Annotated in this window: 53 protein-coding genes and 1 tRNA gene (1 of these 54 only partly in view); 17 read left to right on the top strand and 37 right to left on the bottom strand. The window is 34.6% G+C overall.

All coding sequences use genetic code 11. The annotated features are described in order from the left end of the window. Positions 1–17: 17 nt before the first annotated feature. A complete protein-coding gene (locus tag JHL15_RS09810) occupies positions 18–935 on the top strand; it encodes a helix-turn-helix domain-containing protein (RefSeq protein WP_200245411.1) in 918 nt (305 codons plus the stop codon). A gap of 47 nt (positions 936–982) precedes the next feature. Here JHL15_RS09810 and JHL15_RS09805 read toward each other — a convergent pair whose 3' ends face one another. The 5 genes from JHL15_RS09805 to JHL15_RS09785 all read right to left on the bottom strand — a co-directional run bounded on the left by JHL15_RS09805 (position 983) and on the right by JHL15_RS09785 (position 6,929). Continuing rightward, positions 983–1,378, bottom strand: a complete 396-nt coding sequence (locus JHL15_RS09805) for an ACT domain-containing protein (protein WP_200245410.1) — start codon at positions 1,376–1,378, stop codon at positions 983–985. A gap of 1,083 nt (positions 1,379–2,461) precedes the next feature. After that, positions 2,462–3,712: a chloride channel protein gene (locus tag JHL15_RS09800; protein ID WP_200245409.1), complete on the bottom strand. Its 1,251-nt coding sequence runs from the start codon at positions 3,710–3,712 to the stop codon at positions 2,462–2,464. A 199-nt stretch (positions 3,713–3,911) separates the two neighbouring features. Further along, entirely contained in the window at positions 3,912–5,720 is a 1,809-nt protein-coding gene (locus tag JHL15_RS09795) for a serine hydrolase (RefSeq protein ID WP_200245408.1), read from the bottom strand. Between the two features lie 135 nt (positions 5,721–5,855). Further along, positions 5,856–6,191: a TfoX/Sxy family protein gene (locus JHL15_RS09790; protein WP_200245406.1), complete on the bottom strand. Its 336-nt coding sequence runs from the start codon at positions 6,189–6,191 to the stop codon at positions 5,856–5,858. 27 nt (positions 6,192–6,218) lie between these two features. Continuing rightward, positions 6,219–6,929 carry a DUF2071 domain-containing protein gene (locus JHL15_RS09785; RefSeq protein WP_200245405.1) on the bottom strand — a complete coding sequence of 237 codons (711 nt, stop codon included), beginning with the start codon at positions 6,927–6,929 and terminating at the stop codon, positions 6,219–6,221. A gap of 180 nt (positions 6,930–7,109) precedes the next feature. On the opposite strand from JHL15_RS09785, the gene JHL15_RS09780 reads away from it, so the two are divergent. Then, complete coding sequence (locus tag JHL15_RS09780) at positions 7,110–8,759, top strand: serine hydrolase domain-containing protein (protein ID WP_200245403.1); 1,650 nt, start codon at positions 7,110–7,112, stop codon at positions 8,757–8,759. A gap of 15 nt (positions 8,760–8,774) precedes the next feature. Here the strand turns inward: JHL15_RS09780 and JHL15_RS09775 are convergent, their stop codons facing one another. Together JHL15_RS09775 and JHL15_RS09770 are read right to left on the bottom strand one after the other, a co-directional pair. Continuing rightward, positions 8,775–9,200 (bottom strand): HIT family protein, encoded by a 426-nt coding sequence (locus JHL15_RS09775; protein ID WP_200245401.1) that lies wholly within the window; start codon positions 9,198–9,200, stop codon positions 8,775–8,777. A gap of 93 nt (positions 9,201–9,293) precedes the next feature. Next, positions 9,294–11,669 carry a TonB-dependent receptor gene (locus JHL15_RS09770; RefSeq protein WP_200245400.1) on the bottom strand — a complete coding sequence of 792 codons (2,376 nt, stop codon included), beginning with the start codon at positions 11,667–11,669 and terminating at the stop codon, positions 9,294–9,296. Positions 11,670–11,779: 110 nt separating this feature from the next. Between JHL15_RS09770 and JHL15_RS09765 the strand changes: the two genes are divergently transcribed. Then, a complete protein-coding gene (locus JHL15_RS09765; RefSeq protein ID WP_234047732.1) occupies positions 11,780–13,447 on the top strand; it encodes a histidine kinase in 1,668 nt (555 codons plus the stop codon). Then, entirely contained in the window at positions 13,444–14,142 is a 699-nt protein-coding gene (locus tag JHL15_RS09760; protein ID WP_200245398.1) for a LytR/AlgR family response regulator transcription factor, read from the top strand. Before JHL15_RS09765 ends, JHL15_RS09760 begins: the two co-directional genes overlap by 4 nt. A 6-nt stretch (positions 14,143–14,148) precedes the next feature. Here JHL15_RS09760 and JHL15_RS09755 read toward each other — a convergent pair whose 3' ends face one another. Further along, positions 14,149–14,748, bottom strand: a complete 600-nt coding sequence (locus JHL15_RS09755; protein ID WP_200245397.1) for a DUF6624 domain-containing protein — start codon at positions 14,746–14,748, stop codon at positions 14,149–14,151. A 223-nt stretch (positions 14,749–14,971) separates the two neighbouring features. On the opposite strand from JHL15_RS09755, the gene JHL15_RS09750 reads away from it, so the two are divergent. The 5 genes from JHL15_RS09750 to JHL15_RS09730 all read left to right on the top strand — a co-directional run bounded on the left by JHL15_RS09750 (position 14,972) and on the right by JHL15_RS09730 (position 20,464). Further along, on the top strand, positions 14,972–16,000 hold the full coding sequence (locus tag JHL15_RS09750) for a rod shape-determining protein (protein WP_200245396.1): 1,029 nt from the start codon (positions 14,972–14,974) through the stop codon (positions 15,998–16,000). Positions 16,001–16,165: 165 nt separating this feature from the next. Further along, positions 16,166–16,561: a DUF3574 domain-containing protein gene (locus tag JHL15_RS09745; RefSeq protein ID WP_200245394.1), complete on the top strand. Its 396-nt coding sequence runs from the start codon at positions 16,166–16,168 to the stop codon at positions 16,559–16,561. A gap of 147 nt (positions 16,562–16,708) precedes the next feature. Further along, complete coding sequence (locus tag JHL15_RS09740; protein ID WP_200245392.1) at positions 16,709–17,527, top strand: AraC family transcriptional regulator; 819 nt, start codon at positions 16,709–16,711, stop codon at positions 17,525–17,527. A gap of 68 nt (positions 17,528–17,595) precedes the next feature. Next, positions 17,596–18,717 (top strand): agmatine deiminase family protein, encoded by a 1,122-nt coding sequence (locus tag JHL15_RS09735; protein ID WP_200245391.1) that lies wholly within the window; start codon positions 17,596–17,598, stop codon positions 18,715–18,717. Between the two features lie 322 nt (positions 18,718–19,039). Then, complete coding sequence (locus JHL15_RS09730) at positions 19,040–20,464, top strand: MATE family efflux transporter (RefSeq protein WP_200245390.1); 1,425 nt, start codon at positions 19,040–19,042, stop codon at positions 20,462–20,464. A 138-nt stretch (positions 20,465–20,602) separates the two neighbouring features. Here the strand turns inward: JHL15_RS09730 and JHL15_RS09725 are convergent, their stop codons facing one another. After that, positions 20,603–21,478, bottom strand: a complete 876-nt coding sequence (locus JHL15_RS09725; RefSeq protein WP_234047731.1) for an alpha/beta fold hydrolase — start codon at positions 21,476–21,478, stop codon at positions 20,603–20,605. A gap of 275 nt (positions 21,479–21,753) precedes the next feature. Here JHL15_RS09725 and JHL15_RS09720 point away from each other — a divergent pair, with 275 nt between their 5' ends. Next, positions 21,754–21,897 (top strand): bacteriocin-like protein, encoded by a 144-nt coding sequence (locus JHL15_RS09720; RefSeq protein ID WP_200245389.1) that lies wholly within the window; start codon positions 21,754–21,756, stop codon positions 21,895–21,897. 26 nt (positions 21,898–21,923) lie between these two features. Continuing rightward, positions 21,924–22,070, top strand: coding sequence for a bacteriocin-like protein (locus JHL15_RS21215; RefSeq protein WP_234047730.1), 147 nt, complete (start codon positions 21,924–21,926; stop codon positions 22,068–22,070). A 199-nt stretch (positions 22,071–22,269) separates the two neighbouring features. Here the strand turns inward: JHL15_RS21215 and JHL15_RS09715 are convergent, their stop codons facing one another. Then, positions 22,270–23,940, bottom strand: coding sequence for a M61 metallopeptidase family protein (locus tag JHL15_RS09715; RefSeq protein ID WP_200245388.1), 1,671 nt, complete (start codon positions 23,938–23,940; stop codon positions 22,270–22,272). A 300-nt stretch (positions 23,941–24,240) separates the two neighbouring features. Here JHL15_RS09715 and JHL15_RS09710 point away from each other — a divergent pair, with 300 nt between their 5' ends. Then, positions 24,241–26,073: a T9SS type A sorting domain-containing protein gene (locus tag JHL15_RS09710; RefSeq protein ID WP_200245387.1), complete on the top strand. Its 1,833-nt coding sequence runs from the start codon at positions 24,241–24,243 to the stop codon at positions 26,071–26,073. A gap of 93 nt (positions 26,074–26,166) precedes the next feature. Here JHL15_RS09710 and JHL15_RS09705 read toward each other — a convergent pair whose 3' ends face one another. From JHL15_RS09705 to holA, 16 genes are all read right to left on the bottom strand, one after another. Further along, complete coding sequence (locus JHL15_RS09705) at positions 26,167–26,787, bottom strand: DUF6134 family protein (RefSeq protein WP_200245385.1); 621 nt, start codon at positions 26,785–26,787, stop codon at positions 26,167–26,169. A 551-nt stretch (positions 26,788–27,338) separates the two neighbouring features. Beyond that, the gene (locus JHL15_RS09700) at positions 27,339–28,358 is read right to left on the bottom strand and encodes a lipase family protein (protein WP_200245383.1); all 1,020 of its coding nucleotides are present in this window, start codon (positions 28,356–28,358) and stop codon (positions 27,339–27,341) included. A gap of 552 nt (positions 28,359–28,910) precedes the next feature. Then, positions 28,911–31,061 carry a DEAD/DEAH box helicase gene (locus tag JHL15_RS09695; protein WP_200245381.1) on the bottom strand — a complete coding sequence of 717 codons (2,151 nt, stop codon included), beginning with the start codon at positions 31,059–31,061 and terminating at the stop codon, positions 28,911–28,913. After that, positions 31,058–32,374: an ATP-binding protein gene (locus JHL15_RS09690; protein WP_200245380.1), complete on the bottom strand. Its 1,317-nt coding sequence runs from the start codon at positions 32,372–32,374 to the stop codon at positions 31,058–31,060. Before JHL15_RS09690 ends, JHL15_RS09695 begins: the two co-directional genes overlap by 4 nt. Continuing rightward, positions 32,367–33,842 (bottom strand): tellurite resistance TerB C-terminal domain-containing protein, encoded by a 1,476-nt coding sequence (locus JHL15_RS09685; protein ID WP_200245379.1) that lies wholly within the window; start codon positions 33,840–33,842, stop codon positions 32,367–32,369. The genes JHL15_RS09690 and JHL15_RS09685 overlap by 8 nt, the downstream gene beginning before the upstream one ends. A gap of 69 nt (positions 33,843–33,911) precedes the next feature. Beyond that, complete coding sequence (locus JHL15_RS09680; protein WP_200245378.1) at positions 33,912–34,931, bottom strand: TerC/Alx family metal homeostasis membrane protein; 1,020 nt, start codon at positions 34,929–34,931, stop codon at positions 33,912–33,914. A gap of 7 nt (positions 34,932–34,938) precedes the next feature. Continuing rightward, a complete protein-coding gene (locus JHL15_RS09675) occupies positions 34,939–36,450 on the bottom strand; it encodes a helix-hairpin-helix domain-containing protein (RefSeq protein WP_200245376.1) in 1,512 nt (503 codons plus the stop codon). A gap of 4 nt (positions 36,451–36,454) precedes the next feature. Beyond that, a complete protein-coding gene (locus JHL15_RS09670) occupies positions 36,455–37,933 on the bottom strand; it encodes a PP2C family serine/threonine-protein phosphatase (RefSeq protein WP_200245375.1) in 1,479 nt (492 codons plus the stop codon). Beyond that, positions 37,934–38,977, bottom strand: a complete 1,044-nt coding sequence (locus JHL15_RS09665; protein ID WP_200245374.1) for a TerY-C metal binding domain-containing protein — start codon at positions 38,975–38,977, stop codon at positions 37,934–37,936. A 10-nt stretch (positions 38,978–38,987) separates the two neighbouring features. Further along, complete coding sequence (locus JHL15_RS09660) at positions 38,988–39,626, bottom strand: vWA domain-containing protein (RefSeq protein WP_200245373.1); 639 nt, start codon at positions 39,624–39,626, stop codon at positions 38,988–38,990. Positions 39,627–39,628: 2 nt separating this feature from the next. Next, the gene (locus JHL15_RS09655) at positions 39,629–40,267 is read right to left on the bottom strand and encodes a vWA domain-containing protein (protein ID WP_200245371.1); all 639 of its coding nucleotides are present in this window, start codon (positions 40,265–40,267) and stop codon (positions 39,629–39,631) included. A gap of 6 nt (positions 40,268–40,273) precedes the next feature. Continuing rightward, positions 40,274–40,945 (bottom strand): TerD family protein, encoded by a 672-nt coding sequence (locus tag JHL15_RS09650; protein ID WP_200245370.1) that lies wholly within the window; start codon positions 40,943–40,945, stop codon positions 40,274–40,276. A 5-nt stretch (positions 40,946–40,950) separates the two neighbouring features. After that, positions 40,951–41,526 (bottom strand): TerD family protein, encoded by a 576-nt coding sequence (locus JHL15_RS09645; RefSeq protein ID WP_200245369.1) that lies wholly within the window; start codon positions 41,524–41,526, stop codon positions 40,951–40,953. Between the two features lie 632 nt (positions 41,527–42,158). Continuing rightward, a tRNA-Ser gene (locus tag JHL15_RS09640) sits at positions 42,159–42,243 on the bottom strand. Positions 42,244–42,470: 227 nt separating this feature from the next. Next, positions 42,471–43,412, bottom strand: a complete 942-nt coding sequence (gene trxB / locus JHL15_RS09635; RefSeq protein ID WP_200245368.1) for a thioredoxin-disulfide reductase — start codon at positions 43,410–43,412, stop codon at positions 42,471–42,473. 429 nt (positions 43,413–43,841) lie between these two features. Next, positions 43,842–44,879 (bottom strand): DNA polymerase III subunit delta, encoded by a 1,038-nt coding sequence (gene holA / locus JHL15_RS09630; protein ID WP_200245367.1) that lies wholly within the window; start codon positions 44,877–44,879, stop codon positions 43,842–43,844. Positions 44,880–44,885: 6 nt separating this feature from the next. Between holA and JHL15_RS09625 the strand changes: the two genes are divergently transcribed. The 4 genes from JHL15_RS09625 to JHL15_RS09610 all read left to right on the top strand — a co-directional run bounded on the left by JHL15_RS09625 (position 44,886) and on the right by JHL15_RS09610 (position 47,661). Continuing rightward, positions 44,886–45,320, top strand: coding sequence for a type I restriction enzyme HsdR N-terminal domain-containing protein (locus JHL15_RS09625; RefSeq protein WP_200245366.1), 435 nt, complete (start codon positions 44,886–44,888; stop codon positions 45,318–45,320). 236 nt (positions 45,321–45,556) lie between these two features. Then, entirely contained in the window at positions 45,557–46,168 is a 612-nt protein-coding gene (locus JHL15_RS09620) for an HAD family hydrolase (protein ID WP_200245363.1), read from the top strand. 189 nt (positions 46,169–46,357) lie between these two features. Next, complete coding sequence (locus tag JHL15_RS09615) at positions 46,358–46,864, top strand: hypothetical protein (protein WP_200245362.1); 507 nt, start codon at positions 46,358–46,360, stop codon at positions 46,862–46,864. Between the two features lie 59 nt (positions 46,865–46,923). Beyond that, positions 46,924–47,661 (top strand): dienelactone hydrolase family protein, encoded by a 738-nt coding sequence (locus JHL15_RS09610; RefSeq protein WP_200245361.1) that lies wholly within the window; start codon positions 46,924–46,926, stop codon positions 47,659–47,661. A gap of 550 nt (positions 47,662–48,211) precedes the next feature. Here JHL15_RS09610 and JHL15_RS09605 read toward each other — a convergent pair. The 8 genes from JHL15_RS09605 to JHL15_RS09570 all read right to left on the bottom strand — a co-directional run bounded on the left by JHL15_RS09605 (position 48,212) and on the right by JHL15_RS09570 (position 53,346). Continuing rightward, on the bottom strand, positions 48,212–48,574 hold the full coding sequence (locus tag JHL15_RS09605) for a cupin domain-containing protein (protein ID WP_200245360.1): 363 nt from the start codon (positions 48,572–48,574) through the stop codon (positions 48,212–48,214). Further along, positions 48,571–49,101 carry a GNAT family N-acetyltransferase gene (locus tag JHL15_RS09600; RefSeq protein WP_200245359.1) on the bottom strand — a complete coding sequence of 177 codons (531 nt, stop codon included), beginning with the start codon at positions 49,099–49,101 and terminating at the stop codon, positions 48,571–48,573. Before JHL15_RS09600 ends, JHL15_RS09605 begins: the two co-directional genes overlap by 4 nt. A 4-nt stretch (positions 49,102–49,105) precedes the next feature. Further along, complete coding sequence (locus JHL15_RS09595) at positions 49,106–49,711, bottom strand: DUF2911 domain-containing protein (RefSeq protein WP_200245358.1); 606 nt, start codon at positions 49,709–49,711, stop codon at positions 49,106–49,108. A gap of 96 nt (positions 49,712–49,807) precedes the next feature. Then, entirely contained in the window at positions 49,808–50,356 is a 549-nt protein-coding gene (locus JHL15_RS09590) for a DinB family protein (protein ID WP_200245357.1), read from the bottom strand. Positions 50,357–50,410: 54 nt separating this feature from the next. Continuing rightward, positions 50,411–50,944 (bottom strand): Crp/Fnr family transcriptional regulator, encoded by a 534-nt coding sequence (locus JHL15_RS09585; RefSeq protein ID WP_200245355.1) that lies wholly within the window; start codon positions 50,942–50,944, stop codon positions 50,411–50,413. Positions 50,945–50,989: 45 nt separating this feature from the next. Then, on the bottom strand, positions 50,990–52,033 hold the full coding sequence (locus tag JHL15_RS21345; RefSeq protein ID WP_200245353.1) for a bifunctional transcriptional activator/DNA repair enzyme AdaA: 1,044 nt from the start codon (positions 52,031–52,033) through the stop codon (positions 50,990–50,992). A 2-nt stretch (positions 52,034–52,035) separates the two neighbouring features. Further along, positions 52,036–52,809: an isocitrate lyase/PEP mutase family protein gene (locus JHL15_RS09575; protein ID WP_234047729.1), complete on the bottom strand. Its 774-nt coding sequence runs from the start codon at positions 52,807–52,809 to the stop codon at positions 52,036–52,038. Between the two features lie 66 nt (positions 52,810–52,875). Continuing rightward, positions 52,876–53,346 (bottom strand): DUF1203 domain-containing protein, encoded by a 471-nt coding sequence (locus JHL15_RS09570; protein ID WP_200245351.1) that lies wholly within the window; start codon positions 53,344–53,346, stop codon positions 52,876–52,878. Between the two features lie 137 nt (positions 53,347–53,483). Between JHL15_RS09570 and JHL15_RS09565 the strand changes: the two genes are divergently transcribed. After that, positions 53,484–54,335 carry a hypothetical protein gene (locus JHL15_RS09565; RefSeq protein ID WP_200245349.1) on the top strand — a complete coding sequence of 284 codons (852 nt, stop codon included), beginning with the start codon at positions 53,484–53,486 and terminating at the stop codon, positions 54,333–54,335. A 52-nt stretch (positions 54,336–54,387) separates the two neighbouring features. Here JHL15_RS09565 and JHL15_RS09560 read toward each other — a convergent pair whose 3' ends face one another. From JHL15_RS09560 to JHL15_RS09550, 3 genes are all read right to left on the bottom strand, one after another. Beyond that, positions 54,388–56,256, bottom strand: a complete 1,869-nt coding sequence (locus JHL15_RS09560) for a hypothetical protein (RefSeq protein ID WP_200245347.1) — start codon at positions 56,254–56,256, stop codon at positions 54,388–54,390. A 20-nt stretch (positions 56,257–56,276) separates the two neighbouring features. Beyond that, on the bottom strand, positions 56,277–57,428 hold the full coding sequence (locus JHL15_RS09555) for an ABC transporter ATP-binding protein (protein ID WP_200245345.1): 1,152 nt from the start codon (positions 57,426–57,428) through the stop codon (positions 56,277–56,279). Between the two features lie 105 nt (positions 57,429–57,533). After that, positions 57,534–57,671 carry the final stretch of an alpha/beta fold hydrolase gene (locus tag JHL15_RS09550; RefSeq protein ID WP_200245342.1) on the bottom strand. Its footprint extends 690 nt past the window's final position, so the window shows 138 of its 828 coding nt (coding positions 691–828); its start codon lies off the right edge, out of view; the stop codon is at positions 57,534–57,536.

Here is a 57,671-nt window from a genome sequence, read left to right as displayed (position 1 = left end):
TTTTATCTTAAAAGATTATGGCATCACAAGAACCCATCAGAATCAAAACCATTTCACAGTTTCATACCTTGCGTGGCTTACCTAAGCCCAAACATCCGTTGATCAGCATAATCGATTTTGCAGATATGCAAAATCCACCTCAAAAAGGAAGTGAAAGCATCGTATTTGATTTTTATACCCTTTCTGTAAAAAGAAACATGAACCATAAATACAGATATGGTCAGCAGGATTATGATTTTGATGAAGGAATTTTATTTTTTATGGCTCCTAATCAGGTCTTACGTATTGAAAGAGATGAACAGTTCCGCCCCGCAGAAGGCTGGATGCTGATGATCCATCCTGATTTTCTATGGAATAAAACACTCGCGAAAACTATCACGAAATATGAATTCTTTGATTATTCCCTACATGAAGCCCTTTTCCTTTCTGATAATGAAGAGCAGATACTCCAACAATTAATAGAAAATATCCGCCAGGAATATAATACCAATACAGATCAATTCAGCAGTGATATCATGGCTTCTTTACTTGAAACACTCTTCAATTATTCCAACCGTTTTTATCAACGTCAGTTTATCACCCGGGATAAAGCCCATCATGAAATTCTCGAACGCCTTGAAACAATTCTTAATCATTACTTCAATAGTGAAATGATCGTAAATAACGGAATTCCTACTGTTCAATACATTTCAGAACAACTCAGTATTTCAACGGGCTATCTGAGAACATTGCTTCAAAATCTTACCGGACAAAGCACGCAATACTTTATTCATCAAAAACTAACCGAAAAGGCAAAAGAAAAACTAAGTACAACCAACAATAGTGTAAGTGAAATAGCCTATGAACTGGGTTTCGAACATCCTCAGTCTTTCAGCAAGTTTTTTAAGAAAATGACGAATACGACTCCACTTGGTTTTAGAGAGCTGTTTAACTGACTATTATGATTGGGTTAAGAAAGAGAATGTAAGCCCAAGTTAAACCTTTACATACTTAGTCTCACTAAAGCTGACATTGCCTTTTCAGCATCATCTTTCGCAACAAAAATATGATCATGAAAATAAGCAGCTACCACATTACAGCTAATACTCTCCTGTTTTAGAGCGTTGGCAAAAGCGGCCGTTAATCCTACAGCTTCCAATGAAGAATGAACGTTCAGGGTAATCCATGAAGAAATATAATCATATTCTAAATTCCATTTATCTGCAGTCGATTTTTCCAAAACAACAGTAACTGCTTCTGTTTCCCGAAAGAAAAACAGGAGCTTTTCCATATCTGGAATCTTATTCAAGCTTTCTACTTTGCAAAAAACATATTCCCCGGAATTCAATACCGGTTCCATATTTTGCAGTAATATTTTCAAATCTGTTTCTCCTGACATATTTTTTGTACAAAACTAAAGTTTATGTTTCGGGATGCATTTATCAATTGTTAAAAACGACAGGGGTCATTACGACGAACGAAGCAATCTTTTTTATTTTATATGTTCTTTTGTCTTAAAACAAAAGAACCAAAAATTCAAGACTGGAATCTTTCGCTAAAAATAAGTTCTGCTCACTAAAAATTCTAAAACTTGCGCGAGATTTACTCTGAGTTCTTCGATTCGGCATTATTGTCGCGCTTCGGACAGTAGAATTTTCTTAACGCTCACAGAACTTATTTTCTTTACGCTACAGCTTCCTAGGTCGATTGGGAATTTATCTCAAAGTTTGAATTTTTGCCATATTAATCTGTGAAATTCGTGAAATCTGTGCGAGATCAACTAAATGTCATTGCGAGGAACGAAGCAATCTCTTTTTTATCATATTCTTTTGTCTTGAAACAAAAGAACCAAAAGTTCAAGACTGGAAGCTTCCGCTAAAAATAACTTCTGTTCACTAAAAATTCTAAAACTTGCGCGAGATTTACTCTGAGTTCTTCGATTCAAAATGATTGTCGCGCTTCGAACAGTAGAATTTTCTTAACGTTTACAGAACTTATTTTCTTAACGCTACAGCTTCCTAGGTCGATTGGGAATTGACGTCAAAGTTGAAATATAGGGCTTTTTTAAATCTGCGTAATCTGCTAAATCCGCGAGAGATAAATCCTCTCCCATTGCGAGAAACGAAGCAATCTTTTTTTACATATTCTTTTGTCTTGAAACAAAAGAACCAAAAGTTCAAGACTGGAATCTTTCGCTAAAAATAAGTTCTGTTCACTAAAAATTCTAAAACTTGCGCGAATTCATTGTGAGTTTTCCGATTCGGCATTGTTGTCGCGCTTCGAACAGTAGAATTTTCTTAACGTTCACAGAACTTATTTTCTTAACGCTACAGCTTCCTAGGTCGATTGGGAATTTATCTCAAAGTTTGAATTTTAGTCATCTTAATCTGTGAAATTCGTGTAATCTGTGGGAAGCACAAACGCAATGTCATTGCGAGGAACGAAGCAATCTCTTTTTTACTGTTCTTCCATCTTTGATGATCTAAGCTTTCATATTATAGGTATATACATTATATGGTAAAATCCTTTTAGCTAAATTTTTTGAAATAAGACACCCAATCAAAATAGGAAAAAATAGCACATATCCATTCGGGGCAAGGTTACAAACCAGGAATAATGCCGTAAAAGGTGCATAAATAGAAGCTGATAAAGTAGCAGCTGCTCCTACTAAAACAAAGTTCATATAAACCAAAGAGGTACCAAAAAATGTATTACAAAAGAGGGCAAATGCAAATCCTAAAAATGCTCCTGCAACAATACTCGGCGCAAAAACACCACCGTCTCCTCCTGCTCCAAGCGTTAATGAAGAAGCTAGCGGTTTTAGGAAGATCAGAAAGGCAAGAAAAAAAAAGGAATAGCTTTCAGGATGTGTAAGGATTTCTGAAAGAGAATGGTAGCTGTCTCCATACAAAAATGGAAAACAGAAAATCATTCCTCCCACGATCAAAGCACCAAGGTTAACTCTCAAAAAGTTATTGGAAATCCCAGAAAAGAAATCTTTAATTCTAATAACCAGAAAAGTAAAATATACTGACAAAACACCTCCTAATAAACTCAAAAGCACAAAAAATGGAACTGCTGACCATTTCCATCCTGTGATCTCAAAAGGAAGCAAAGGCTCGCTCTTCACAAAATACAGGAAAATCCCTGAAACTATAGCAGACGCTGTGCAACTGATAAAAAGAGTTTTGTTGAATTTTCTGGCAATAACTTCCATTGCGAAAAGCCATCCTGCAATAGGGCTTCCAAATAAAATAGCTACCCCAGCTACAACACCTGCACAAATCAATTCCAACTTGTAAATGTTTGCAGAAAATTGTCTCTCATATGCTGCATTTCCAATTGTAGCTGTCGCCACCACGGTTGAAACTTCAATGCCTGTAGAGCCTCCAAAAACCACTGTCAAAAATCCATTAAAATAATGGGATGGAATTTTAAATAAGGGTAAATGGTCTTTTCTCTGATCAACTGTTTTATAAATTTCGGTAATGCCTTTATTTTTCCGGTTCTTGAAAAGGTATTTTCGCAAAAAATAAATGGCAGTGATCCCTATTGTTGGAAGAATAATAAAGTATAATGAATTCTCCCTTTCAGCAAAGTGGAATAATAACTTTTGGAAACGTTCTGTCATAAACTTTAATGAATACCCCAAAAAAGAGGCACAAATACTGATAATAACTGATACTACAATTAATCTGAAATAGTGATGTCTTTGAACTAGCTTCCTTTTCATAACCAAAATGAATTCAATTTTTTACAAAATTAAGCTTTATGAAAATGGATTCAAAAAAATTAAGGATGATATTTTATTTATCACATTAAATCACGACTTTTTTTACTAACTATATATTTCCTCAAAGAAAAAGATTATTCAGAAATGAATGCTAAGCACCTGATCTAGGTTCTCCATTTTTTATTATTCCAATTAGTGATCATAACGTTTTTAGAACCTTCGCTGCATTTTCATGATTAGGATTAATCTCTAATACTTTTTGATAATTTTCTTTGGCTTTATCTTTCTGCCCCGCATTCAGATAGGCTTCACCTAAGCTGTCGTACACATTATCACTCTTGGGATATAATATTGTATTTACTCGGAAAACATCAATGGACTTTGTGAAATCTTTTTGTCGAAGTAAGGCATAGCCTGTCCCATTGATAGAGCCTTCAGAAAGCTGCTCATTATTGGGGTCATCAGTTTTTGCTTTCTTATAAGCTTCAACACCTTTCTCAAATTGCCCTTCCAGGATCAGTTCCAAAGGTGTTTTTTCATCTTTACTCATTTGCTCGCCCCTTAATCGAATCGTCTTCTTATCAAGCAAAATCTGAACAAGCTCTTTCTTGCCTGTTTTATCATCTTTTTTAAATGTTACTTTATAATCCCAATCCCTTAAGGCATAACTGTTTTCCCCTACTTTAATGAGCTCTGCTGGAGCTTCTACATTATTGATTGCCATCAGCTTTCCTTTTTCCTGATAAACTTTACAAAATCCATATTTATCAAGCCTGTAACGACCTATATTATTGGTTAAATCATTAGAATTTAAAGGTAAAATTTTATCAACAGGTGCCATATAATTGGGCCAATGATACACGGTAGCTACTGAGCGAAGTAATTCGTTGATAAAATCAGGTTTGTTGGTATTGGTTAAAATCACAATCCCATCACCACCTGTCTTACTTCCTGTAAATTGGCTGGAAAACCCTTCATTCCAACCTCCATGAGAGAAGTAGATCTGTCCGTCTTTATTTTCAAGAAAGATGCCCAATCCTACAAAAGGTTCGATGAAAGGACTTGTAAATTCTTCTGCCATCTTGTGAGAAATAATAGTATGGCTTTTTCCACTTAGTGTATTCTGAATGTCTATAACAAATTTGGCATAATCTTCTGCTGTTGTCCATAAACCGGCAGGTGCCTGCTCTGGATAGGTATGATATCTTCCCGGAACTTTATTCCCATTCTGAGCATATGCTGTAGCTGCTGATGAAGCTAAAGCTTCTGGCAAAGGTTGAGCGTATGTACTCTTTTGCATATTCAATGGTTCAAGCACTCTCTCTTTCATGATCGTAGTGAAATCTTGACCTTCAATATCAATAAGCATTTGTTGCATTACACAATATCCGCCCCCGGAATAACGAAATGGCTTTCCTGGTTCTTTATCCACAAAAATTGCAGGGGTGTTAGCAGGACTTTGTCCATTCAAAAGCTGAACAAGCGTAGGTACAGCTTTCCCTGGTTCATATCCAGGAAAACCTCCTACAGTGAAACCGGCAGTGTGGCTTACGATATTTTTAAGAGTGACCTTTTTCTCTTTGGTAAATTGATTATCTGGAATTTTCCAGGATTTCAAATAGGTATTTACATCCGCATCTGCATTTATTTTTCCAAGCTCCACTTCCTTTAATGCTGCATAAGCACTTACAGGCTTACTCATGGATGCTACCTGAAATAATGTCTGGGTAGTAGCAGGTGTTTTATTTTCTATATCGGCTAAACCGTAGGCCTTACTCCAGATCACTTTGGAGTTTCTGATAACAGCAATACTGACTGCAGGAACATTATAATATTTCATTCTAGACTCGATAGTCCAGGTAGGCTCACCCTGAAACCGGACAGCAGGTATCAATCCTGATTCTACTTTTGAAATTTCATTTTTTAACTGCGTATTTGTTTGTGCAGATAAAGAATTTGCAAACAGTCCAAATACAAGGATAATATATATCGGAGTCTTAATCTTCATGGTATTTTAAATTTGGTATGCTAAAAATAGGTAACTTTTATGAAAACAAGGGGAATTTATTAAAAGGTTAAATCAGTTTATGGTGATTGCTAAATAGATGTATCTTTTTCTGTCTCTTCTGTATATGTGCAGATATTACTTCTTTTTGGACTTCTGTACAATTTTATTGTAATCGAGACAGAGGTCTATATAATATTGAAAATCCTTACTTCGTTGATATCCCGCTTCACTAACAAAAATATATCCTTTAGCAATTCTTTCTCCATGTATCATCGGACGGCAATATATTTTTTCCAGTTCCAATTCTGCTTTTTCAGGATCAATTCTGCAAAGGATCTCATCATTACGAACCCCGACGCACAATTTATCATCTACCATAAAGCTTAAACCCTGAAACATTTTCTTCTCGATAACGTCCTTTTCATCGATCAATGCTTCCCGTATTCGATTTGCTAATTCTTCGTTGTACATAGTTTTGTATTTAATTTTACATATAGATCAAACTTTATCAGACATCATTTTCCATGTATGTTCGATATGGGTCATTAACAAAGCATTATCAAAAGCTATAGAACCTTTTGGAAAAACCTTCTCGTTTTCGTAAAAAGTAGATTTTAATCCTGATACTTCGAGAGGTTGCGTTTCCCACTTGTAAGTATTAAGCTCCAGCCCTTCAAATTTATTTTTATTCGGAGAATATCCCAGGTTCCCTTTCTCAAAAAAAGCAGAAGCCTCTTCCAACGTCCCGAATATGGAGTTTGTACTGAATACCTCTGTTTCTGTTGCATCGATTGAAGTTTCAAGATGATCTGAGCTCTTAAAATCAATATGGTAATTCTTATTTTCTTCCTTTACATTGAATTGAGCATGATAATGTTTACCCGGAAAAATACGTCCTCCTACAAGGCTGTTTATTCTGGATGAAGTATCTCTTCGCGGAATATAAACTCCTGTTTTCACTTCACCATTTTCATCCCATTCAACAGCAATCCGGTGGGCACCGTTTTCAGAACCAAAACCCACAAAATCAGGTAGCCCCAACGCTTTTATATTTTTAAGCCTGATCAGACAAATTCCAACAATTGCTTTATTTTTATACAGATGGGGTCTGAATGGAAAAGGAATCATTTTTTCTACAACTTCCGGATCAGCTGTAAAATTGATTAATATCCTTCTGTCTATATATCCATGTATTATTGGTAATTTCATTTTCGCCTACAACCTTTTAATTGATCTTGGTTGTACTAACAAATGTAATCCATTTTTCATCATAATTATCTTAATTGATCACCAAAAGGATATGACAAACTTTAAAGACAAATGTTAATTCTGTTCTATTTTGTTTCCGATTTTTAAGTGAAATTTGTACCAAACATTAATAACTACATTTTGAAAAATATCATTGTATTACTTCTTATTTTCTCTGCATTTTTTAATCAATTAGATGCTCAAAAGAAGAATGTATCTCAAAAATCAGGTTCTGGTAATGAACTCTATTCTAAAAATATAGGAAAGGTATTCTTTCTTTCATCTTTTAAAAATTTAAATCAGATTTCAAAAAACGATGTCCTTAAAAAATATACTTTAACCAATAAGAATGATCTTTATTTCGTTGCTTCATTCGATAAACCACTCACCCATTATAAGTCTGAACTGGATCCGAACACACCAAAAGACTCATTGTTTAAAAAAGGGAATTACCAATTTACATTGTGGGTAGACAATCATGAAATCTATCGAAGTAATCTTCTACCTGGAGCACCTTATCAGAAAGTACAAGACACCGCTTTGATACTTAACAGGCCACTGATTAATAATACCAACGGTCAGGGTACATGGAGCGAATCTTTTTGGAACAGATTTATGGCAAATGGAGGAGAGAAAGCATTGCAAGATGGCCAGCATACACTCCGTTTAGAAATCCGTGCTTACATTAATACAAATAATGAAACTAAAGTGAGTAATGTATTGGCAAAAGGGGAACTGCTTTTAAATGTTCTGCGACACCCTAAGATTGACACCAATCACATTACGCTTAATAAACCTTCTCCCTATAATGGTTTTGAAATTTCCTCTAAAAAATTCAATGAAAACAAAATAAAGGAGTTGAAGAGGTCTATTGATGAGGGTATTTTAAAAAAAATTAACAGCATTGTGGTCATTAATGATGGAAAATTACAAATAGAAGAATATTTCAATGGAGAGGATAGAAACACATTGCATGATCCAAGGTCTGTTGGTAAATCTTTTGCCTCAACTTTAATGGGAATCGCAATTGGTAATCATTTAATTAAAGATGAAAATCAAAAGCTGAGTGCTTTTTATGATTTAAAATCTTATCAATATCCAGCTGGCAAAGATAATGCAACCCTCCACGAGCTTCTAACAATGTCATCAGGGTTTGATGGTGATGATGGAAATGAGAACTCTCTCGGGAATGAAGAAAACATGTATCCAACCAGTAATTGGGTCAATTTTACAATGAATCTCCCTTATGATCCTGCCTTAAAAAGCAAGTGGCATTATTTTACTGCCGGGGTGATCGTTCTTGGAGATATCATCAACAAATCTGCTCCATCGGGTTTAGAAAAATTTGCAGAGGAAAAACTCTTTCATCCACTGGGCATTAAAAATTATAAGTGGCAATATACTCCTCAAAATATTCCAAACACAGCGGGAAGTATTCGTATGAATGCATTGGATTTCGCCAAGTATGGACAACTGTATAAGAATAACGGAATATGGGATGGAAAACAAATAATTCCTCAGTCTTGGGTTGCAAAAACACTCACCAGACAAGTACAGATACCCGATCGAAAAGAGGAATATTATAGTTATCTTTTTTGGAACAAAACCTTTACCACTGGCAGCAAAAAAGCGGAAGCATTTTATTGTGCAGGTAATGGCGGAAATTATATCCTGATTTTTAAGGATCAACCTTTGGTTATTGTCATCACAGCAAGTGCATATGGGCAAAATTATGCTCATCCGCAGATAACAGACATAATAGAGAATTTCATTCTCCCTGCCGTACTGTAACAATGTCAGGTAGTGTTATTCCATTGATAGCTTAATATTCCCGCAAATTTCATCAAGTTCCTCACGCTTGGGAAGTTGAGTATAGCTCTCATGGAATTTCAGGCCAAAACCATCATGACGAAATCTTGGAAATATATGAAGATGGGTATGGAAAACTTCTTGTCCGGCAGCCTCTCCATCAGCCAGAAAATAATTAATACCTTCTGATTGTATGGGTGATTTCCGGATTGCAAGGTTAATTTTAGCTGCTATATTGAACATTCTGGAGGTTAAATCCGTATCCAATTCCGCAATCAGTTCTTTATGTATTTTAGGTACAACCAATATGTGCCCCGGATTGACAGGTTGGATATCCATGAAAGCAATGACATGATCATCTTCATGAATTATACTAGCTGGAAGTTCTCTGTTGATTATTTTACAAAAAATACAGTCTGTCATAGGGCTCATTTATTTTTATAAAAATAATAAAACCATTCTGTATTTTTAGATTAAGTTTTTCAGAAAAAGCCATAAAAAATCATATCTATAGCATCAATTCCGGTTTCCACTTTTTGCCTGCCGAACACTTTGACTATCTTTCAAATTAAGTCGATAAACCAGTGTCAACCTATATCGTGCCGCATTAGGAATATTGGTCTGGTTGATGACATAATCCTGTCCGGTTGTCCTGCTGCCTAATTTTCGTAAATCAAATAGATTACTTACATCAAAGGTAACTGTTGCTTTGTCTTTTAAAAAAGTCTTGCTACATCCAAAATCAATGCTGTGGACTGCATTAGTATGGGTTTGAGCTGTAGCATTGGTACCTCTGAAATTATACAGTGTCTGGAAAGCAAGCTTATCCTTTAGTTTCACTTGCGCGCTTAAACGGGCAGTAAGGGTATTCCCGGAATAATCAAAGGACTGCCCCTTATACATTCCTCGTTTAGCATAATGAAATAAATTGAGCTCAGTATTTAATTGCAACCATTTAACAGGATTATAGAGAACTGAAAGCTCCAAACCACTGCGGGTCTCTTTATCTATGTTGACCGGCATGGTAATGAAAAGACCATCAGAATTCCGATAGGTATAGTCTTCTATCACTCCATTGTTTTTCTGATAATAAAGAGAAGGATTCAAGGTAAGTGTCTTCCAGCTTTTTAGAAAAGCAAGCTCAAATACATTAGCATACGAAGGATTAAGATCAGGGTTTCCAATATAGCGGGTACTCAGATCCGTGAGTTCATTAAAAGGATATATCATACCCAACGAAGGCCTGTTGATTCTTTTGCTGTAGCTCCCTTGTAAAGTTGCCCCTTCATTAAAACGATAACTTACGTTTAAGGTTGGAAATAATCTGCCATAATTTTTATTATTGGTATAGCTTCCGATCCGATCTTCAATACCAACACGTGTCAGTTCACCGCGTAAACCAGCCTGATAACTAAAAGCTTTCATCTTGCCTGAAAATTGTACATATGCACTACCAATTAATTCCTTGTATAAAAGATGATTGTCGATTTGGTCGATGATCTCCCAACCCGTAGCATTTTGCTGCTCTGCCAAAAAATCACTGCTTACCCTGCGATCTTCAGCTTTTAAACCAAATTCCAATGTAGAAATACTATTCAGTGGCTGTACCATATCTGTTTTAATCATCAGATCCTTACTTCCTCCGATTGAACTTGTCCTGATGGTTGGAAAGGTAGTGGGTAACGGAAAAACTCTGCCAGTGGCTAAATTCCATTCCTTATCACTATCCCAGAAATCATATTGCATATCTACAGTCAATTTCTTGCCTACACGATGAAAGATTTTGGTATAATTAAATTCCAATTGGTTATAGCTTCTCTTTTCCCATGATTCTCCATTGCGGCTCAGACTACTATCAATAGCACCTCTTTTGTCTGAATACAGGTAGTTCAGTCTTGTCTTATCATGATCCCGTGTCGAATTTCGGAGAAAGGCAGCGGTAATTGTATTATGATCATTAATCTGATAATCTGCGCCAAAATATAACAATTTGGCATTATCATGCCTGTTTTCATCCTGTCGCTGGTTCAGGTAAACCGGGGTTCCAGAAAGTCCGGTTGATTGCTGCATCGTATAAAGACCTACATAATCCGATAACCTCAAACCATAGGTAGCAAATAGATTGAGCTTATTAGATTTATAGTTCACGCTCGGACTAACACGGGTTTCATTAGGGATGCCACCCACCAAACGCATCTGTCCGCTGAAACCTGCTTTTTTATTCTTTTTGAGAATGATGTTGATAATTCCTGCAGAACCTGCAGCATCAAACCTGGAGGACGGATTGGTAATGACTTCTACCCGTTCTACCTGATCAGCAGGTAACTGTTCCAATGCGTTTCCTTGAGTTAATCCGGTGCGTCGCCCGTTGATCAATACCAACACATTGCTGTTTCCTCTTAAACTAATTCCACCACCAGGATTGACACTGATTGAAGGAACCTGGTTCAACAGATCAGTTACTGCTCCAGATTGAGAAAGGACATCCTTCCCGACTTCAAAAACTTTTTTATCAAGTTTTAAACTTACAGATCCGCGTTGCCCCGTTAATGCTACTTCTTGCAAGAGTTTTGCATCTGGTGTTAAGACTATAGTTCCAACATCTACTACTGCACCGGCATTGATCTGTACAAATTTGTTCATCGTTTGAAAACCAATTAGCTTATAGCTGATATTGTAATTTCCTGCCGGAAGGTTTTCCATTCGGAATACGCCCTTATTATCTGAAATACTGGCTGCCACTACTTTTTCCTCCCCATCTTTTAATGTTATGGTTACATAGGATATAGGTGTGCCTGGGCTTTCATGAATTATACCTGTTATTTGTGCTTGCTGCGCAAAGGAATATGGGGCAGTTATCATGATCAGAAAGAGTAATACAATTTGTTTCATGATGTAAAATTAGACCGAGGATATACTCATTCTTTTAGAAAACATGTGAACAGCTATATAGCCTTTCAAACTGCCATCCGGTTTTGCAAATTACCTTGTATATTTACATTATGCATAAGTTTATATTTTTGCTGGCGATGTTGAGTATATTGGCTCCATCCGTTATTCGTAATGAAGATCCCATACCTGTTTACAAAGTAGGTGATGATATCGCCTGGGCATCCAAAGATTACAATGATAAAGACTGGTCTCAGACTAGAGGTAATACAGCTGATCATATCTTCTGGTCAAGAACCCATTTAGACCTACGCCAGGTAGAAAATAATATTTTACCACTGGGTCTTCAGATCGAATCCTTTGGTTCCTTTGAGGTGTACTGGGACGGCGTACTTATCGGCAATAACGGACAAATCCCTCAAAATGGAAAACCTGAAATACCTGGTACGGAAAGCAGTTATTACAGAATTCCGGATCATCTGATCTCGCCTGGCTTTCATACAGTTGCTTTACGCAGTTCACAATCATTGCTTCCGCATGTCCAACGCAGCATCGGATTTAAAATAGATCCTTATAACTCCTTATTAACAAGACCTCTGGTTACCATATCCTACATGAACCTGATGGCTGGTGCTTTTCTTATTGCAGCCGTTTATTACTTTTTTCTTTTCCTGAACAGCAAACGCAGGCATTGGGATATACTGATCTTTGGCACAATATGCTTGCTTTTTTTCGCTCTACTCATTATGGAATATCTGAAATTCCATGTGGTAATCCCTTATTCTGAATTCTTTGTACGACTGGAAATTATCGGCTGGCTTACATTTGCCAACGCACTACTCGTCCCTGCTTATTTCATCATCCAGTTCAAGTTTAAAAAAGGTCCATGGTTATTGGCTGCTCTATTTGGAACACTGATATTTCTATATATATCAAATTATGGACACTATGATCTGACTGCCCGCCTTTATAGTCTTGCCATGCTGATCGCCAATTTTATTGTTGTCTTGAATGGTATCATTCAAAAGGAAAAAGGAGGCATTATTTTATTAGTTGGCCTTGTCATAAGTGCACTTGTGGGTAAGTTTGTATTGTATGATTATGGATTGTTTATCAGTTTTACAATAATTGTACTGTGTATGCTTTATCTGCATTCGATCAGAACCAGCGTTATTGAGGCCGAACATCAGAATGCCATACTCCTTTCCTCAAGGCTGCAACTGGAATTACTGAAAAAGAATATTCAGCCCCATTTTTTAAGAAATACCCTCACCTCTATGATGGATTGGGTAGAAGAATCACCAAAGGAAGGCGCTCGTTTTATACAGGCATTAGCCTCAGAATTTGATATCATGAACGAAATCTCCGAACAAACCCTGATCCCCATCACAAAGGAACTGGAGCTTTGCCGTCAGCACCTTTCTGTAATGGGTTTCCGTAAGGAAATCAATTATCAGTGGGAACAAATCGGAATAGACGAGACCCAGCTTATACCTCCTGCTATCATTCATACATTACTAGAAAACGGCATTACTCATAGTGAACCCCTTCCGGGAAATACAATAACTTTTGTACTTCATTATTCAGCATCGGAAAAAAGTCAGCAATACATGTTTGAAACTATTGCAAAGAACAGGCAGATCATAACAGACAGAACAGGAGGCAATGGTTTTAAATATATCAAAGCACGTTTAACCGAAAGCTATGGGAATAACTGGAAATTCAGTTCTGGTGCTACAGAAAAAGGTTGGATATCTACCATTCAAATTGTATTATCATGAATATAGTGATCATAGAAGACGAAGCGAGAATAGCCCGTCGCCTGCAACGTATGACAACCGAATTTTTTGGGAATAAGCCAATCCGGATTGTGGTATGTGATTCTTTGCAAAAAGGGCTTGATCAAATTACCCATCAAGTTCCTGACCTGCTTTTATTAGACCTGAATCTCAATGGAGATAATGGTTTCGAAGTATTGGAACATATGGTAGCAGCTTCTTTTCATACGATCATTGTTTCAGCTAATATTGATAAAGCAATTACCGCTTTTGCTTATGGAGTTCTTGATTTTGTCCCTAAACCTTTTGATCAGACAAGACTTTTTCAGGCATTGAATCGGTTTATCAGCCCGGCTATAAAATCGGACGATGGTATTAAATACCTAGCGGTAAAAAGATCCGGACAAGTCCGATTAATCAATATTAATGAAGTTATTTATATCAAGGGAGCAGGCATCTACACAGAGCTGTATCTTAAAAATGGGCAGCAGGAACTGCATGACAAATCACTTGAACTTTTACAGCAGCTTCTTCCAGATGGATTTGAGCGAATTCACAAGTCCTATCTGGTTAATCTTCAACAGGCTGATAAGATCGTTATCAGTACGGGCAGTCGATATGGGCTTTTACTTAAAACTGGAGAGCAATTACCCATAGGACGTTCAAAATATAAGGACCTCAAAAATAAAATGATCTGATATCGATTACTCTATCCAGCCTACTCTCTTTCGCCATTCATCCATATCTTTTTTTCTTTGATCAAGATCTTTAGGGGGCTTTTGATTTTCATTTTTTACGCGGTTCCGGATGAGTTGTGTTTGTTCTTCAAGTGTATTGAGCCCAATAGATTCTCTTCTCTTATTTACTTTCACTAAATCATCGAAAGCGTTTGGTGTTAATTCTTTCATGTCATTCCAATCAAATTGAGTCCCGTAAAGCTGTGGTTTTCCCTCCAATACAGCAATCCTATCTGTAAGATATGCTAAATGAACCTTGTCTTCTTTATATTCAGCGCCTATGTTCTTTAATAATTCAGCACACTTTTTCATAAAAGAAGGCCGTCCAATAGAATGCTGTATAATCAGCCATGCTGCTTCATGGGCTTCTTTGCCTACTTTATCAATGGTGGGATATCCGATAGTATCTATTATTTCATTTAATATTTTTGCATTCTTATTGTGAAGTACTTCCATTTCTACATTATACCCTTCTCCCAATTGCCCTTTTTGAATAAGCTGATTCCGAAATTCCAAATCTGCATTTTTTAGATGAATGATTTGTTCAGCAAAGCTTTTGTAATCCATGATTTGATTGATTTTAATTCTTCAGAAGAATTATCCTAAAATTAAGTAAATATTATTTTATAATCTCTTGTTTGTACAGTTATGTATAATGGGTATTTTTCATCACGCCTTTAATAAGTTGATGCAAATAATTAACACAATTTTAACTCCAAAATTGAGATCCAGAGGCCATTTTTTCAATACATAAAGCCGTACTTTGCAGCCTATAAAATAATGAAAAAAGATGGGGCTATTTGATATGTTTACACAGGAGATCGCAATGGATCTCGGAACCGCTAATACACTTATAATACACAATAATAAAATCGTCATTGATCAATCGTCTATCGTTGCTATTGATCGCACAACAGGAAAGCCTATTGCTGTAGGAGAACAAGCAAAACTGATGCAGGGCAAAACCCATGAAGACATTAAAACGATAAGACCATTAAAAGATGGAGTGATCGCAGATTTTCATGCTTCAGAACATATGATCAAAGAGTTTATTAAACTCATCCCGGGAATCAAAGGGAAATTTATTCAACCAGCCTTAAGAATCGTGATATGTATACCTTCCGGGATTACAGAAGTAGAAAAAAGAGCTGTTAAAGACTCTGCATTAAAAGTAAATGCCAAGGAAGTAAAGCTGATCTATGAGCCAATGGCAGCCGCAATTGGAGCTGGTATCGATGTTCAAAATCCCGAGGGAAATATGATTGTTGATATAGGAGGTGGAACTACTGAAATCGCTGTAGTTGCTCTTGGAGGAATCGTTTGTGATAAATCGTTAAAAATTGCAGGGGATGTATTCACGAACGACATTGCTTATTTTCTGAGATCATACTACAATTTATACGTAGGAGAAAGAACAGCAGAAAGAATAAAAATAGAGATAGGTTCTGCTTTAGAAGAACTAGATTACCCATTAGAAGATATTCCGGTTCAGGGAAGAGATTTGATCACAGGAAAACCAAAGGAAATTATGGTAAACTATAAGGAGATCTTCAAAGCGCTCGACAAATCTTTGATGAGAATTGAAGATGCTATTTTGGAAACCCTTTCCCTTACTCCTCCTGAACTTGCTGCAGATATCTATAAAACCGGAATTTATCTTGCCGGAGGTGGTGCCCTGCTTAATGGATTAGCTGATAGAATACACAGAAAAACAGGTTTGCCTGTTTGTGTTGCTGAAGATCCCTTGAGAGCAGTTGTTCGTGGAACTGGTATTGCTCTTAAAAACATCAATAAGTTCAGGTTTTTGATGAGCAGTTAATCAATTATAAAAATATGAAAAAGCCTTTAAAAACTAATATTTAAAGGCTTTTTTTAAAACTGAATATAAGGGATAAAATATCCTATCCCTATTTTATCCCTTATATTTGAATTATTTAATTAAAATTTTATATTTGTTGGGCAAAACTTATTACCTTAAATCCCAATGAAAACTCAAAAAAAACTGATACTCTCTACTATTTTAAGTGTAACACTAATTTCCTGCAGTACAATGCAGAGAACTGATCTATATTTTGGCACAAACATTCCCACTGGTGGTAATGTAACCCCTCAACAATGGAAAGCATTCACGGATGATGTTATCACTCACTATTTTCCGGAAGGATATACCGAATCAGATGCTGTGGGTAAATGGATGGATACCCAAACAAAATTGACGATATCAGAAAACACAAAAGTGGTTACTTTCCTTGGCAAACCAACGAAAGAAAGAAATGCAATGCTGGACAGTATTACGCAAAGGTATATTCGTAAATTTCACCAACAAAGTGTGTTAAGGGTAGACAGTAAACCAAAAGTGAAATTTATCAGTAAAATATAAACCATATTCCTTATTCCCTCTTCCTGAACTATTAGCTTGTGGTGAAGCTATATAAAAAATAATGTTCTGATTATGTGTCAGCTCAACTCTGCTATTCTTTTATTTTTAATTTATTTTAAGTAGCTTTCCTCTGAAATTATCTCTGTTATGGAAGACAGCCTGAACTGTATTTACAGGGTCATCAATTTTATTGAAAAAAATTACGATCAGTCCATTTCTGTGAAAGATCTGGAAGATGTTTCTCATTACTCTTACAGAAACATACAACGTATTTTTAAATATAGTTGTGGGGAAACAATAGGAGGATTCCAACAAAGACTGAAGGTAGAAAATGCTTATAAACTGATCCTTTACAGTAAGGAAAGTCTTACTTCCATTGGACTTGAAGTTGGATTTGCGAATATTGCCTCTTTCTCAAAAGCTTTTAAACAGCATTTTGGTATTTCACCTAAAGCGGCTAAGCTAAGCAAGGAAAAGTTACTTTGTGGACCAGATCTGGTTCCGGTAACATCTGATATATTGCTAAAACCAGAAATTATTTACCTTAAGCCTACAGAAATATATTATCAAAGCATTCACACCTACTACAACAACGAAGAAATTGAATTGCTGTGGGAAAGGTTTATGCAAAATGAATTTCCCGTTTCCGACACAGAATATTTCGGTGTAGTAGCAGATGAGCCGTTGATCAAAACTGAAATAAACTGCCGGTATGATGCGTGTTCTACTATCCAGGCAAAAAACAAAAAACTCCCTTCAAAAGCAATATTTGGTGGCAAGTATGCCCGTTTCGCTCACCATGGTGGCTATGAAACAATAGATGAAACCTACACAAAAATCTATTCCCGGTGGATCTTTCATTCCGGGCTTGAGTTTTCACATACACCCATCATTGAAAAATATGAAAAACATGCAACAGAAAACAAAGAAGAACAACTCACCTATATTTTGTTGCCTTTAAAGTAAGTTGTCAATTTCGGACAACTCTACGAGCATTTATCAATCTATTTTTGCCGTATCAAAATAGATTAATTATGCAAAAAAAGAAAATCACATTGTTATTATTACCTGCTTTTTTATTTTCCTGTAGTCAGGGAGAACTAACGGATAATTCAAATACAACAAGCCCTGATGCTATTGTTTACAAAATGCCTGAAGAATCAGCTCCACATGAGGGAACATGGCTTCAATGGCCCCATCAGTATCAATATGGTATTACTTATCGTAACCGATTGGATGCTACCTGGGTAGCCATGACCAAAGAATTGGCACAAAGTGAAAAGGTTCACCTCATTGCTTATGATGGTACAGAAAAAGAACGCATCATAGGATTATTAAATAATGCAGGAGTTCCACTCACCAATATAAGCTTTAAGTTATATCCAACCGATGATGTTTGGGTAAGAGATAATGGACCTATTTATGTAAAAGACAAAAATGGGCAGCTACTTATTCAGGATTGGGGATTTAATGGTTGGGGTAATAAAGCAGATTACAGCAATTGTAATACAATACCATCAAAAATTGCAACAGACACAAATATCCCCAAAATCAATCTTAATTCTGTAATGATTAATGAGGGTGGAAGTGTCGAAATTGATGGAAATGGAGTTCTAATGGCTTGTAAAAGCTCTATTCTTAATAACAACAGAAATCCTGGAATGACGCAACAACAAGCAGAAGCCATATTTACCAAGAATTTGGGAGTAACCAAATTTATCTGGTTGAATGGAAGAGCCGGCCGGGACATTACAGATATGCATATTGATGGTTTTGCCAGATTTGCAAATTCATCCACGATTATTACCATGAACCCTAATGACCTGGCTTATTGGGAAGTTCCGGACAGCGATATTGATAAATTATATATGGCAAAAGGAAAAAATGACACCCCTTATCAATTTGTTAAGGTTCCTTTGACAAGAAATGAGGTAGTGACCACTTATGGAAAAAATGTGGGAAGAGCTTCTTACATCAATTATTACATTGCCAATAACCGGGTTCTGGTACCTAATTACAATGATCCGAATGATGTGGTTGCCAACCAGATTATCCAGCAATTATATCCGGATAAGACTGTAGTTGGAATCGACTGCCGTAACTTATTCGCCAATGGTGGAATGGTACATTGTGTAACGCAACAACAACCACAATAAAAAATGGAATTGATATTGATAAAAAGAGCTTATTCATTTTGAATAGGCTTTTTTTAATTGAAAAGATCATTTCACGTTGAAACCTTTTGTTTATATCTAAAAAATTAAATTTCCGAAAAAAAATGAAACATTTTTACTCTTTTTTGTAACTTAATATCAAAAATAATTATATTTGTCGTTCAATCGCTACTGCATATGAAAGTAATAGTAGCCCTTGCCAGTGTGATCACTGCACAATAATTGGGCTTACCACATAAGACACTTTTAAGAACGAGGTCACTTCGTTCTATTTTTCTATTACTTACTTTTAATTTTTACATTTATGTCATATTATAAGAAAAACCAATCAAAGGTTTTACATTATTTTTCATTGTTAAAGCAGTCGTTACTTGGTGCTGAAACCGATTATACAACTGGTAATATCAATAAGGCGGTTATTTTACTGGCCATTCCCATGATGCTTGAAATGATCATGGAATCTGTATTTGCATTAGTGGACCTTTATTTTGTAGGGCATCTTGAAAACAGTAGCTATGCAATTCAAACAGTAGGCTTAACGGAATCCGTATTGACGGTCATGTACTCCATCGCCATTGGAATGAGTATGGCTGCCACTGCTGTTGTTGCAAGACGTATAGGAGAAAAAGATCCCGATGCAGCAGCTCATGCTGGTATGCAGGCGATTATCGTTGCTTTTACAGTGACATTTATTTTAAGTATTCTTGGTATTATTTATGCGGGTGACATTTTGCATATAATGGGAGCTACAGAAGAAACCGTTAAGGCCGGAGTAATGTTTACGCGGATCATGATGGGAAGCAGTGTGATCATCATGTTGTTGTTTCTGATTAATGGTATATTCCGGGGTGCAGGTAACGCCGCTATTGCCATGCGAAGTTTATGGATCGCTAATATCTGTAATATCATTTTATGCCCTATATTCATTAACGGATGGGGAGTGATTCCTGCATTCGGGCTGACAGGAGCAGCCTTGGCAACAGTCATTGGACGATCAATGGGGGTAGTTTATCAGTTATTCTGTTTATTTAATGGAAAACATCAATTAAAAATAAAACTGCCTCACTTTTATATTGATTGGCCTGTCATCAAATCATTGATCGGAATTGCAACACCGGGTATACTCCAGTTTGTTATTGGATCTTGTAGCTGGATTTTCCTTGCTGAGCTTGTTGCAACAACAGGTGGAGATCATGGTTCTGCAGGATATCAGACTGCATTGCGACTGATGATGTTCTTTATGCTTCCTGCATGGGGAATGAGTAATGCAGCAGCTACATTAGTAGGACAAAATCTGGGTGCGAAACAATTTCAACGGGCAGAAGACTCTGTACTGGCAACCGTAAAATACAATGTCATCTTTATGATTATCGTTACTGTTTTATTTCTCTTCTTTGGAGATTGGCTGGTTTCATTCTTTACGAATGACATTCAGATTAAAGAAGTAGCCCAAAGAGCTATGCGTATCATGAGCAGTGCTTTTATCTTTTATGGTATTGGTATGGTGATGATGAATGCCCTTAATGGAGCTGGTGACACAAAAACACCTACATGGATCAACTTTTTTGGTTTCTGGTTTCTTCAGATCCCATTAGCATATGTTTTGACCAAATATATGGAGATGGGACCAACGGGTGTCTTTATTGCAATACCAGTCGCTGAAACAGCAATTGCAATTGCGACCTTCATCTTTTTTAAAAGAGGAAAATGGAAAAACGTAAAAGTTTAACCTTTAATTTACTATAAAATTCTTGTTATAAAAACGGGGCAAATCAGTTGATTTGCCCCGTTTTGTTGTAATGAATCGCTGATATGAAAGAAATTACGCGCTATTATTTTAGTTTGATTATATTATGTATCAGATAAACTATTTTAAAAAATTATTAAGGTAATTCAAGATTGTTGAAGTCTGCATCATCAGGCTTACATGTCCCTGTCCCGGAACAATAGCCAATTGGGATTTTGGCATAGGTCCAAGGTCTGCAGAAACACCACCACCTAATAATTTGTAGGTTTTCATCAACTCAATTTTATCAAGTCCGTCGTTGTCACCCGCTATAATTAATACAGGTGCAGAAATTTTCGCAATATTAGCCTCACCCAAATCGAATGGCTCTCCCGCAGTAGCCATCATCTGTTCGAGGAACTTTGTCCATTTCGTTTTATCGGGTGCTACTGCATCATATGCAGCCTGCATAGGACTATTTGCAAACATTTCAGGTTTCATTTTCTTAAAAGCATTCCCTATTTCAGGGAGCCAGCCAGTATTTTTATAAGTAGCCGAAATGATCACTAAACTTTTTAGTCTTTTAGGACTTTGAATAGCAAACTGATACGCTACAGCCCCTCCAAAGCTATAGCCCGCAACATCGGCACTCTCAATTTTCAGGTAGTCCATCAGCCCTACTACATCGCTTGCTAAAGTAGCCTGTGACAATTTTCTTTCGGAAAACTCCGTATGTCCATGTCCCTGTAGCTCAACTGCAATTACTTTTCTGTTTTTTAATAATTCAGGGATTAATTGTCCCCAGTTTGTATCAATAGTCATAAAAGCACCATGCAATAGAATGAGTGGTCTACCCTCTCCATACACTTCATAATACATTTTAATACCATTTACAGGTACGTAGCCACTGCTGGAAGGCTTGATTTTTTGTCCGTATAATGATGAGTTGGTAAGCATCATAACAAAAACCATTAACAATGGCTTGAAGAGCTTATTGAATTTGATTAAATTTTTCATAGTAATATTTAGATTTTGGTTTGTATTTTAAGAGTAAGAGTTTCAAATCTTTTAAGCAAAATTATCCAGTTATGATGAAAGTGAGCTTGTCATAAGGCAAGATTTTATGTAAAGAATACGATCTTACTTTTTAATTAAATTATTTTCATCTACATACATTAAATAAAAACAAAATTAACAACATAAGAACTTATTAAATAAAAATATTTTATCAATAACTTAATTTTGATTAATAAAAATTGATTAATTTTAGCACAGACTAAACCAAATTTCTTATGAAAAATTTAAAAAAAATCAACAAACAGGATTTGAAAACCATTAAGGGCGGCATCAACTGTCCTGGTGGTCAAATATGCTTAATCAATGGTAAATGGCAATGCATGCCATTCGATGGATGCGGTGGTGGAAACCAGCCTTAATTTAACTTTAACCCAATTACTTTATTATGAAAAATTCTAAGAAAATTTCAAGAGATCAGTTAAAGAGCATTAATGGTGGAGCCGCGGGTTGCGCCGAAATATGCTGCCCACCTCCGGGAATAAAAAAATGTCCTTGGTTGTATTGCTACGCTCCATGTGAGATACTAAGTTAACAACTATAAAATGATCAGTTCTCCAATAATACAATTGTGAAGTCATTGACGATTTTCAGATTGAATTGGAGACTATTTCCTACAAAAAACCCGTGATTAACTAATATCACGGGTTTTTTACTTTTTTAGATACAATATGTCAAACTCTTTAATTTTTATGATCTCAATTTTTCTAAAAAACTCTCCTACTCTTTTCATTCTATCTGATGGTCGTCCATTTATATGCACTTGCTACCTCTGAACGGGGAGCATATGTAATTGGGATTACCTTACCGTTTCTTTTTACTTCAATGGTCAACAATTTTGAATAGCTCCGATATAATGGAATAAGATCTACAGCACTATTAATAATATCGCCTTCTTTTAATCCAGCTTTCGCAGCAAGAGAATTGGTTCTCAGATTTTTAATCTGCTCTCCTACCTTAATAGACTTTGGATACTCAAAACCTAGATCAAAAAATCTAGCCTTAACAGGTTTTCTTTTAAATTTTTCACCAAAAGCATTATCTACAGGAATAATTACATTCCCAGCCAACATACTTTCATAATCTGCTACTGCCCAAGCTCCAGCATCTTTCTTTAGCAGATTTGCCCATGAATCTGGATCGATTTTCTCGCCTCGCTTTTTCATGGAATCCATGGTATTAATCAGCGAGAGTACAGTCACTTTTGCCTTGTGCTGCTTTAGTTTGCCTTCAAGGTCAGCAAAATACATTGAACCTCTGGTATAAGGAGTGGTCCATGCATTGGTGCCCGACCACATTACCTTTGGTATCTCCTTATTTGGTGTACTCCTCAACTTGTTTGTATAATATTCTGCCACTTGCCCATTAACCACTTCAAGATACTTCTTTTCGTTAATCAAATGTGCATCGTATAATAATTTTACTGAAAGATAGTCGGCAATACCTTCTACATACCAATCTGTCAATCCATCATCATCAACTAGATCAGAAACAAAAACATGAATCATTTCATGGGCTGATAACACTTTTGTATCCTCATCATTCATTGACATTTGTTTGGGAAGATACAAAAGGAATGATCCATTCGTAGCTCTTCCACTTGACATCGGATTGCCATCGTAAGACCGGAAAAAATAATAAAAAGGTGAAGTGGGTGATCCATTGAGACTACCTCTAATTGTTTTATATGCTTTTTCATACCAATCCGCAGAAGCATTCAATTCACTATTTACTTCCTGTCCAAGTCCATACATACTAAACCCCATATTAGCTTTACTGCTTGCATGAGAATACAGACTACCCGCTAAAAATTGTGTTTCAAAAAGATCAACTATGGAGGTTTGAAATGATATATTTCTCCCAAAACCCTGGCTGCAAACAGCTTCCTGGCCATTGTTTAACATCCAATGGAGATTAATCGTAATTTTTTTTGAATGATCGGGGAATAATAAAAAACTCCCAATTGCCCCTGATAATCCATCACCCGCAGCCTGCAAATCTTTTACTGGTCCACTTTTCAACGCAATCCGGGGAGCTAATGGCACATAGTAAGAAACCGTTAAAGGTCCGCTTTGAGCCCGTAATGCACTCCAGCTCATGTAATCTGAATTATTAGACTTATCATTTGTCTGAAGTTTTAGAGGAAATGCACCCAGCCTATCTGTCACCCGCAAGTTGGATATAGTATCACTACTTCTTTGTAATGGATACATTTTATCATATAAAAATAATAATCGCTCCGTGTTGTTGCTAAAATCTTCAGACAAGGTGTATGTTACATCGATACCCGTGGGATTAGCTTTGTTGTCATATTTAAATTTAAGGTTGATCTCAGCAGATTGGCCATAGCCCAAATGCATACCTAACAAGAAGAAAAAGGAAATAATAATAGAACTTTGAAACATCTTGAATATCATTTTATAGTTTTCAAAAGATTCTCGATTGTGAATAATATTGACAACAAGTAATATACCACAAACGGTATAAAAAATTAAAAAACAATTAATTTAAAAAAATACATTAATGCAGCATATGGCCATCACTTCCCCTTCTTAAAAAAAAACGATTTCACAAGTAATTCCTATAAACAATTGCTACAAATTCAAATATTTAACTATGTAGCACATATTTATTCAATAAAAACACAAATAAACCAACAATGTTTTATATTAACTTTCTATTCAACAAATTAAATATATTACATTATGAAAAAAATTCTATTACTATTCTTACTTATCTTTTCGAGTAAGTTTTTCAGTCAGCAGATACCATATGCTACTTTACCAGAACCTCATTTATTATCTATAAACTATCTCAATAGTCTTTCAGAAAATAATATCCTGTATGGCACAACTCCTCCAAACTACAATGGGAAAACAATTATTTTTACCCACGGTTTTATAGGATCAACAGAATCATTACTTATCGGAAACTCATTGTATAAAAATGCATATAATGCGGGATACAAAACAGCTTTTGTTGCCACAAGTAGGTTTCTAGGTGATTGGGAAAATGGAGAAATTCTTGCGAGAGCAATAGATCAAGTAGGGAATTATTATGGAGCAAGTGTAATGACACTGATCACTCACAGTAATGGAGGGAAAGCTGCCGATGTTGCTCTACTTGAATATCAGAAAACAAATAGAATTGACAAAGTAATTACTCTGGGAACTCCTCATAGAGGAACCCAGCTTGCAGATTTTGCTAATTACCCAATGCTAAGCTGGATAACAGCTGCATTGCAATTGGGACCAGGATCACAATTATCTACTACTTACTACTGTGATAACTATTTCAGACCTTACATGGATAACCATCCTCTTAACAAGCCTGGAAAATACTACAGTTTAGGAGCATGGGGATATAGCAGAGTGCTTGGGTTGCTTTCTCCAGTAATAATTCCGGCAGGAACAATGATTACGACTTTAGGAGGAGGAAAGAATGACGGTGTCACTCCATTTTATAGTTCAACAAGACCTGGAGCAAAGCAAATAATGACAGACACCGATCCAAAAGGATATATTAACCATTTGGACATCATGGAAGGTGTTTATGTTTGGGATCAAGCTATAAAGCCCGTTTTGAATGGCCAGATTGTCAATAAAGGAACATCTAATAAAGAAATAAATTCTGAAAACTCAGAATTAAAAGCAGTCAGTAATTATCAGTTGTTTTCAAGTGAGGACCAGGAGAGTTTACAGCTAAGCAAAAATATTACTCATGTTCAGTTTGAAATTATTACCGAAGAAGTAAACGCTTCCGTAAACATCTTAAATCCGACGACAGGACGGATTGTTAATCAAATAAAACCATCCACAGCCGAAGGTAAAAGTAAAGATGGTGAAAGCCACTTATTATCATTAGATCTTCCTTTGACGGATCGAGAACTAAAATTGAATAGTACGTCTAAGTTCATCGCAATAGTAAAAGATGGAATTGATAGTCCAATGCAGTACAAAGTGACAAAGGACGGTGAGAAAACGTATCTGGAAGTATCTTTTCCTAATCTGACACAGGAAGAAAATCAAAAGGTTCTGCTTAAAAATAGCACCTATTTGGTATCAGATCTAAAAGGAACAAGATTAAAAGAAAGATCAGTGAATATAAACTTCAAACTTCAAAACAACAAATTTGTAGCAGATATTAGTAGTGAGCAAAGCGGAATTTATTCAATAAGGTTGGATGCCAGATTAGGAGATGGCACAAAAAGAAGCATTGTAAATGGTTTTGTTATGGCAAATAGTAAAAACACAACTAAAACTACCATAGAAAACACTCAAAAAAATATCACATTTAAGCTTGATAGTAATCCTGTTTCTCAAAGCACAAAGCTGGTAAGTAGCATCGAGCTTAGAGGGGATGTTGAAATCAGCATCTATAATTATTCCTCAAAATTATTAAACCATTCTACTGTAAAAGTAAACGGTTGGAAGAGTTTAGAGTTTGGTGAATATATCAAAGGTTTGGAAAAGGGTAATTATATCGTTAATGTAGAATATGGTAATACCAAGGAAAGTATAAAATTCATTAAAAAATAATTTTGTATAAAATAGAAGTAAGCCGGGGATTTCCCGGCTTTTTTAGTTTTATTAATTTTATAAATTATTAAAACAAAGAGAAAAATAAGTACTTTAATGCAGCTTATTGGAACTCGTATCAAGAACAAACTTAAGGCTTGCAAAATCCGTATCTGCTTCCACTAAAGTGCAAATTCCGTTGTTGTATGTGTATGTAGTCGTATTTCCGTTTGGCAGATCGATCCTGTATTTTTGGGAAGTAACCTTCTGAATAGGAATCATTTTTTGAAATTTCTCCGAAAAAACAGATTTTATTTTTCCCGGCTCATTAAAATACAGACTTGCTGTAGAACTGAAAATGGATTGTTTTAAAGAACCATTAGCTCCATCTTTGTCCGAAAGATTATAAAAACTTCCGTTCCAGGTAGCCGTATTGTTTACTTTTAGTTTCCCGTTCATTGTTCGGTATAGTTTGGCCTGCTGCAGAATATTCTGTTTAAAAGTGACACCCATTTTATCATAAATCTCAATACTGTAGAGAATTTTTACTTTAGCTCGGGATTCAAAAAGATATTCGGTGACATCATCTTTTAAAGAACGTTCTACACGGATATTACCGATAGTTTTATTGTCTTTTATAATCGAATAATTCAGATATTCTTTGCTGACCGGTGGTGCAATATCGGGTTGAAAATAATGGTACAACATGACCGAAAAAATCAGGAGTGCTTTCATAATAAAGATATTTATGATGCAAAATTAGATCTGGGAAAGGCTTGGAATGTTCCACAGGATAAATGCGAACCTTTTATTTAACAACAACATAACAAACTAAAAATAAATAACTTAATTACGAAACAACGTTCTAATTTATAATCCTGAACATTGTTTTTTTACATGCTAGACGTATAAGATGGGAATTTTTTAAAGTAGTAACTGAAATTAGAATTGAAAAATTCATATAAAAGCATTCCTGTATTGAAAGGAGTTGTAAACTAAAACAGTTAGCATTTTTGAAGATACTACCTACAGAAAAATAAAAAACCAGCAATTTTCACAAATTGCTGGCTTAATAAATTTCTAAGGTTTTATTTGTAGCGGACTGAAAGGAATAACAATCGAACGCCTAATACCTACTCTATTTTTTTTGCATACAAGTCTGGTGTTGCAAAGAGGCTTTAAATATGACGGAGTGTGTTTTTCCTCCGGGTATACCATAAGAACAGGAAAAGCCATCCAGGAGATCCCCAAAAAAAGGAGGGTGCCTTTTGAGACACCCTCCTTTATTATTTTTCTGTTACGGGCATACAATCTTTATGACCGCCAGCACCAACAACGTTGGGGTTTTTACTACTGTCCATCAGGTACATATAAACGGACAATTGATGTGCACATTCCGAACCAGGTCTAACATGTTTATAATCATTAGTAGAATCCACTTGAAATTCTTTACCAGGCACATGTAAACAACGATTACCCTTGATACTAGGCCAGTCAGGAAGTGTAGGAACCTCATCGGCCCTGTTATAACTTCGAACTATGTTATTTTCTTTAATTAGTTGGGCAGCCCAGGTAATAAAATTAACGTTTCCTACCCTTGGCGATGCAAAGGTAAAGAGGCGGACATTATCCCTGCCTTTCAAGGTTGCCAGTGCAGCAAAATAAGTAGCCATTGTAGCACCCAGACTATATCCTATAGCTGTTATATATTTGGGCGCGTTCCCTCCAAAAAGGACGCCCGGATTTCTTGCAAACTCAAATAACGAAGCCCGGCCAGTATTTCCACTATTCTTCAGCGGTACAATCTGGGCCTTTTTCAACATCTCATGAAAGCCTTGTGGGATCTTGCATTTACCCACATCGTCATACTCTATGAAGGACTCCTCTGCAAATCTTTTATCTTCATATGCTTCAAAAAGAGTTTGTGTACCACGAAAGGCTACCACGCAAATCGGATTTTGAGGATCGGTGGGATTTGCTTCCATTGCGATATAACCATAGTAGGATAAGTACTCCTCTGGTAATATTACGATCTCCTTGCCGTCCATCGTGGCCACATTTTCCTTAACCTGTATTGTGTATTGTATATTGAAATTAGCCAAAAAATCAACATCTCGCACAAGGGCAAAGCTAGGATCGTTATATACTTTATAATATGCTTCCTTATCAGGATAATAGTCCTGGTCCGGCGGAGCATATTTACCAACACCGACCGCCATTTGAATAGCGCCGGCATACTTAAGGGCATTTACTTTGTCAGATTCAGTAGCAACACCTGCTACCGTTGGTTTTTCTTGTTGTTCCATAGTATATTAGTTTTTATTGGTAAAGAATGAAATTTGAGGTATATGAAACCTGAAATCAACACTTTTCCATAATCTAAATTTATATATAATCTGGATAACCTACACTATTAAAAGTTAATAAATGTCGAACTAATGCATTCTAAAATCAAGTCGTTAAATATTCCTAATATTTGATTTACAGCATTTAATCTCAATTCTACGACATTTTTTTTGAGATTTAAGAGTGCCACGATTTTGCTACAACTTTTTGAGCATTTTTGAAAATTTTGAGTATATCTCCAAAAAAACAAAAAACCTACAATTTTTGCAAATTGTAGGTTTAATAGATTTTTAAGTTTTACCTCTTAGCGGAGATAGGTAAAACCGAATTACTTATCTTAGAAATGTTGGTTTTTGATTCATTTTGCTAAATCAGATATAAGAAAAATATATTTAATAACTTCTCTTATACTCTTAATCTCGTACTATTTTGTTGACAATCCATAGAGCAATTCATAAATAGATGATAATTTACAATTTAATATGAGTAAATAATAAATCCATCATAATAAATTAGTCAACATCATGTTCATTGAAAACGTAGTCAATTTTATTTAAGAAAGTGAAACATTCATCAAAATTATAAAGTTTATTTTTTAGTATTTCAGCTTGAAATCTCAGAGGTAAATAAGCACCCCATTTTGAAAAATTAATCATACTCGGATTTCTTTCCAAATGTTTATATAAAATTTGGTTAATCTGATCGTCGTTTAATTTTGTTGCTTTAATTTTTTCTAGTAGATCTAATTCAGAATGCTTGAATTGAAATATTGAGCAGCTTTCATCATATCTATAATCAATTCCGATTTCCTCAAATAGTAAACAAATTGTTTTGTTGATTTGCGATCCTGCAAAAGAATAAAAGAATATATTATCATTACTGTTTAATAATGGTCGTTGTTTTTTTACATTAGTGACCTTAAATACTGAGAGTTCGACACGAAAATACTGTAGAACAAGTTGGCCGACCTGATCTAAAAAATCATAAACTTCTTTAGAAAATAGAATTTCCAACATTTTTTCTCTTATCAAATGTGCTGTATCAGCTGCATCGCCAAGAAAAAGAGGTTTTCTGCCATCTTTTGCAGGAATAACTTCTATCTTTTTAGATTCAAAATCTATATACTTAATCTTCCAGATTTTTGCGGATAAATATACATTTTCATCTTCTCTAACCTGTGGAGTAAGTGGCAATTCTCCGATTTTAACGCCATTGCTTGAAACCTTAAAAAAAGTTGGCGTATGAAATAAACTGTAAAAATCTTTATTATTAACCACTTTTTCACCTTCAACACCAATAATATATTCATTGCCTAATTTTTCAAGAAAATCAATTTGATTAAGGTGATTGATGATATCTTTTACTTCAATTTCTGTGATGTTGCTAAATGTTGGGTTTTTAGCTATCTTATCTAAAAGCTCAACTAAATAAAGTCCTGAACTTCCTTTTACAATCGATAGAATTTGATGGAGCAGTACATCATATGGCTTTTCAGTGACTTGAATCGGTTCAATATATTTTTCGGTGTAAAGAAGCCAGCAAGCAATAGACTGCAAAAGACTCCATTTATCAGTTGAATAAAGACACAGATTACTTGATTTATCTTCTCTTCTTCCACTTCTTCCGACTCTCTGTATTAGTGATGCGATACTATTTGTTGCATCAATCTGCACCACTTCATCTACATTTCCAATATCAATTCCTAACTCTAAGGTGGAAGTACAGGAGATGCAGAAATTTTGTAAACTGGCATTTTTCGCAAAAAATTCTACATATTCACGAACTTCTTTATCAACAGATGAGTGATGAGAAAAGTAATTTTTATGACCACCCACGCGCTCAGAGATCATTTTAAGTTTTACAGCGACTTCTTCTACTCTTCCTCTAGCATTTGGAAAAACCAAAACTTTAGAATCATGGGTTCTGACATATAAATCCTTCAGAAGATCAAGAGGTAATTCTGTGACAGGCCCCGGAAAATATTTGAAAATTACATTAATAGGTTTAGGAGTATTGTCACGAATTATTTTTGTATCCTCAGAATTTCCTAAATAATCTTTTAGCTCTGCATACTCATTAACATCACTTACAGTTGCAGAAAGAGCAACAACTTTAAACCTATTTTCGTTGGCCTGCTGTAAGCGGCTTAAGAGTGATTTCAGATGAACTCCACGTTCTGAGCCTAAAAAGGAATGGATTTCATCAATAACGATGTAGTCGAGCTTAGAAAATAAATGATGAATATTGTAAGGTCTGTTAACAAACATGGCCTCTAAAGATTCTGGTGTTATTAAAACAATGCCTTCAGGATTCTTAATGAGATGATCTTTTTGAGCTTTGGAAGCTTCTCCATGCCATTTAGTAACTTTTATATCGAGATATTCGCATAGCTTTTCTACCCGTACAAATTGATCATTGATTAGTGCGATAAGTGGAGAAATATACAATACTTTAACTCCTCTCTCTTTAAAATTTACTTTGGAAAGAATAGGAAGAAATGCTGCTTCTGTTTTACCAGATGCGGTTTTTGAGATGATAACATAGTTGTTTTCTGTTTGTAATATACGGGGAATTGATGCCTCCTGAATTTTTCGGAGGCTTTCCCAACGTTGATCCCTGATATATTTTCTAATCGGTTCAGATAAAAGGTCAAATGCGGTCATAATTCCTCAATACTATCTAACAGAACAAGATCATTTGGTCTCTCATCAGAAATCTCTATTTCACCGAAAAGACGTTTTTTATCAACTTCAGGATTTTGTCTTATGATATTCAGTATATTCAAAAAGTCTCTGATAACCTCTCTTGGTGTAAGGAATTCTGATGCTCCTGGTTTATTGAACATTTCCTCCATAAATGCAGAAATTTCTTCATCCGTGATGTTAAGTTCTATTTTATAATTGAAATCAAAAATTAGTTTTAATTTTTTTAGCAACACAAAGATTTCATTGTGATCCAAAGGATGTAGTTTAATAACCGGTTGTGCATAATCTCGGATTTTAAGAGTTTCAAATTTGTTGCTTTGAAGTCTGGATTTCAAAGCCTGATAACTAAACAGCCCCCTTTTTTCATTTTCTAGAAATTCTTTTGTTCCCGCAAAATTGATAAATAAATTAGATACTTTGCCTTGAAAACAGTCGTTATAAATGGATAAAATCTTTTCATAATTCTTTTCCCTCACTGCGGAGGTTGAAATCTTATAGAGATTGATGGCTTCATCCAGATTGATCATGAATCCGCTATATCCCATGCTTACAAAAAGTTTACAGAAGTTCTTCAACATATCATAATAATTGGAATCATTAATGATCTCACGGATTCCTAAATCCTGTCTTGCTTCGGTTTTAGTTTTATATTCACCTTTTAACCATTTAAGAGAATTTCTACGCAAAGATTCATCATTAGTAATGTACCCGTTATAATATTTAACAATGACTGAACCGAAATCAAAACCTCCGACTTCAGTAATTTCGTTCACTGTTTTCATGATGGCGTTTCTGATAAGATCTCCATATTGATTGTTGCGAATATCAACCAATGAAATTTTGTTATCCTCTGCAGTTTTAGATATTACCTGTTCAATCCATTTTTCTAGTAAAGTAGGAAGTGCTCCTCCTTCAGGTTTTGTCTGTATGGCAATATTATCCATAATAGCAGAGTAAAGTATTACGCTCTTTCCGTCATTAGAATACAGTCTGTTGTCCGGAGTGAAGTCCGCATTGGCAACAACAAACTTTTGTTTCATCGCTACCGTATTTAGTAAATGTAGCATAAAAGATTTACCACTTCCAAAATCTCCTATCCAGAATTTGACCACGCTGTGACCATTTTTAACCTCTTCTAGCGTTGTGATCGCCGCATCAACTTCTTCAGATCTTCCAACTGTGATGTGTTGAACTCCCACTTTTGGGACCACACCACCTGTCAAAGAATTGATTATTGATGTAGCTTCTTTTGGTTTAATATTATTAATCATGAGTAAGTAGTTTTTTAAAGTATTCTTGGTTTATAGTTAAGTATTCGTCCTCCTCTTCTATAAGTACATCGTCAAGCAGCTCAAAACAAATTTCGTTAATTGACTCTATTGCTGCTCCAACAAATAATTGTCTGGATCTCATATAATCTGAAAATTCTGAATAAAGAATAGTAAAACTATTCTTTTCAAATAAATCTAAAACATCCTTCTGAATGTCATTGAAGTTTAAATCTGCTTCGTATTTAATAATTGTATCATCAGATGTATTAGCTATGCTAAAAGCTATATTTTTATTATCATCCTCTCTAGACTCTGAATGCAGATAATCATTTTCTTCATCATCACTTAAAATATCACCTAATTTTTGGGTAATTTCCGAGTCTAATCTTTTTACATGCTCAATAGCTTCGGTATCGATGATGATTTTTTTTCTTTTAGGTAAATATATTTTGTTCAATTTTTCAATACATGAGTTTAAATCTCTGTTGCGAACAAATTCATTGACAATAGATTCAAACTCGGTAAATTGAGTAACATTAGTGAATAAGCTTTTTTGGATTGTTTTATTGAGCTGCCTATTATCAAACTTTTGTGAGTCCAGATCCTTATCTAAATAATAAACATACAAACGGAGTGCAGAATTTTTATCAAAAACAGAGATAAATTTTGAAGCCTCAAAATACAAACTATCAACCGAAGGATTATTGATATTTACTTCTGCCAATCTAGCAATCTCTCTTTCAAAGGATACTGCATTCGTATAGTCTGATTTAATGAGTTCAAATTTGGTTTTCCATCTGTTTGTATTTGTTTCATTTAGAATTAGATTGGTTCTATAATCGGCATCTAAAATTTGATGCTTATGATTTTCAAGAAAAACCTCTGCTTTGGATACTATTTTCTTATTAAATTTATCTAGGATTTCCGGCTTTGTATATTTAAAATCAATATTAATTTTACGTTTTATTTCATAAAAATCCCGTACACTATTTTCACACAACTTCAGAAGATGGTTGAAGATATCTGATTGTATTGATTCGGATGTATATTTATAATTTAAGCTGTCATTTTTGTAATTGTATTCTAAAACAATGATAATTTCAGTCAGTTCATCAACAACTGTATGATATGACCTATTAATAGGTACACATTCTTTAAACAAAAAGTCTGTAAGTCGCAGAAATTGTTTTAAGATTTGAACTCTGCAATATTCTATCTCATTAAAAACATTAGTATTAAATGATAATCGGTCAAGAAGAGTACATTGAACATCATCAAGAGTCAATTTCTTCCTGTATTTACTACCTAGCTTATAAGAATCAACTTCATAATTATATGATTTACTGCTAAGATCCTTACCCAAAATTTCATTTTCTAAATCATTATACTGTATTGGAATCTCTTCCATTCCAGACACATCGGTAATAAAGTCACTGTTGTTATTTTGAGATGAGATTTGTCTTTCCATGGCTATAGTTTTTGTGAGTATGTCCTTTTACATTCTTACGTAAATGAATAGGACATTACTAAAATAAGATTATTTGACTATATCATTTTCTTTTTTCTCTGGAAGCAAGACTGACAGTAAAACGGAGACTATCAAAACTCCGCCTACAATTCCCAATGAAATTGGAGATGATATATGATACCAAGGCGCAATCAGCATTTTAACCCCGATAAAAGCTAAAATAATTGCTAATCCATACGGTAATTTGCTAAACATATGAATAAAATTTGCTAAAAGAAAGTAAAGTGATCTTAACCCTAAGATAGCAAATATATTTGAAGTATATAAAATGAATGGATCATTGGAAATTGCAAAGATCGCAGGAATAGAATCAACTGCGAAAAGTACATCTGTAAACTCAATAACAGCTACAACTACCAAAAGCGGAGTTGCCATTTTTATTCCGTTCTGTACGGTGAAAAATTTATCACCATCATAGTTATCAGAAACTTTCCAAAAACTTTTGATCAGTTTTGCACCTGCCGTATCACTGTAATCTTCGTCATCATCATCGCCGCCATCACCCCATGATTTGATTCCTGCATAAATAAGGAACAAACCAAAAAGTGTCATTACAACATTGATTTTTAGAGTGTGGCCGAAAATATTTATTTCAGGTAAATAGGTCAAATCAATTAATTCAACTCCTACAAAAATAAAGATAGCCCTGAAAATTAAAGCTCCGATAATTCCCCAGAATAAAACTTTGTGATGAAGAAATTTAGGTACTTTAAAAAAACCAAAAACCAAAATGAATACAAAAAGATTATCTACTGAAAGAGCTTTCTCAATCCAGTATGCAGCCTGATATTGCGTAAATTTTTCTAATGCCAGGGTATGTCCTTCCGTCTGGTTGAAAACCCAATATACAACACCGGAAAATACCATTGATAAGGAAATCCATACTATTGACCATATGGTAGCTTCTTTTGAAGAAACTTCATGTGCTTTTTTGTTGAATACGCCAAGATCCAATAAAAGCATGATAACTACTACGATTGCAAAACCAATTACTAAACCGGGATGTAAATCTAAAATATTATTATTCATTTGAATTTTATTTGTTTGTTAAAGTAATATACATTAAACGACCTCCTTCTTCATCCGAAAGCATGATTTTTTTACCATCCGTAAGCTCTACCATTGAGTTAACAGGTATGATTTTGTCTTCAGTGAGGTCTTTCATATTTGGTAAATTTTGATTTACTAAAACCCATTTATTTTGGTAAAATGTAAAATAGCCTACAGGTTTTTTATCAAAAGGAGTTAAACTTTCATTGCGGATGACTTTTTTTGAAACATGCCACTTGAAAAGATACTGATTGTGATAGACCATCAATCTATGGTTTTCAGGTTTCCAGACATTATCCTTAAATTTATAGTAGAGATCAACTACTGGTAAAGTTCCTTTGTGAGGAGTTCCGCAGAACGGACATCTTGGTTTTGATGTATTATCAAAAACATACCATTTTTCATCACAGTTAACATTAGTGCAAGGTTGGATGAGATCAACAGTTTTGAGTAAAGCTGTTTCCCATTCATTCGCAATTGGGCGAAGTAAAGGATTATGCAAACCATCGATAAAAGCTTTTTTAAATAATTCGCTTAAGTAAGGACCCGTAGCTGTGTATGGAATTTTACTAGGGTCGCCCCAAAATAAATTCCATTTTTTTAAATGATCCACTTTTACGCGGTTGATCTGATCTGTGGGATGCTCTACAAAAACTGCTTTTTCACCCATCGATAAAACCTCATCTTTTTCAGACTCTAAATCCCAAACTTTTCCACCTCGCAAAGGATGTCTTCTTAGTAGATACATATAAATAAGAGTTGCTAAAGCATGTAAATCTGTCTTCTGATTTGGCAGTTTTCTACTAGGATCTTGTAGTTTCAAATGCTTTGTGCTTAGAACTTCTGGCGCTATAAAATCAGCAGTACCAATGACTTCCGGAGGATAAAGACCGTGAACCACTAAACCATCTATATCTATAATATTAGCAGATTTTGTTATTGGATCAATCAAAACATTGTTATAAGATAAATCAGAGTGGGCTAAACCCATTTGATGTAACTTTTTAACTCCTCTACATAAATTTATACTAATCTGAAAATAACTTAACCAGTCTCCAAGTTCTGATTTATCTAAAACTAGAGGGTATTGCTTATTTCTAAAAGATGGGGCAGTAAACCAAAGTCCTTTTTTTTCGGTTCCTTTAATATTGTCACTAGAACTGTATCCTTTATTAAAGAAAAATTTGGAATCATAAATTGGAACTATTACACCTATTTTTTCATCTTTTTCAACAGCGTCGTAAGGCCATCTATACAAAAGATTTAAATAATAATCTGAACTATGTCCATTTTTAATATTTTCCAGGTAAACTGTTACAATCTTTTTAATCCGTTCTTTTTGATTAAAGTCTAATAAATCTCTGAAAAATGCTACTACATATTTTCTGCCCGGAGCGAAATAAACATCTTTTACTCCACCTTTGATAGGATTTCCATCATCAACATATTCGTATGTTTTTGAAGAATCTATGATTGATTTAACCTTTACTACACTCATAATATTAATAAATTACAGCTAAAGTTCGGTCGTCATGATTTCCTTTGCTCCAGAAATCCATCCATACAGACAACTGATTTTCAATATCTGAATCTTCCACGAAATCAACTTTTGTTTTGTCTTCATTTTCACCATTTAAATCCCTTAGAAAATTTTTCCAAGTCTCAAGATTTTCTAGCTTACTTTCTACAACAAATTTTGGATCGTAAATTCCATCAGTCATCAGAAAGAATTTTGAAAAATCATCAATACGGTTGATTGTAAAGCGATTAACCATATCGGGTCTGCTGAAAATTTCCGGCATTGTAATAAATCGAGTTGCACCGCTGCTTTCTCCAACATCCAGGAAATTGAGCAACTTCACTTGCGTATTTTCTTTATCAATAACGTTGATAGGACAGTCTCCAACGCCAAAACTTAAAACGACGTAGCCTAAATCAAATTTTTTCACCAAAGAAAATATCAAGGTTGTATGCAAATCTTTCATTGCAACACCTTCTTCGATGGCAAATATCGCCAATTGATTGTGCAAATTTTTCACATTTTGATACAATGAATTGATGATAAAACTTTTACTCTTGATTTTTTCACCTTCGCCAGAGCCCAGATCAATCAGATTTTCTGAGTTATTTTGCTCCTCTGATATCTCAGCCTCTGACGAGTTTTTGTGTACTTCGCTTTCAGTTTTAGCAAAAGTATTTTCGTCAGAGAAATACATAGTAACAGCTTTTGACAATTCATTTAAAAGAGACTCATTCTCAAAACTTTTAACAATAAAATCTGTCGCAAATTGAGATCCGGCGCGGGCTAATCTGGCTGATCCAGCACCATCTGCAAGTGCAACAATTGCCCAGCCATCTGGTAAATTTTTCACAAGAAAATCATCATCTCTGAAAGTACCTTCGTGGGCATGTGATCTTCCTCGTTTCGAAGAAACGACAATTTTTTTGTCTAAAAATTTTGATTTAAAAGTGATATTATCTTCTTTTGGAAATCTGCTGTCTTTCGGGCTTGGCTTGCTAAGCCACAAATCTTTCGGATCTGCATTCACAATAAACGGAATGGTTTTTATGTCTTCATGCAAACTTTCGTCAATACTGCTGAAAAAGATAATCTGAATTTCTATCGTACTGGCATTGGTTGGTATTCCATGAATACATAAATTTTCTGCATCAAAATTCAGACCTACAGCATCGAGATTTTTAATTTCTTTAATTTTAATAGAAGGATATGCAGAAAGATCAAAAGTGTAGCTATATTCCTTTTTTACATTAGCATTTGGAACAGTAAAATAGCTCTCCTTGAATTCCTCTTTCTCTTTATACATAGTAAAAATTTGTAGTATTTGTGTCTTTATATTTTTTATCGATTTAGATAATTCATAGATTTTTGCATTATCTGTTAGTTTCTCAATAGTGATGTCAACTATTTTATTGTTTTCAATTTGATACTCTTTTAAAACGTCCAGTAATAAACTTTTCATCTAACCTAATGTTCTGTTAATATCAAATCCTCCTTCGGCCATACCATATTGACCGGTGTTTCCACACCATGGACATTTCGCCACTCCATCACCCTGAATACAGTGAATGCCTCCGCAAACACAGGTTGCCAATGCAAAACTATTTCCACAAGAAGGGCAACTCGGATTTCCGTAGATTTCCTCACTTGATATTTTATTAGCATTAGAAATCCCTTCCGAAAATTCTTTGTAAGAATTTTCATCAATTTTATAGGCTCCCTCAATTTTATAAAATCTTGTATCAAAACCTGGAACTCGTGATTCCTGTAATGATTTTTTAAATTTTAATAAATAAAGTTTATCATTTTCAGAACATTTTCCGTTGAGTACAACAAAATTATTGTCTGGCACAGAGTAATTTTTGTTTAAATCAATCTTTTCAATAATTTCAGAATTCGATTTACTTAAATTAATACCATCCGTATTGTTGTTATTGATATTTTCACTTGTAGCTCTGATCGAGGCCGTTACCCATTTAAAAAATTCTTTATAGGAATTGCTGTCGGTATTATTAAATATTAAAACCTGATCAGATAGTTTGCCTAAAAGATTCACATTTGTATTGTCACCAATTGAAATGATAATCAAGTTAGATTTCGTTCGATAATCTGCATTCCATCTGTCAATTGCTCTTGTAGAATCATCTGTTGGGACACCATCAGTAAATAAAAATATGACGGGTTTCCAGTCTCCTTTTCTTTCATAGGTGGTTTTTACAATGTCTTTATCGATAGAATTCATCAGTTCATCCAATCCTTTTGAAAGAGAAGTTCCGCTTCCGATCGGTATTTTTGGAGGATAAAAAGTGATGACATCCTGCAGTGGAGTTATGATTTTGCTTCTTCCGGCAAAACCAATGATGGAAACCCAAACTGTTTCTAAAGCGTAAGGATCTGTTTTTAATTCTTTGATGATATCTGCAATTCCCTCCTGAACTTGCTCTATAGGCTCTCCTACCATCGATTCTGATACATCGATGAGGAAATAAATTGGTAATCTTCTCATGTTTTAGTTTTTAAACAATAATATTCAATTCACTTGGCGGTGGCGGTAAAGTCATACTTTCTCCTATTCCCTGAGTTTTGCTTCCCATTTCAATTGAAGAGCTAACCCATTGGAAAAAGGTGGTTAAAGTATTAGCATCAATATTATCCAGCTTTACTACATTGTCTGTAAGTTCCATCAAGTCATCAATTTTAGCATCTGGTCCAGCAGCACAGCCTACAATTACTCCAAAATCCAAATCTTTTATTTTTGAGATATTTTCTTTGTACCTGAGCTTGTCTGAAGGTTTTCCGTCTGTGAAAATAAACAGGAGAGGCTTCCAGTCTCCTTTTCTGTCTGCCGCACCTTTAATTAATTCCCGATGAACTAAATCGGCCACTAATTCTAAGGCAAGACCAGTATGGGTGGGGCCACTTTCAGGACATTTAATTTCTACAGGATGGAAGCTTGCTAAATCTGTCAACGGAATGATATTATTTGCTTCTCTATCAAATGTAATGACGCTGATGTACAAAGAATCCATAGCCTGCGGATCTGAACGAAGCATACTTACCAAACCATTGAATCCATTATTTAGTGCTGCAATTGGCTCACCTTTCATCGATCCGGAAGTGTCTAGTAAAAAATAGGCTAATAATCTTCTGTTCATAATTATGCTACAATTACCAACTCAGACGGCGGTGGAGGAAGTTGATCTAATCCAGTCACTTCTTTTCCGGACTCTTCTACTTTGGTTGAGGTCGTGGAAATTGAATCTGTCACCCATTGAAAAAACTTGCTGATACTTTCAGAATCTGCATTATCCAATCTGATTACTGATTCTGTAATTTGTTTCAGAATTTTATCATCGGCTCCATTTCCCACAGCACACCCCACAATCAGGCCTTTATTTACGGATTTTAGTTTATTAAATCCGCTTTGCCAATCGTCTGTTGGTACACCATCGGTCATAATAAAAGTCATTGGTTTCCAGTCTCCTTTTTGCTCAAGAGTTGTTTTGGTTACTTCAGTGCTTAATTTATCCGCAAGAAGTCCTAAGGCAGCGCCTAACGAAGTAGTACTTGATGCTTTGATATCAACCATTTGGAAAGATGCCAAATCTGTAAGTGGTACAATTTGCTTGGCCTCACTATCGAATGTTATAATACTTACATATGCTGTTTCTATGGCTTGAGGGTTTTGACGCAAAGAATGCAGCATCATCTGAACTCCATTTCTTACGGCTTCAATAGGCTCTCCAGTCATTGAACCTGAAGTGTCTAATAATAAATACACAGGTAATCTTCTCATTATAAATTATTTATAGGCATATTTTGCTAAAATATCAACGAAATTATCAGTCTGTCCCGGCTCACCAAGAGCACGGAATTTCCAATCTCCGTTATGTCGGTAAGCTTCTGCGAAAACCATAGAACACATTCCGCTAATAGAAGCATCCCCAGATAAACTATATTTGGTAATTTCTTTTCCTTTGGAATCTACAGCTCGTATGAAAGCATTTTCAACCATTCCAAAATGTTGATTATTTTTTCTTCCCTGATAAATCGTAACTACAAATAATATTTTTTGATATTTTTGATCTAATTTCTCTAACTGTACAATAATTTGTTCATCATCACCGTCTCCAGCACCAGTACGGTTATCTCCTGTAAGCCAAATGTTTCCGCTTGGATGTCTCATTGAGTTGAAATAGATCACATCACCTCCATACAAAGCAACATTTCTACCTGATACAGATGCCGTCCTTCCAAGATCTGCAACTTTACCATTAGCATCAAGTAAAAATGCAATTGCATCCAAATCATATTCCTCTTCTTTACCACCAAATAATTTCCCTAAAAAACCACCTTGTTTTTGACGGACATCCCATCCCAAACCGATTGTCACTTGTGAAAGGTCATAAATGCTTTCTCCCTTATCATTTTTTCTGAGATCAATGGTCTGACCTTTCTGTAAATTTATAGCCATGCTTGTTATTTTATTATTTGTCCTTTGTAATATTTTGATAAGAAAAACGCTAAGTCCTCACGATATCCAATTCCTGAAGCTTCAAATTTCCACTGATTATTTCTTTTATAAAGCCTTCCAAATTCTACTGCTGTTTCTATAGAAAAATCTTCTCCTAATTCATATTTAGCAACTTCCTGTCCGGTACTGTCATCGACAATTCGTATATAGGAGTTACGTACCTGTCCGTAATTTTGTTTACGATCATTAGCGTCATGAATTGTAACTACAATAAGAATTTCATTAATTCTAGGGTCAACTTTTGAAAGATCTACTTCAATGCTTTCATCATCGCCATCTGCACTGTTTCCTCCTGTGGGATCGTCACCTGTATGTCTCAAAGAACCGTCAGGCGAATCTGTATTTCCGTAAAAAATAAAAAAAGGTTCAGAAGGAATTTGTCTTTGCTCATCGATCATAAATGCTGAAGCATCAAGATCAAATTCGAATCCGGTACCTTCGTTAGGATCCCATCCCAAACCTATTGTAAGTTTATTAAGTCCAATGTCAATTTTTTGACCTTTCTGTAAATTGATAGCCATGCCGTTTAATGATTTGATTTTTTGTGGTTATTTATATTTAATAAGTTTTTCTAAATATAATTTAATTTTCAATAACTTTTCTATTTTCAATTTAAATGAGACCAATTATTCTTAATTCCATATCATATTAACAATTAGCTCTCAATTAGGCTTCAAATATAGATTCTTAAATCCTAATTTTTTTACGGGAATCCGTAATACGAGATATTTTAAAATGGTTTTAAAAATAAATTCTTAAAATACAGCAATCATTTGAACATACAAAGAGCCCCTAAATAGTTCAGAACTTTATAGTGGTTGCTGTAATTTGTCTAACTCCTAAATTTATATTCTATTACTTTCCGCTTGATAAAATTACTTTTAAAACTCAATAACTATTTTTGATTTTTTATAAAAAGTATACTTTAAGTCTCTATAACTTTAGATTTTAAAGATTAATAATTTATTTAGAAATTTTTAAACCTACAAGATGCTAAATTGATGAACAAGGGTGTTTATTTTCTAATTAGTGAGTAGAAAATACAATTTCAAGTACTCATCATATTATCCATTTTAATTTGATTTTATTTGGTATACTTTGAAACTTTAAACAAAAAAAAGCCTTAGAATCAATAATTCTAAGGCTTTTTCTGCGGAGAGTGAGGGATTCGAACCCCCGGACCTGTTACAGTCAACAGTTTTCAAGACTGCCGCAATCGACCACTCTGCCAACTCTCCTTTAACTCCAGTTATACTGTCGTTTTCAGTGGTGCAAATATAGAGCGTTTTTTAATTCTGGCAAAATAATTTCCAGATAAATTTTAACAAAATGAAATAATCCACTAGAAATCAACCCGATTATTTTCCGTTAGCTCTGTATTAGTCTATGAAATCTCATAAAACAGGATAAAAAATAAACGCATCATTTATGATGCGTTTACTCATATATTGTATCAATTTCAGTATTAATGTAGCTCAGCCAGATACTTTTCAGCATCCATTGCTGCCATACATCCACTTCCTGCTGCTGTAATTGCTTGTCTGTAGATATGATCCTGAACATCTCCAGCAGCAAAAACTCCTGGTAAATTTGTTCTTGTAGATCCCTTTTCAGTTTCAATATATCCGTTTTCATCAAGATTGATCTGATCAGCAAAAATATCAGTATTGGGTTTGTGACCAATCGCAATAAAAATTCCGTGAACATCAACCGTAGATTTTTCCTGAGTTTCGTTGTTGATAACAACCGCTCTTTCTACCAGATTGTTTTCACCTTCAATGCCAATTAATTCATGGCGAAATTTCACTTCAATGTTTGGTGTGTTCTGAACTCTGTGAATCATCGCTTTTGAAGCTCTGAACTCATCTTTTCTTACCAACATCGTTACTTTATTCACTAGTTTCGCAAGATAAGTTGCTTCTTCTGCTGCTGTATCACCAGCTCCTACTACGACAACATCTTTTCCTCTGTAGAAAAATCCATCACAAGTTGCACATGCAGAAACTCCTCCTCCATTATATTTCTTTTCGTCATCAAGACCAAGATATTTTGCTGTAGCTCCCGTTGAAATAATTACCGTTTTTGCTAAGATCTCTTTGTTTCCAGCGAATAGTTTATGAACACCTCCAACTTCTTTAGAAAATTCCACTTTCGTGATCATTTCATAATGAACTTTGGTATCAAATCTTTCTGCCTGTTTTTGCAAATCCATCATCATTTCAGGACCTGTAATACCTGCAGGATATCCGGGAAAGTTATCAACCTCCGTTGTTGTTGTTAATTGTCCGCCTGGCTCTAAACCCGTATACAATTCAGGTTTCAGATCTGCTCTTGCTGCATAAATTGCCGCTGTGAATCCAGATGGCCCTGATCCAACTATTACACAATCTAAAATGTTTTGCTCCATAATTTACTTTTCAAAAAGATTAAAATTAAAGTTCGCTAATTTCGTAATTTTTAATGTTTTATTAAAGGAATTTTAATGATACTTGTCAATAATCAATATGTCGGTTGTCGATGAGAACATTATCTGTTTCGGGATGCGGGTTTCGAGGTACGAGAGGTGAAATTGCTAAATCGTGAAATTGCAAAATTGCTGAATCGCGAAATCGCTTTTACATAGGTAGAAACGAGCAATCTTCTATTTCTTAGTTTTGTAAAATTGCAAAATCGCGAAAAGGTAAAATTGCTTTTATCTCAGCCAATAATAGAAAACCTTCACCCTTTAACCAAACCTACAACCCGAATCCCGACCTGGCAACTCGAATCTCAAACTCCGAAGCCCGAACCTCGCAACTCTTCACTTTCAACTTTCAACTCTCCACTTTCAACTAACTCAAACTTTCATCTTAAACTTATCCACATGGATAATCTTATATACCAATTCCTTGATCAATTCTGCTTCGCTCATATTCACAGCTCCCAACCCTTTTCCTTTCATATCAAATTCTCTTAAAATAGAAATGACTCTCGTCGCATGTTTTAAAGGATATAACCTGGCACTTTCTGCAAAATCTTTGATAAAATAAGGATTAATACCCATTTGAGATGCAATAACCTGTGGGGGTTGTCCAGCCATTGTCTGATAAATAATAACATTTGAAAAATAGTTATATAGACTTGCAAGCATCATTACAAAAGGATTATTCTTGGGATTCTTCCCCATAAAATGGGCAATTTTAAATGCTGCATTGGCATTCTTTGTTCCCAACGCTTTTTGAAGCTCGAAGACGTTATATTCTTTGCTGATACCAATATGGTTTTCTATAATTGTTCCATCCAGAACTTCACCTTCTTTAAGGATGATCTTTAATTTACCAAGTTCATTGGCAATTCTGGATAGGTCATTACCTAAATATTCGGCTAAAAGGTGTGAAATATTGGGTGCAGTCTTAATTTTTAGCTGACTACATTCATCTGCAATCCATTTTGGAAGATTATTATCTCTGATCGACTCACTTAGGAAAAGTGCTTTAGCTTTATCTAAGGCCTTTGTTACTTTTTTTCTGCTATCGAGTTTCTTATGTTTGTGGGCAAAAACCAGAACTGTTGAGGGTACCGGATTTTCTACATAAGCTTCCAGAATTCTGTTTTCTTCTTCATTAAGCTTTAAATCCTGAGCCTCTTTTACGATGATCACCTGCTTGTCTCCCATCATAGGAAACTGTCTGGCCAATGAAAGAACTTCCTGATAAGAAGTGTCTTTTCCGTAGGTCACCGTCTGATTAAAAGCCTTTTCATCTTCTTCCAAAAAGTCGTGTTCAAGAGCCTTTATAGCAACATCAATAAAATAAGGTTCGTCTCCGTGGAAAAAATAAATCGGTAAAACTTCTTTATTTTTAATATTTTTGAGGATTAAATCTAATTCTTTCATCTTTTAATGGAACTTCCAAAACTGAATTTTCAGGAAACTTTTGATTTTAAATTCAAGAAAGACAAAGATAAGTTTTTTATTTATGATTTAGTTCGTAAAACTTACCTTTTGCTTACCCCTGAAGAATGGGTAAGACAGCATTGGATACATTATTATCTCACTGTAAAATCTTATTCTGTATCTGCTTTGATCACAGAAAAAAAGATTGTTTTAAATGGTCTTACCAAAAGAATTGACCTGCTCATCACAGAAAAAGCACAGCCTAAAATTTTAATTGAGTGTAAGGCTCCGCAGATTAAATTAACAGAGAAAACTTTTGAACAAACCGCCCGATACAATTCAATTATTGGTGCTAAAGAAATTATCCTTACAAATGGTCTTCAACATATTAATGCTTATTTCGAAAATGACCAGTATCAGTTTTATAAAGCAGATAATTGATTGATTAAAAACAATACTCCTATTGAGTTAACTAATAATTCATAATTTTAAAATACATCTGATAGCTGATATCATTTTAAATTTCTATAAATTTAAGCTACATTAATTTTAAAGCCTCAATAAAGGAATGCATAAGAATCTTTGAAAATCTATGATTTTCGTCTTATGTGATCTTCTTATTTTTCAAGATGTAGGCTTTGGATTTTTTTTCTTTAAATAAAAAGTCAACAGTTATTATGAGTATCAGGAACATTATATTCGATTTTGGAGGCGTTCTTATGGATTGGAATCCAAGATATTTTTTCAAAACCTATTTCAATGATGATGATAAAATGGAATACTTTCTCACCCATATTGCCCAGTCAGAATGGAATGAAGAGCAAGACAGGGGCAGAAGTCTTATGGAAGGAACCGATATCCAGGTTCAAAAATTTCCGGATTGGGAAAAAGAATTAAGAGCTTATTATGACAATTGGCATGTCATGCTGAAAAGTGATATTCCACAAAATGTAGAGGTACTGAAAAAGTTAAGCAAAACAGATTACCACCTTTATGGACTCACGAACTGGTCTGAGGAAACTTTTCCTTATGCTTTGGAAAATTATGATTTTTTCCAACTTTTTGGAGGTAAAATCGTTGTTTCAGGAACAGAGAAGCTGATAAAACCTGATCCTAAAATCTGGCACTTATTACTGGAACGTTACAATATTCAAGCTGACGAATCAGTTTTCATCGATGATAATCCGAAGAATATAGAAATGGCAAAAACCTTAGGCTTTCATACTATTCAGGTTTTTCCAAAAACTAATCTGGAACAGGAACTGATTGATTTGGGATTGAGAATTTGATAAAAATCTAATTAATAGTATTTTATTACTCCTCATTGTAAGTTATTTCATTAATTTAGATGAGGATTTTTTATCTCTCTCATTGTGAATTGAAGGTGAAACAATCTTATGACCTTAACCACTAAATAAAATCTTATTGTTAAAATCAATTTTACATATCCTATTTTGAAATCTCAACCGAAAAAAATAATGAAAATAAAGATTGCTCTTGTCCTACTTTTCTTCCTAACATCAAAAGTTTATTCTCAATTCAATGAAAATAAACAATCTTATTACAATCCTATCGAAAATAAAACTTATCAAACTGAACATGGTTTTAAAACTTATCAGGATGGCAAAGAAATAAATAATGCCTCACGTGGTGAGAAAGAGACCAAATTAGAAAAGGTTATCCTTTTAAGTTCAAACGCAGATTTTGAAGGTTCTGTATCTACTAAAGATATATCAGAAGTAGTAAGCAAAACTGATAAAATTTTTAATGACCTATTCAAAAACTCAAAAAAATCAGGAAAGATAATGGTTCAATTTGAGCTAAATACAAAGAAAAATGATATTCAGTTTGCTGTAATGGATGATTTAGATTTAGATATCATGAAGATATTCGAAAAGAAAGTTAATAAAGAAAAATATCCAAAATCTAAGAATAACTCTATAAAATTTCAATTAATTTATAAAGTTAATTCTTACAATGATTAAACAAATATATCATTCTAATAAATTCATTTTTATATTCAATAACAATTAATAATTACGCTATGATACGTTCAATTTTATTAACTACGATTTTTATGATATCAGGAACTTTATTCAGTCAAAACTTAAAATCAGTTTCCTATCAGGACGGTTCGCAAAAACTGAATGGACTGGTAACCTCTAATGCGGGAAAAAAGCTTCCGGGAGTATTGATCCTACCAGCCTGGAAAGGAATTGATGATGAGGCTAAAACCGCAGCTATAGAACTTGAAAAACAAGGTTATATTGCTTTTGTTGCTGATATCTATGGTGAGGGTCATATTCCTGCTGACAGTGATGCAGCTGGAAAAGCATCCGGGCATTACAAGCAAAACTATACAGAGTATCAGAAACGTATTTCATTAGCATTAGAACAATTGAAGAAAAATGGTGCTACGAAATTTGCCGTTATCGGATATTGTTTTGGAGGAACCGGAGCCTTAGAAGTTGCAAGAGCCAATATGCCTGTAGCAGGTGTTGTTTCTATTCATGGAAGTATTGGTAAGGACCAGACAAGAAAAAATGGTCCCATATCAACGAAGATGTTGATTGAAAATCCAGCCGATGACAAGGGTGTTACTCAACAGGATTATGATAATCTGATCAAGGAAATGAATGAAGGAGCTGCTGACTGGCAAATTATAACCTATGCTCATTCAAAACACACTTTTACGGATCCTAAATCTCCTGATTACAATGAAGTAATGGCTAAAAGAGCCTGGAAACATACACTGATGTTTTTGAACGAGGTTCTGAAGTAATTTTTTTTAATATAACAATGTATCAATGTAACAATTATTGAATTATCATATTCAAATTTGTTACATTGATGCGTTAGACAGATTCCACGCCTCACTGCGTTTCGCTCTGACAAGCTCGGTGGTAAATCTATCTGTCAAAAAATAGCGCTTTATTAAATACTGATGAGAGCCTTTGCTGTGTGAAATCTTTAAAACTTAGGTGTTCTTTTTATGCAGCAGCAAGTATTAAACTTAAAATGGCTAAGGTGTTTAAAAGCTTTTGTGAATTTTATGATTGTTTTATTGATGAGTATAACAGTGCAGAGATTCCACGCTACACTTCGTTTCGCTCTGAATGACAATAGTTGGTTATAGCTATTTTAAGTTAAATCTTTCTCTTAAACCACAAAACTTCTAATTCCCCCCACTCACACTCTCAAACACACAACACACAACACACAACACTCATACTCTCAAACACTCATACTCTCATACTCTCAAACACTCAAACTCCCTCACCAAACACCCCCATTCTCAACTCTCCATTTTCAACTTTCAACTAACCCACAAACTACTCTTCCTCTCTATTCACAAGATCAATGGAAAAAGCAGGAAGACAAATAGCAATATATTCACAAGACTCTGTAAAAGGATTGCTGTATTGCACCCTTGCTCCTTTCTCTACCAGGATACTTTGTCCCTTTTCTAATGTGATTACCTCTCCATCTATTTCGAATTGTTTTTTACCTGAAATAATAATTGTGAATTCATCAAACTGAGGAGTCTGATGAGGCTCGCTCCAATCAGGAGGAGCCACCATATGAGCAATGGATACATTGGAATTTTGGGTGGAATTTCCCCAGTGCTCCTCAATCAGTTTTCCATCTGTGGTAGGAACTACAAAAGGAGATTTCTGAATTTTATACTTTTTCATTTCAGCCAGTTTTCTTTTTTAATTTCATATACAAAATTCGTTCTGGTAGGTTCTGCAAAATAAGCAACTTCCTCTTCTCCGATTTTATCTCCGCCTAACCTTTCCATAGCAACCTGTGAGCGTATATTCTCTTTTCCTACATGAAAATGAACTTTGTCTACATATTGGAAAATATAATCCAGCATCAACTTTTTCACTCTTGGATTTATCCCTTTCCCCCAGCATTTTGTCCCATAAAAAGTATATCCGATAAAAATGCTGTTCTCTTTTTCGTCAAAATTATAATAACGGCTGCTTCCCAGTACATCTCCAGAAGCTTTATCTATAATTTTAAAAGCGCCTTCACTTTCTATTGCTCCTTTAAAAAAATTTTCAAAAACTTCTCTTTTGTAGCGGTCTTTATTGGGATGTTGCTCCCAAACTCTGGGATCGGAAGCCACTTCGTATATAGATTCAAAATCCCCTTGTATTAAGGGGATTAATTGAAATTCGTTATCTTCTAAAATAGATTGAATAGAAAAATTCATTGTCTTAGCTTTTGGTTTTAGCAGCGTCAGTTTCTATTTTTTTGATTTCTTTCAGTTTATCTGAAATTTTGATCACGGCATCTAATTTTGCAGGTTTCAACGCTACTTCTGCCTGATTCATATCCCATTTAATCACTAAGTTTCCAGAGTTTTCATCTGTAGGATTTAGGGTAATTTCAAACCACTCTTGCTTGTCTGCTAATGTATTAACAGGTACAGTAACATCTACTACATCCTGTTTTGGATCATAAGTATAAGCTCCCCATTGTTGGAAATCTTTATTTAATATAACTTTCCATTCCTTTTCTGTCGGAACGATAAACAAACCATATGTTCCTGCTGGAACAGTCTTTCCTCCAAAATTAACAGCTTGTCCAAAAGTAATTTTTGTAGATGAGTTAGCTCCAGCTCTCCAAACTTGTCCATAAGGAACCAGTTCTCCGAAAATTTTACGACCTTTTACTCCAGGTCTTCCGTAATCGATGCTAATTTTAGACATAGAGAATTGTTGTTCCACTTTTTGACGCGGACTTGCTGCTGGTACAGAATAATCCTGAGCAAAACTTAAAGCTGAGGCTGACAGGCAAACTGCGAATAGTAATTTCTTCACGTGTAAATTTTTGCCTAAAAGTACGAAATCAAAACAAAATAATCTTCCTGATTTCCAATAAATTTTCCACCCACCCAATTCCTTTTCATAAAAATCCTAAGCGTTTTTCAAGATTCTTTTCGCTTGTCCAATATGCCTGATATGATGATAAATTACAAAGCGTAAAGTATCTCCTAATTTCAGTTTGATCAGCTTTGAGATACTGATACTGGTTTTGATTTTTTCCAGATTTATATTTTTTGATTGATCTAACAGAATTAATAATTGCTGCTGTTGTTTGATAAACTCATTCAATACTTCTTTATCTAATTTACTATGGATTGGATTCATAGTTTTAAGCGTTTTCATTGGATTCGGTTTTTCTTTGGGCAGCATCATTTTTGCAAAATAGTTTCCTAATATTCCAGGTGAAAAAGTTGATTTTGGAGAACTTGTTGAGGCTTGAATTCTCTTGGAAATTTCAGGAATATAGAAATGACCATATAGATTAAGATGTTCAATACATTCCAGTATGCTCCAGGAATTTTCAGATACTCTGTGATTAAGCTCACGATCTGTTTTCTGTAAAAGCGTTTCTACGTATTGAATATTGTTTTGTGTAATATTTTTTAATTCAGCTATTAATTGTGAAGAAGAAATTTTCATTGATTCTTTTTATGCAAATCTCTGCATTTACTGATTTCTAAATATTGATTGAACTCAAGATTTTTTTAATCTGGATAAAGTTTCAGGACTCATTCTAAGGTAATTGGCAATGTATTTATTCGGGATTTCCTGAAAAAGTTTTGGACTTCTTTTTAAAACTCTTTCAAAACGTTCTTTTGGCGAATTGATCAAAAGATCTTTTTCTCTTTCAACCTGCTGTAAAACCAGATCTTCTAATATAAAGGTCCATAGCTTCAAATGTTCATCATTTGATTGGATAAAATCATAAAAAGCCTTCTTTGAAGCTATCTTCACCGTGGTCTTCTTAATAGCCTGGATATAGAAATCCGATGGCTTTTCTGACAAAAATGAATCTAGAGAAACAATGATATTATCTTTGTACCCAAAACGGATAATCCGCTCTTCATCTCCATCCATAATAAAAATTCGGACACTCCCCTCTTCTACAAAATAAACATTGGTATCGGTCTCTCCTTTTATTTTTAGAAACTGATACCGCTGAATGGTTTTCTGGGTTTGAAAAAGATCAGCATCAATCAGTGTCTGGATGATATTTATAGAACTCATAGATTCGAAACTTTCGTTTATTACGATCTATAAATTTAAATAAAATCAGAATAATATCGCTTTCTCTAATTCTAATAATTTTTGCTTTCTCCAGATTCCTCCTGCATATCCTATCAGGTCACCATTGGAGCCAATCACACGGTGGCACGGAACCAAAATAGCAATTTTATTGATTCCATTAGCTGTTCCCACCGCTCGTATAGCTTTTGGATTTCCTAAAAACTCCGACTGTTGTTTGTACGTTCGTGTTTCTCCCATTGGGATTTCGCACAAAAGCTGCCATACTTTTTCCTGAAATTCTGTTCCTGTGATATATAAGGGAACATCAAAAGTTTTCCGCTTTCCTTCAAAATACTCCTGGAGCTCTCTTTCTAGTTGTTGAAAGTGTTTGTTCTCTCCCTGAACAATCTCTGCATTGAGTGCTTTTGACAGTGAGGCAAATTGCCTTTCCATATTTTTGCGATCCGTAAATTCAAGCAGGCAGATTCCTTCTTCTACAGCACAGGCAAACATGGTTCCCAGTGGCGTCTCAATTCTTTTAAGATCAATTATTCCTTGCATCTTTGTGTGTTTAGGTGAAACACCTACTATATTTTTAAAACGTTCATTAAATCCGCTTAAACTTTCATATCCTGAATCGATCGCAGCAGTTATAATACTTTCACCACTTTTTATCCTTTTGAAAGCTTTATTCATTCTTATTTTTCTCTGAAATGCCTGAAATGTAATTCCATGATTTTTAAGAAACCAACGGCGAACTGTTACAGGCTCAATATTCCTTGCCACCAGATCAGCGTCTTTAATCTTCAGAGATTCATCAAGCATCAGTTCATTCAATAGTTCTCGAATGTAGGAAGGTGTTTCATTCAGTTTTTCAAGTGGTTTACATACTTTACAAGCTCTATAACCATGTTGAATAGCTTCTTTAGTATCTAAAAAAAATTCTACATTTTCTCTTTTAGGTTTTCGGGCAGTACAGGTGGGCCGGCAGAATATTCCTGTCGTCTTTACTGCCATCCAGTAGGATCCTTCAAATGTAGAATCTTTATCTAGGGAAGCTTGATACATTCTATCTTCCGTAAGTCTCATGATTACATAAATATGGGTGAAAAACTTTGTTTTGCAAGAACTTCACGCCCTGCATCTTCCAAACGATTATAAATATATCCATTTAAAAAATTACCTGAAGAAATTCTTTTAACTCCTAAATTTTTAAGGATCTCAAAATTGGGTAAATCCGGCATACACATTACATTAACTGGTGTTTCTGTAGCATTCACAATGGTTTTAATATCATTTTCAGAAGTAATACAAGGAACAAAAATTCCATCCACTCCTAATTTTTCAAAGATTGTGATCCTTTGTAGTGTTTCTTCAACAGGATTTTCAATCCCCAACAAAAATGGGTCTGTTCTGAAATTGACGAAAATCTCAATATGCTTTTCTTTTAATCCAGCCATAATGGGTTGAAACTTTTCATATAATTCTTCCTGAGTTAATAGCCTTCTGGCTCCGTCGATAACCACGCTGTCTTCAATATTAATACCCACAACACCTATTGCAGCTAATTTTGAAATATTTGAAATAACCTGATCACTCGTATTTCCATAACCTCCTTCTAAATCAACAGATAAAGGAATCTTCACCGACTTTATGATTCTTTCAACTATGTAATAGTATTCATCAAAACTCATTTCTTCTCCGTCTTGATAACCTAAACTATTAGCGACTGCGGAACTTGAAGTTGCTAATGCTTTGTAGCCTAATTGCTCATATATTTTGGCACTTTGTACATTCCATACATTTCCTACTAATAAAAGGTCATCATTTGTATGCAGATCTCTAAAAATTTGAATATTTGTCATTGTTATTTTTTTATAAAGTTAATAAGAGTATAGTTTATTTTGCAACCGAAAAATGGACAAGTATTTTTATGCTCTTTTTACAACACAATTAAAACATCCTGGTTTCGCATTGTGAATGTGCACATACTCGATTTCCGGATTTTCAAAAATCTCCTGAATGTTTTCTTTCAAAAATTTTCCTTCGAAAACATCTGCAAAAAACATCATCCCATCTTTCGTATAACCGCGAGCAGAAAGAAGTCTATGGTTAAACATTATGGGAACTTCATTAATCTCATACATTTTTGTTGGGTGGTCTATTCTCACAAAAATAGGTCCGCTTGCTTTATATGGAGAATTGACATTGTGAAAATCGTAATTAAGAAGGAAAACATGTTCGCCCACTTTTGCATCTTCTAAAGTAACCCTGCACGGAAAACCAGGAAATTTATCTACTGTTAATTTCTTAATATTTTTTTCTGCAAGTTCAACTTCTGATAAGTGATTCAAGTAAGCAAAATCCAAATCATTCAGTGCTTCAAATTTAAAATTGTTCATGTTTTTTCTTACAAATTTAAATACAGAAAATCTGTACTGCAACCGAAAAATGGACAAGTATTTTTGTGTCCTTTTGCATTTCAAAAATAAAAGGTAATTTTCTACACTTAAAGTTTCAACCAATACCCATTTTACTGATGCTTACAAAACTTAACATTTTATTTCTTCTGCTTTCCTATTGTATTATAGTTCAGGCACAGGAAATAATTCCTTTTAGACTCACTCCATACAATAATATCATTGTTAAAGCTTTGGTAAATGATAAAGATTCTCTGGATCTGATGTTTCAGATTGCAATGGGTGATGCTTCCATTTCTCCGGAAAGAAAAAGAAAAACAGATCATATTATTTTTAATAAGGACGAGATAAGCGAAAACAATACCCTACAATTAGGAAAAGTAGTCACCAAAAATGTCCGATTCTTTGATAATGAATTAACAGGACATGAAGCAGATGGAAAGTTTGGAACAGGAGTCTTTTCAGGAAAAGTTTTCAAGATTGATTATGATAATAATAAATTTGTGATTTATGACCAACTGCCTGACGTAAAAGGATATCAGGCCATTCAATTATATCCGGAAAGAGATCAGTTATTCATTAATGCAGATAATTTTATTGACGGAATAGGTATTGAAGGTCATTTCCTCCTCCAATCCGGATATTCAGGCGGACTCCTCTATAATAATCAATTTGCAGAAGATCATGAATTGAATAAAAAACTTCAGGTTACGGGTGAGAAAACATTAAAGAATTCTAGTGGTAAAAGTGTAATCACCAAACAAGGTATTTTATCTCAGTTTAAAATAGGAAGTATAACAATGAAAAATGTTTCTGCAGGATTCTTTGCCGGAGATCTTAAAACGCAAAAAGTAAGCTATTTCGCAGCTGACATGTTACGAAGGTTTATCTGGATTTTTGATGCTGACAGGAAAACGGCCTACATAAAACCTAGTCAATATTTTTCGACACCTTATTATAAGATAAAGTAAAAAATAAAAATCCTCACTTGTATTAAAGTGAGGATTTTTTATCTGGTTTAATCTATTGAGGCATTGCCTTCCACTTTTGGAGAATTGAGGTATACAAATACATAAATATAAAACTGCATACCAAAATGATATAGCTTAAATTAAGACCTATCGTATCAATAATCGTAGGGCAATCTATATAAGAGTTTCCAGTGAGTGTAGTCATACAGTTTTCCTTCTGATGAAGACTAATAATTCCAAAGATCAAAAATACAAACAGAGCAAACCCTGTCATTGAAATTGTAAGGAAAATGGAAGAGATCATTTTCCCTGCTTTTCTCATCATAAATAGGGGAACGATAAGAATAATCGCAGAAATAAATAACGTGAAATAAGAGGCAAAAAATTCCCCTTTTCCTCTCAATGAAAAAGAGTATAAAACAGATAATAATGTAATAGCCAGAATCAATACACCAGTGCTTATGACACTAAATAATAACGATCGCAATCCAACAATTCTGAAACTAAAAATAAAAGCAGCAAGGAAAAAAGCGATCCATAGATAGATATGAACGTTCTCTGAAAAGAAATCAAAGTTCTTTATGGTGTTAATGTTGTTCAGCACATCTTTTAGAGAGTCTGTGTAAAAATAATAGTCTGTAAGGTTATTTTTAAAGTATTTCTCTGGAGAAACCTGTTGATTGATCTCGGGATTCAGAACACTTATTGCTATTGAGTCCCGAACAATGTTTCCATTTTCTGCAATAGCTGCCTCGGTAACAGCTACCGTGGAATCGTCCATATATTCCTTTGGAAGAGTAGAATCATAGGTTCCATTATTACTTTTTACTTTATTGATAAAATAGGCAGGCTGGAAATTATTATTTTGAGAAGAATAGATCATTTTGGTCCATTCTTTTGCCTGAAGATTCGTTTGTATCTTATATGCTTCGGCTATTTTCAAAAAATCGGAAAGTAAACTTTCCAGTTCTGCAGAGTTGCCTTTATTCAAAAGCTCACTCGTTTTTTGATTAATTTCAAATGCTTTCTGTTTGTATGCTTTATTCGTATAACTTTCTTCCGGATACTCACCATATTTCTGGTTCAGATAATGAGCTCCTTTGGGGCTATTATCATAAAAGATATCAGAAAAATTGTAATAGCTCAGACCAGTTGTTTTGATATATGGTGACAGATCCACCACATCTTTTTTGAAATAAAATGTAGTCTGATCTCCCTTCAGCTCTGAATAGGCAACGGGTGTCTTATTCGTTTTCTCAGGTTCAGGTATGATAGAATTTCCCTCTCTGTCCAGTTTATCAGAAACCTTAGAGTATACGGAGTAAAACTGATAAACCCTGTTATAATAGATGAAATACTTTTTATTTGTATTTATTTTATTGATATCCGTTTCGCAGAATAAATCGGCGAATACAGCAGGATACTTTCTGTTGTTTAGTGCATAAGGTTCAAGTTCCTGAGAAAGGAAAGGTGCTGCCCTGTTAATAATATCTACACTCTTTTCTAATTGCTGATCAGGATATTGATGGTTGATAAACATCTTGAATCCTACCATATAAGAAAAATAGAAAGTAGTACATGCAAAAAGGATAATAAAATACTGAACAAATTGTCCAAATAATTTCCCTTTTGAAGTAGGATAAAAATTCTTAAAGGCATTATTCCTGAACATTGTAATCAGCCAACCGACAATCATTAAAATAGATATAATAAGATGGATGAAAATAACCCCATTTTTAAAGTAATCATCTTTTACACTGTAGGTTTGAAGTGAGCGGGGATCCATGTGAGAACAGTACCCTATTACGAAAAAAAGAATATGAATAAGAACACTTACCAGAAGCATCCATATGATCTTCGTGTTCCAGATGGTTGGATATCGCTCCAGCAGATATTGATTGAATTGATGTATTTTTTGCATTGTGATCGAATTAAAGAAGATTAACTAACGAAAAATCTTCTTGTGGAAGATGAGATATTACGGATATAGACGATGTCGGTTTTAGCATTTCCTAATGCAGCCATTACATCATAAAATTCTGTTTTTACTGAAAAGTAGGCGACATAAACTCCACCGTTAAAATTGAGTTTTTCCAATTGTAAAGCTTTAAAAACTTCTAAAAGTTCTTCTCTTGAGGTTGGCGTATCTATCTCAATGATCAGGTGGTTTTCTTCGTCATTTTTGAGATCAGAATTATCTTTATACTGTCCGTTTTTAAGGAAAATCACTTTATCCGAAACCTTTTCTACCTCATACAGTTGCTGAGAACTTAAAATTAAAGCAATTGGGTTATTCACCGAATTAGCAATCGCTTTTAAATCTTCCAGAATCACCTGCTGAGCCACCACGTCAAGATTAGCCAGTGGTTCATCCAATAATAGAATTTCAGGCTTTCGAAGCAGTGTACGTGCCAATTCAAAGCGCATTTTATATCCTGAGGAAAGTTCGCTCCATTTCAGATGCTTATAATTCCATAAACCCAAACGGGCAATCATCATCAGTGTTCTGGTTTCATTTTCTTCAGGACTCACTCCATAGTTTGCCAGAACAAATTTCAGATTATCTTTAAGGCTTCCATACCATTTTGCTGTCCTTTGTGGAATATATACCAGTTTTGTGCGGAGATCATATTCATTTTTGGGTTCTTCATTAAAAGAATATTGCAACTGCCCCTGATTATAGGAGATTTCTTTTGCCAATATTCTTAAAAGCGTTGTTTTCCCATTTCCATTTTCCCCTACCAGACCATATACCTGTCCTTTATTAATTTCCAAAGAAACAGGCCCTAAGGAAAACCTATTGCTTCCATAAGACTTTGATATATTGGATGCGCGAAGTACAGATTTTTCTATTGGATATTCGGAAACGGAAACTTGTTCGATTTTTTGGAGGAGAGCTTTGGACTTTTCAATAAATTCTTCCGTCTGATCCTGATGTTGTTCTTTCCAGTCTGTCAAGGCAATAGCTTCCTGATAAATGACCATATTCTGGGTATCCATTGCACAATCGAGCAATTTACGGAATCCAAGGACAGTATCTTTATTATCGAAAAAATGGTAGACGCTTGATACTCTTTGCTGATGTTTCGTCATTTAGTGTTTAATTATTAATTTTTACTTTCTAAAGATATACATTTTGACGACAGGAGGAAGCTCTTGATTATTTTAAAAGCCTAATTCTCTTCCTTATTTCATTGTTTAATCAAAATTATTTTGAAGAAAATAAAGAACCTTATCAAAATGCTTGTAAGGTTCAGCATGTCCACCTTCCCATTTTATATGTTCATAATGATATTTAGAACCACTGTCCTTAAGCCTTTGTATCATCTTATCCGC

Origin of the sequence: Chryseobacterium paridis (assembly GCF_016595215.1) — a bacterium.
GTDB classification, from domain to species: Bacteria; Bacteroidota; Bacteroidia; order Flavobacteriales; family Weeksellaceae; genus Chryseobacterium; species Chryseobacterium paridis.
This window is presented reverse-complemented; position numbering and strand designations above follow the sequence as displayed.

Bases quoted from the DNA above. Each gene is read 5' to 3' on its own strand.
- JHL15_RS09810 (WP_200245411.1), top strand. From the start codon at position 18: ATGGCATCACAAGAACCCATCAGAATCAAAACCATTTCACAGTTTCAT.
- JHL15_RS09805 (WP_200245410.1), bottom strand. From the start codon at position 1,378: ATGTCAGGAGAAACAGATTTGAAAATATTACTGCAAAATATGGAACCG.
- JHL15_RS09800 (WP_200245409.1), bottom strand. From the start codon at position 3,712: ATGAAAAGGAAGCTAGTTCAAAGACATCACTATTTCAGATTAATTGTA.
- JHL15_RS09795 (WP_200245408.1), bottom strand. From the start codon at position 5,720: ATGAAGATTAAGACTCCGATATATATTATCCTTGTATTTGGACTGTTT.
- JHL15_RS09790 (WP_200245406.1), bottom strand. From the start codon at position 6,191: ATGTACAACGAAGAATTAGCAAATCGAATACGGGAAGCATTGATCGAT.
- JHL15_RS09785 (WP_200245405.1), bottom strand. From the start codon at position 6,929: ATGAAATTACCAATAATACATGGATATATAGACAGAAGGATATTAATC.
- JHL15_RS09775 (WP_200245401.1), bottom strand. From the start codon at position 9,200: ATGACAGACTGTATTTTTTGTAAAATAATCAACAGAGAACTTCCAGCT.
- JHL15_RS09770 (WP_200245400.1), bottom strand. From the start codon at position 11,669: ATGAAACAAATTGTATTACTCTTTCTGATCATGATAACTGCCCCATAT.
- JHL15_RS09765 (WP_234047732.1), top strand. From the start codon at position 11,780: ATGCATAAGTTTATATTTTTGCTGGCGATGTTGAGTATATTGGCTCCA.
- JHL15_RS09760 (WP_200245398.1), top strand. From the start codon at position 13,444: ATGAATATAGTGATCATAGAAGACGAAGCGAGAATAGCCCGTCGCCTG.
- JHL15_RS09755 (WP_200245397.1), bottom strand. From the start codon at position 14,748: ATGGATTACAAAAGCTTTGCTGAACAAATCATTCATCTAAAAAATGCA.
- JHL15_RS09750 (WP_200245396.1), top strand. From the start codon at position 14,972: ATGGGGCTATTTGATATGTTTACACAGGAGATCGCAATGGATCTCGGA.
- JHL15_RS09745 (WP_200245394.1), top strand. From the start codon at position 16,166: ATGAAAACTCAAAAAAAACTGATACTCTCTACTATTTTAAGTGTAACA.
- JHL15_RS09740 (WP_200245392.1), top strand. From the start codon at position 16,709: ATGGAAGACAGCCTGAACTGTATTTACAGGGTCATCAATTTTATTGAA.
- JHL15_RS09735 (WP_200245391.1), top strand. From the start codon at position 17,596: ATGCAAAAAAAGAAAATCACATTGTTATTATTACCTGCTTTTTTATTT.
- JHL15_RS09730 (WP_200245390.1), top strand. From the start codon at position 19,040: ATGTCATATTATAAGAAAAACCAATCAAAGGTTTTACATTATTTTTCA.
- JHL15_RS09725 (WP_234047731.1), bottom strand. From the start codon at position 21,478: ATGAAAAATTTAATCAAATTCAATAAGCTCTTCAAGCCATTGTTAATG.
- JHL15_RS09720 (WP_200245389.1), top strand. From the start codon at position 21,754: ATGAAAAATTTAAAAAAAATCAACAAACAGGATTTGAAAACCATTAAG.
- JHL15_RS21215 (WP_234047730.1), top strand. From the start codon at position 21,924: ATGAAAAATTCTAAGAAAATTTCAAGAGATCAGTTAAAGAGCATTAAT.
- JHL15_RS09715 (WP_200245388.1), bottom strand. From the start codon at position 23,940: ATGTTTCAAAGTTCTATTATTATTTCCTTTTTCTTCTTGTTAGGTATG.
- JHL15_RS09710 (WP_200245387.1), top strand. From the start codon at position 24,241: ATGAAAAAAATTCTATTACTATTCTTACTTATCTTTTCGAGTAAGTTT.
- JHL15_RS09705 (WP_200245385.1), bottom strand. From the start codon at position 26,787: ATGAAAGCACTCCTGATTTTTTCGGTCATGTTGTACCATTATTTTCAA.
- JHL15_RS09700 (WP_200245383.1), bottom strand. From the start codon at position 28,358: ATGGAACAACAAGAAAAACCAACGGTAGCAGGTGTTGCTACTGAATCT.
- JHL15_RS09695 (WP_200245381.1), bottom strand. From the start codon at position 31,061: ATGACCGCATTTGACCTTTTATCTGAACCGATTAGAAAATATATCAGG.
- JHL15_RS09690 (WP_200245380.1), bottom strand. From the start codon at position 32,374: ATGATTAATAATATTAAACCAAAAGAAGCTACATCAATAATCAATTCT.
- JHL15_RS09685 (WP_200245379.1), bottom strand. From the start codon at position 33,842: ATGGAAAGACAAATCTCATCTCAAAATAACAACAGTGACTTTATTACC.
- JHL15_RS09680 (WP_200245378.1), bottom strand. From the start codon at position 34,931: ATGAATAATAATATTTTAGATTTACATCCCGGTTTAGTAATTGGTTTT.
- JHL15_RS09675 (WP_200245376.1), bottom strand. From the start codon at position 36,450: ATGAGTGTAGTAAAGGTTAAATCAATCATAGATTCTTCAAAAACATAC.
- JHL15_RS09670 (WP_200245375.1), bottom strand. From the start codon at position 37,933: ATGAAAAGTTTATTACTGGACGTTTTAAAAGAGTATCAAATTGAAAAC.
- JHL15_RS09665 (WP_200245374.1), bottom strand. From the start codon at position 38,977: ATGAGAAGATTACCAATTTATTTCCTCATCGATGTATCAGAATCGATG.
- JHL15_RS09660 (WP_200245373.1), bottom strand. From the start codon at position 39,626: ATGAACAGAAGATTATTAGCCTATTTTTTACTAGACACTTCCGGATCG.
- JHL15_RS09655 (WP_200245371.1), bottom strand. From the start codon at position 40,267: ATGAGAAGATTACCTGTGTATTTATTATTAGACACTTCAGGTTCAATG.
- JHL15_RS09650 (WP_200245370.1), bottom strand. From the start codon at position 40,945: ATGGCTATAAATTTACAGAAAGGTCAGACCATTGATCTCAGAAAAAAT.
- JHL15_RS09645 (WP_200245369.1), bottom strand. From the start codon at position 41,526: ATGGCTATCAATTTACAGAAAGGTCAAAAAATTGACATTGGACTTAAT.
- trxB (WP_200245368.1), bottom strand. From the start codon at position 43,412: ATGGAGCAAAACATTTTAGATTGTGTAATAGTTGGATCAGGGCCATCT.
- holA (WP_200245367.1), bottom strand. From the start codon at position 44,879: ATGAAAGAATTAGATTTAATCCTCAAAAATATTAAAAATAAAGAAGTT.
- JHL15_RS09625 (WP_200245366.1), top strand. From the start codon at position 44,886: ATGGAACTTCCAAAACTGAATTTTCAGGAAACTTTTGATTTTAAATTC.
- JHL15_RS09620 (WP_200245363.1), top strand. From the start codon at position 45,557: ATGAGTATCAGGAACATTATATTCGATTTTGGAGGCGTTCTTATGGAT.
- JHL15_RS09615 (WP_200245362.1), top strand. From the start codon at position 46,358: ATGAAAATAAAGATTGCTCTTGTCCTACTTTTCTTCCTAACATCAAAA.
- JHL15_RS09610 (WP_200245361.1), top strand. From the start codon at position 46,924: ATGATACGTTCAATTTTATTAACTACGATTTTTATGATATCAGGAACT.
- JHL15_RS09605 (WP_200245360.1), bottom strand. From the start codon at position 48,574: ATGAAAAAGTATAAAATTCAGAAATCTCCTTTTGTAGTTCCTACCACA.
- JHL15_RS09600 (WP_200245359.1), bottom strand. From the start codon at position 49,101: ATGAATTTTTCTATTCAATCTATTTTAGAAGATAACGAATTTCAATTA.
- JHL15_RS09590 (WP_200245357.1), bottom strand. From the start codon at position 50,356: ATGAAAATTTCTTCTTCACAATTAATAGCTGAATTAAAAAATATTACA.
- JHL15_RS09585 (WP_200245355.1), bottom strand. From the start codon at position 50,944: ATGAGTTCTATAAATATCATCCAGACACTGATTGATGCTGATCTTTTT.
- JHL15_RS21345 (WP_200245353.1), bottom strand. From the start codon at position 52,033: ATGAGACTTACGGAAGATAGAATGTATCAAGCTTCCCTAGATAAAGAT.
- JHL15_RS09575 (WP_234047729.1), bottom strand. From the start codon at position 52,809: ATGACAAATATTCAAATTTTTAGAGATCTGCATACAAATGATGACCTT.
- JHL15_RS09570 (WP_200245351.1), bottom strand. From the start codon at position 53,346: ATGAACAATTTTAAATTTGAAGCACTGAATGATTTGGATTTTGCTTAC.
- JHL15_RS09565 (WP_200245349.1), top strand. From the start codon at position 53,484: ATGCTTACAAAACTTAACATTTTATTTCTTCTGCTTTCCTATTGTATT.
- JHL15_RS09560 (WP_200245347.1), bottom strand. From the start codon at position 56,256: ATGCAAAAAATACATCAATTCAATCAATATCTGCTGGAGCGATATCCA.
- JHL15_RS09555 (WP_200245345.1), bottom strand. From the start codon at position 57,428: ATGACGAAACATCAGCAAAGAGTATCAAGCGTCTACCATTTTTTCGAT.